Origin of the sequence: Kitasatospora sp. NBC_00039 (assembly GCF_045160625.1) — a bacterium.
In the GTDB taxonomy this organism is placed as follows: Bacteria; Actinomycetota; Actinomycetes; order Streptomycetales; family Streptomycetaceae; genus Kitasatospora.
This window is the reverse complement of sequence record NZ_CP108289.1, coordinates 4,282,946-4,340,149: the sequence shown is the minus strand read 5'-3', so window position 1 is coordinate 4,340,149 and position 57,204 is coordinate 4,282,946. Positions and strand designations below refer to the sequence as shown.

Below are 57,204 nucleotides of genomic sequence, written 5' to 3'. Positions count from 1 at the left end.
GGAACGTCACCACGTGTTCGAGATGCTCTGGTCGCCAGCCGGTCTCCTCCTCGACCTCGCGTAGCGCGGCCTGGAGGCCGTCCTCGCCATGGTCGACAATCCCGCCCGGAAGCTCCCATCCCCAGGACTGCGGTACGAAGCGGTAGCGCCACAGCATCAGGACGCGGTCCTCGGGGTCCAGCACCGCAGCTATGGCCACGCGCTTCAACCGCACGACGTGATGCTCGAAGCGGGCTACTCCCGGCGGCTCGACATCGACGAGGGCGAGCTGTACCCAGGGATTGTCGTAGACCACGCGGTCGCCTTGGATCCGCCACGGCTCCAGCCGCCTCGCCTGATGGTCCATCAGCAATCACATCCCCTGCGCGAGAGCAGTAACAGCCCCACTTGACCACAGCCGTCCGGGTAGACAAGCGCGGAGCGGCGCATTCTGACTCGGGGCAGACGCTGGAAGCTTGTTGCTCCCGCCAGCTGACCCCGAGCATCGGAGTCTGCCTTCCTGTCGGTCAACCCGCACGGCGAAGGCTGGCGACTTCCGGTGGCCCCTGTGCCTCGCAAGGGGCCACCGGGTGGGGCCTCAGGCGACGAAGTGGTCGAACTCGCCGGCCTTCACGCCGAGGAGGAAGGCCTCCCACTTGCGGGGGGTGGTGCGGACGATGATGTCGCCGGTGTCGGGGTCGCGGATCTCGACCATGCCGTCGACCGTGCGGACTTCGAGGGACTCCTCGGGTCCGCGGTCGGGTGAGGACTTCTGCCAGTCGTTCATGCTTACGAGCCCTTCGGTTCGGTGTACTTGGCCCGGTGGTCCCTCGCAGGTTGCGAGGGGCCACCGGAACGATTCCGCTAGGCGCCGAAGTGGTCGAACTCGCCGCGCTTGACGCCTTCGAGCCAGAGGGCGAACTTCAGCGGGGTGGTGACGACGATGGCATCAGGGGCGTCGGACTCGCGGATCTCGATGAGGCTGCCGGCCGTGCGGACCTCGATGCACTGGTTGCTGTTCCCACTCATTGATGACTTCTGCCAGTTGCTCATGCCTTGCTAGCCTTTCAGGTCCTTCATTATGAGATGGATGAAGTCACGGGAGTCTTCCGGGCTGAGCGCAGTGGTCTCGGACTCCGCAACGATGGCACGGTACGAGTCCAGCTCGGCTTCTGCATGGATGAATTGCGGGCTCTGCGAAAGGTCGATCTGCACGGTGTCCAGTTCGGGGACATGGCCCTGAGCGAAGAACAGATCCTCGCCGGAGCCAGGGTAGGTGTCGATGCTGAACGGGATCGCCCGGACGGTGATCCAGGGTCGGCTGGCGTCGTCGAGCAGGCTTGCGAGCTGGTCGCGGAGGACGGCAGGTCCTCCGAACTGCATCCGTAAGGCGGCCTCGTGGACGAAGGCGACGAAGGGCTTGTGGCCGTCGCTGAGGATCTGCTGGCGCTGGATGCGAAAGGCCGTCCGCACATCGGCGTCGTGACGGGGAAGGGGCGGGCGGAGCCTGGCGAAAACGGCGGAGGCGTATTGGCTGGTTTGAAGCAGACCGGGAATCGACACGGTGTTCAGCACGAGCACGGATTCCGCGTGATGTTCCAACTCGGCGATGTCGAGCATGCCGCTCGGGATTCGGCCTCGGAAGCTGTGCCACCAATGCTTGCCGCGATCGTGCGTCATGAGGGTGAGCGCCTCGACGAGCGCCGTATTGGTGCACTTGCAGCTCGCTGCCCATGACTTGAGGCGGTCGGTGCTGATGCCGGACTTCCCGTTCTCCATCTGGGAAATCTTGGGCACGTCAGTCCCCAGCGCTGCTGCGATCGCCTTGGGGGTCATGCCCGCATGCTCACGCATCTTGCGTAGCTCGATGCCGAGTCGCTGCTGGCGCACGGTCGGCGACAGGCGGGGTGGCATGCATCTCTCCTCGGTCGGTGCCTCCGGTGCAGTCTGCCGCCCCGCTGGCAATGGGTCTACCCACGGGGATGCCCGGCCGAGGAGGGTAGCTCGATGGGGTGAATCGCCACCGGCTCAGTAGCAAATCTTGCCCTATTGGGCCTAGCGTCGGCGGCGAAGAGCTGACTGGTCACCAGAAAGCCCGAAGCGCACCCCGGATGGGCGAGTGCAGGCTGCCGACGCCTGCCCTCTCCATCGTCGGCGGAGGCAGGCCACGGGTGGATGGCCCTTCATCAACATCCTCACCTCAACTGGACTGGAGACAGTCGATGTTGCTTCCCCTCATGCGCCCGCTCGAATCGGACCCCGTCCGCGAGTTCCGGCTCGACCTCTTCCCGCCGGCCGTCCCGGAGATGGTCGGGGCGCTCCGCCGCCTTCTCCGGGACACCCTCCGCACCATCGGCCTGGACGCCGACGCCCCCTGCCTCATCCTCTCCGAGCTGGTCACCAACGCTCTGCTCCACGGCGACGGCCCCCCGACCGTCGTGCTCGAACTCCATTGCGGCAGGCTCTACATCACCGTTTCGGACGCGTCCGCCGCCCCGATCGTCCGGCGCGCGTCGGACGGCGCTCGAACGAGCGGGCGGGGGCTTGACCTCGTGGACGCACTTGCCGATGAGTGGGGTGTGGAACTCATCGGGTCGTACGGCAAGGCAGTGTGGGCGGTTGCGGCGGTCGGCGGCTGATGGATGTCGTGGCGCTGGCGGGTCTCCTCGTCTCCGTGGTCTATGTCGGAGTCGTCGCACAGATCACCGCGAGCCGTCAGCCGCGCGAAAGACACGCCGTCAAAAGGGACTTGGACTCGGATGGCTCGTCCGTCGGCGCTGACCGGCAGATGCACGGCTATCCGGCGGCCAGCCGCTCGGTCAGCCGCTCGCGTGCGGCGGGCCACTCGTCGGCGAGCATCGAGAAGTAGGCGGTGTCCCGCCAGACCCCGGTGGCCCGCCGCTTCTCACGGCGGTGGATGCCCTCGTACTGGGCGCCGAGGCGCAGGATCGCGTTGCGCGAGCGGTCGTTGAGGGCGTCCGTCTTCCAGAACACCCGGCCCATGCCCAACTCCTCGAAGGCGTGGACGAGAAGCAGCAGCTTGGACTCGGTGTTGATCGCCGTCCGCCATGCCGACCGGGCGTACCAGGTGCCGCCGATCTCGACCAGCTCGTCCTCCGCGTCGAACGCGTAGTACCCGGTCACGCCGATGGCGCGCCCGCTCGCGAGGTCGATCACCGCGAACTTCACGGCGTTCCCCGCCGCGACCTCGGCGAGGCGGAGGTCAAGCATCGCGCCGAGCTCCTCCTCCGTCGTCGGCGCACTGAACGGGACCCAGCGCCAGACGTCGGGGTCGGGGCCGACGGCGTCCCAGAGGTCGGGGAGGTGGTCCCGGCTCAGCGGCTCCAGACGGACGTGGCGGCCGGTCAGGGTCACGGGTGCAGGCAGCTTCGCAGTCATGATCCCGAAAGTAGCGCCACTCTGCACTAGATGCAATGGGTTGTTGCACTAGTGCAGAACCTGGAGAGCAAGGAGAAAGGCCCTGCGGGACGCAGCGTCCCGCAGGGCCTTTCGATCACGCAGGCTCCGGCTCGGCGGAGGCTCGGCCTCAGATGAACGAGTTGATCTCGATCGTCTCGGTCCGGCCCGGGCCGACGCCGATCGCCGAGATCGGCGCGCCGGACATCTCCTCCAGGGCCTTCACGTACGCCTGCGCGTTCTTCGGCAGGTCGGCGAAGGTCTTCGCCTTGCTGATGTCCTCGGTCCAGCCCGGCAGCGTCTCGTAGATCGGCTTGGCGTGGTGGAAGTCGGACTGGTTGTACGGGAGCTCCTCGACGCGCTTGCCGTCGATCTCGTACGCGACGCAGACCGGGATCTGCTCCCAGCCGGTCAGCACGTCCAGCTTGGTGAGGAAGAAGTCGGTGAGGCCGTTGACCCGGGTCGCGTAGCGCGCGATCACCGCGTCGAACCAGCCGCAGCGGCGGTCGCGGCCGGTGGTGACACCGCGCTCGCCACCGATCCGGCGCAGGGCCTCGCCGTCGGCGTCCAGCAGCTCGGTCGGGAACGGGCCCGAGCCGACGCGGGTGGTGTACGCCTTCAGGATGCCGATGACCCGGTCGATCTTGGTCGGGCCGATGCCGGCGCCGGTGCAGGCGCCGCCCGCGGTCGGGTTCGACGAGGTCACGAAGGGGTACGTGCCGTGGTCGACGTCGAGCAGGGTGCCCTGGCCGCCCTCCAGCAGGACGACCTTGCCGGCCTTCAGCGCCTCGTCCAGGACGAGCGTGGTGTCGGCCAGGAACGGCTTGATCTTGTCCGCGTAGCCGAGGTACTCCTCCAGCACCAGCTCGGCCGGGATGGCGCGGCGGTTGTAGAGCTTGACCAGCAGCTGGTTCTTGTCGTGCAGCGCGGCTTCGATCTTCTGCTGCAGGATCGACTCGTCGAAGAGGTCCTGCACGCGGATGCCGACGCGGTTGATCTTGTCCGCGTAGGTCGGGCCGATGCCGCGGCCGGTGGTGCCGATCCGGCGCTTGCCGAGGAAGCGCTCGGTGACCTTGTCCAGGGTGCGGTGGTACGGCGTGATCAGGTGGGCGTTGCCCGAGATCAGCAGCTTGGAGGTGTCGATGCCGCGCTCGTTCAGGCCGCCCAGCTCGGAGAGCAGCACGCCCGGGTCGATGACGACGCCGTTGCCGATCACCGGCGTCACATTCGGGCTGAGGATGCCGGAAGGGAGCAGATGCAGGGCATACTTCTGGTCGCCGATGACCACCGTGTGACCGGCGTTGTTGCCGCCCTGGTAGCGGACGACGTAGTCGACGGAGCCACCGAGGAGGTCGGTCGCCTTCCCCTTGCCCTCGTCCCCCCACTGAGCGCCAACGAGCACGAGTGCCGGCACAGGCGTACACCCCTTCCGGTTGGGGCATCCTGCGTAGGCCGCAGTCTGCCCCGAGATAGACGAAGCCCCTGGCGCAATAGCGCAAGGGGCTCTTGCACCGAGAGATTACCTGAGGAAGGACCGGTCGTGTCGTCCCTGTCCACGCCTGCAACCGGCGGCCCCGAGCCGCTCCTGCTGCTCCTCGACCCGGCGGCCCGGCAGACCGACGGCGAGTCGGTGCGGATCGCGAAGGACGTCCTCTGCGGAGGTGCGGACGTCAAGGTGGCGTATCCGGAGAGCCCGTCCGAGCTCGACCGGGTGCTTTCGCACCGGGGTCGGCGACGACCGGTGGTGATCGGTTCCGATCTTGCACTGCAACGGGTGCTCCAGGCCCTGTACCGCCAGCGTGAGCTGGGAGCGGACCCGGTGGGCATGGTTCCTGTGGGCCGGGCGAACGAGCTGGTGGCGGCCCGTGCGCTGGGCGTTCCGGGGGAGCCGGTGCCGGCGGCGCGGGCGGTGCTCTCGGGCGTGCCGCGCAAGCTCGACCTGCTGGTGGACGACGGCGGCGGGGTGGCGCTCGGCGGGGTGCGGATCTCCGGGAGCGGCGCCCGCCGGGTGGTGGGCCGGACGGGTGGCTGGCGTTCGCTATGGGCGAAACTGGCTGCGGCCGAGCAGGGGACCTCGCTCACCTCCGAAGCCGGAGCGACCGGAGCGACCGGAGTGGCCGGAGGTGCCGGGGGCACCGGCAGGGCCGAGCACAGCTCCCGGCTCCGCATCGAGGCGGACGGAAAGCTCCTCGCCGACGTCCACCGCCCGGTCCGGGTGGTCCAGGTGACCCTGCCGGCCGGAGACGCGGTCGGCGCCGGCGTGATGGAGATCGTCGTCCGCGCGCCGGGCGCACTGGTGCGCGCCCGGGCGGCGAGCGTCTCGGTGGTCGGGCGCGGGTTCGGCTACGAGGCCGACGGCCACCCGGTGGGCCCGGTCCGCGCCCGCACCTGGACGGTCCACCCGGGCGCCTGGGGGCTGCTGCTGCCCGCGGTCTGAGCCTGGACGGAGGCCGGGTGAGCAGGCTCACGTTCCCCGCCGTTCACCCGAGCGCCGTCCGCGCACGGAACGCGCCTCAGACGCACCGGCAGCGCACCAACGGGCGCGAACCGCAAGGCCAAGCGCCCCTCGGCCGAATTCCGCCCTCCCGAAATCCGCCCCGGGTAAGGGGTTTTGTCTACGCGCGTTGCCAAAGGAGCGCCCAACAATCCCGGCCGCCCGGGTTCCGGAAGCCTGTGCCAACTGCCCTAGACTCGAAGGCGTGCCACGTGGTGACGGAAGACTCAACCACGATCTTCTTCCCGGTGAGAAAGGCCCCCAGGACGCTTGCGGCGTCTTCGGTGTCTGGGCTCCCGGCGAGGAGGTCGCCAAGCTCACGTTCTTCGGCCTTTACGCCCTGCAGCACCGCGGTCAGGAATCCGCGGGCATCGCAGTGAGCAACGGCTCCCAGATTCTCGTCTTCAAGGACATGGGACTTGTCTCCCAGGTCTTCGACGAGGCCTCCCTGGGGTCGTTGCACGGGCATATCGCCGTCGGACACGCCCGCTACTCGACCACCGGTTCCTCGGTCTGGGAGAACGCCCAGCCGACCTTCCGGGCGACCGTTCACGGTTCGCTGGCCCTCGGGCACAACGGAAACCTGGTGAACACCGCCGAACTGGCGGCCATGGTCGCCGAACTCCCCGGCGAGGAGCACGTCTCCCGCTCGGGCCGGACGGCCGCGACCAACGACACCGACCTGGTGACCGCCCTGCTCGCAGGCCACCCGGACCTCTCCATCGAGGAGACGGCCAAGCTGGTCCTGCCCAAGGTCAAGGGCGCGTTCTCGCTCGTCTTCATGGACGAGCACACGCTCTACGCCGCCCGTGACCCGCAGGGCATCCGCCCGCTGGTGCTCGGCCGGCTGGAGCGCGGCTGGGTCGTCGCCTCCGAGACGGCGGCGCTCGACATCTGCGGCGCCTCCTTCATCCGCGAGGTCGAGCCCGGCGAGCTCATCGCCATCGACGAGAACGGCATGCGGACCTCCCGCTTCGCCGAGGCCAAGCCCAAGGGCTGCGTCTTCGAGTACGTCTACCTGGCCCGCCCCGACACCTCCATCGCCGGCCGCAACGTGCACCTCTCCCGCGTGGAGATGGGCCGCAGGCTGGCCGCCGAGGCGCCCGTCGAGGCCGACCTGGTGATAGCCACTCCGGAGTCCGGCACGCCGGCCGCCATCGGCTACGCCGAGGCCAGCGGGATCCCGTACGGCTCCGGCCTGGTGAAGAACGCCTACGTGGGCCGCACCTTCATCCAGCCCAGCCAGACCATCCGCCAGCTCGGCATCCGGCTCAAGCTCAACCCGCTGCGCGAGGTCATCCAGGGCAAGCGCCTGGTGGTCGTGGACGACTCGATCGTCCGCGGCAACACCCAGCGCGCGCTGGTGAAGATGTTGCGCGAGGCCGGCGCGGCCGAGGTCCACATCCGGATCTCCTCGCCGCCGGTGAAGTGGCCCTGCTTCTTCGGCATCGACTTCGCCACCCGCGCGGAACTGATCGCCAACGGCATGACCATCGAGGAGATCGGCCGCACCCTCGGCGCGGACTCCCTCTCCTACATCTCGATCGACGGCATGATCGAGGCCACCAAGCAGCCGAAGGACCGGCTCTGCCGGGCCTGCTTCGACGGGGAGTACCCGATGGAGCTGCCCGACCCGGCGCTGCTCGGCAAGCTCCTCCTGGAGGCCGAGATCAAGGGCAGCCAGCAGCCCCCGGCGGTCCGCGGCAAGCCGACCAGTGGCAGCGACCTGGACGGCGTCCAGTCCCTGCTCGGCGGAGCGGGCGCGGCCGACGCCCTGCGCCGCCCGTAACGACCCGACGGTGGGGTCCCGGAACCCGGGGCCCCACCGCTGTTCCATCCCCCTGACCCACGAGGGCACCAAGACCCGCGGGGGCACAGACCCGAAAGGGCCGCACCGCAGTGACCACGAACCAGAACGGCGCCACCTACGCCGCCGCCGGCGTCGACATCGAGGCGGGCGACCGCGCCGTCGAGCTCATGAAGCAGTGGGTGAAGAAGGCGAGCCGCCCCGAGGTGGTCGGCGGCCTCGGCGGCTTCGCCGGGCTCTTCGACGCGTCCGCCTTCAAGCGCTACGAGCGGCCGCTGCTGGCCTCGGCCACCGACGGTGTGGGCACCAAGGTCGCCATCGCCGCCGCCATGGACAAGCACGACACCATCGGCCACGACCTGGTCGGCATGGTCGTGGACGACCTGGTCGTGTGCGGCGCCGAGCCGCTGTTCATGACCGACTACATCTGCGTCGGCAAGGTCGTGCCGGAGCGGGTCGCCGCGATCGTCAAGGGCATCGCCGAGGGCTGTGCGCTGGCCGGCTGCGCCCTCGTCGGCGGCGAGACCGCCGAGCACCCGGGCCTGCTCGGCCCGGACGAGTACGACGTCGCGGGCGCCGGTACCGGTGTGGTCGAGGCCGACGCGCTGCTGGGCGCGGAGCGCGTCCGGGCCGGCGACGTGGTGATCGCGATGGCCGCCTCAGGCCTGCACTCCAACGGCTACTCGCTGGTCCGCCACGTGCTGCTGAACGAGGCCGGCTGGAAGCTGGACCGCAAGGTCGAGGAGTTCGGCCGCACCCTCGGCGAGGAGCTGCTGGAGCCGACCCGGATCTACTCGCTGGACTGCCTGGCGCTCACCCGGGCCACCGAGGTCCACGCCTTCTCGCACGTCACCGGCGGCGGCCTGGCGGCCAACCTGGCCCGGGTCATCCCGGACGGTCTGCACGCCCGCCTGGACCGCGGCACCTGGACCCCGCTGCCGGTCTTCCAGACCGTCGCCGAGGTCGGCAAGGTGGCCACCCTGGAGATCGAGAAGACGCTCAACATGGGCGTCGGCATGGTCGCGGTCGTCCCGCCGCACTCGGTGGACGTCGTGCTGTCGATCCTGGAGGACCGCGGCGTCGAGGCCTGGCTGCTCGGCGACATCGTCGACCGTGCGGACGAGCACGACGGCGGTGCGGCGCTCTACAACGCGTACGAGGGCTTCACGGCGGGCTGAGCGGACCGCTGAGAGCACGGCAAGAGGGCCCCTCCGACGGAGGGGCCCTCTTGCGCTGCCGGCAGGGTCGCCTTCGGGCGGACCACCCGCCGGGAACGCCGAAAACCGGCCCCGGCGCCCATGGCGCCCGGGCCGGTCAGGCCGGACTGGGACTACGCGCGGCGGCGGGCCTGGGAGGGCCCGGTGCTTGAATCGGTGTCGTCGTCCTCGTCGTCGTCGGCGTAGCGAGCCGCGTACTCCGCGTAGGGGTCGTCGTCCTCGTCTTCCTCGATCGGCTCAGGCTCGATCGAGGCGGTGGAGGGCGATACGCCCAGCTCGCTGGACAGACGGTTGGCGTCGAACCCGCCGCTGTTGTACTTCAGCTCGCGGGCGACCTTCGTCTGCTTGGCCTTGGCCCGGCCGCGCCCCATGGGTCGACCCCCTCAACGATGGGGCTCACGGCCCCGAGTCTGACACGTGTTCATGATCAAGAGCGGTCTGCCCGAATGGGGAGAACCGTCCCTTGGAGCATTAACGGTACCTGTTTCTGCCGCTGGACGGTACGTCGTCGGTGTGACGTGGCGCGCACCGGCTGCACCCGCGACCGGGTCGTCCCAGGTCAGGGGAGGTTTTGCGGCGTTTTGCGCGCTGTCCGTAGGTGTCTCAGGTCCGTCGTTCCGGGATCGATTATCCCCCCTAGGGGGGCTTTGGATCACCCGATCGGGCGCAGAAGTGAGAATCCGGTTCCACATTGTGATGCGCGGGGGGCGACGCCCCTCCTGCCCGACGGCGGGCCGGAAGGGCTGACCGCCCCCCGCGCATCACCGGACGGCTCTGCCGGATCAGGTGCGGCGGGCGCCGGGCAGCAGCACCGAGCGGAGCGCACTGATCTCGCGCATCCGCTTCTCGGCCAGGCGGTCGGCGGCGACGGCCGGCGGGACGCCGTCGGCGGCGGCCCGGGTGAAGATCTCCAGGGTGGTGTCGAAGATCTTGGTCGCCTTGTTCTTGGCCCGCTCGAAGTTGAAGCCCTCGATCTCGTCGGCGACCTGGATCACGCCGCCCGAGTTCACCAGGTAGTCCGGGGCGTAGAGGATGCCGCGGTCGGCGAGGTCCTTCTCGACGCCCGGGTGGGCCAGCTGGTTGTTGGCCGCACCGCAGACCACGGAGGTGCCGAGCTCGCCGAGCGCGGCCACCGAGCTGTCGGTGAGGGCGCCGCCGAGGGCGCAGGGGGCGTAGACGTCCAGCTTGGCCTGGAGCAGGGCGGCGGTGTCGGCGACCACCTCCACCTCCGGGTGAGCGGCGCGCACGCGGTTGACGGCGGCCTCGGAGACGTCGGTGACGACGACGGTGGCGCCGTCCGCGACCAGGTGGCCGACCAGGTAGTGGCCGACCTTGCCGACGCCCGCGACGCCGACCCGCTTGCCGCGCAGCGTCGGCTGGCCCCAGCGGGCCTGGGCGGAGGCGCGCATGCCCTGGAACACGCCGAAGGCGGTCAGGATGGAGGAGTCGCCGGCGCCGCCGTTCTCGGGCGAGCGGCCGGTGACGAACTCGGTCTCGCGGGCGATGACGTCCATGTCCTGCACGTAGGTGCCGACATCGCAGGCCGTGATGTAGCGGCCGCGCAGGGACTCGACGAAGCGGCCGTAGGCGCGGAGCATCGCCTCGTTCTTGTCCTTGTTCGGGTCGCCGATGATGACGGCCTTGCCGCCGCCGAGGTCGAGCCCGGCGAGCGCGTTCTTGTAGGACATGCCGCGGGAGAGGTTCAGCGCGTCCTCCAGCGCCGCCTCCTCGGAGGCGTACGGGAAGAAGCGGGTGCCGCCGAGGGCCGGGCCCAGCGCGGTGGAGTGGATGGCGATGATCGCCTTGAGTCCGGAGCTGCGGTCGTGGCAGAGGACGACCTGCTCGTGGCCGTCGCCGGGGGCGCCGTCCTGCTCGGTACGGAAGATCCTGCTGAGCACACCGGGTGCGGGGTGCGTGGCGGATGCGGTCTGTACGTCGGTCACTGTGGTGACTCCAGTATCCGAGGCCCGCTGCTGTGGTGCGGGCGCCTAAGGCGAAGCGTAGTCGCGAGGGGGCCGGGGATCTGCCCCTTCTGTCCGAGCGCGGGGCGGTTGTCCGCGTGGTGAGACGGGGCCGGGCGGCGTGCGTCCGCGAACAGCTCCCGGCCGGAGGCCTCCCGGGGGAGGGCCCGTGCGTGCGACGATGCAGAACGTGACCGTCGTACGCACCTCCGTACTTCCGCCCTACGCCGCCCACCTGCGGGTCTACGAGCCGCTGGCCGCCTACCCGGAGCCGGACCGGGCACGCTGGCAGGCCTACGCGGCGGAGCGCGGCCCGGACGCGGCGGAGGCCGGGCAGCCGGTGGCCGCAGCGGTGCTGGAGGAGCAGCGGGCCGCGCTGGCGGAGCTGGTCGGCCGGACGCCGCGGCCGCTGCCGGAGCGGGAGAGCGACCGGGCCTTCGTGCGCTCGCTGGACGGGGTGCTGTACGTCTGCCCGTGGGCGACGCGGCTGCGCAGCTGGCAGGCGCTGGAGGAGCTGCGGACGGGGGCGCCGGTGGCGCTGGTGGACACCGCGCTGCCGCCGGCCACCCGGGCGGCCGCGGAGGCGGACCGGGAGCGCTGGCGGGCCGAGCACCCGGACGCCCGGCCGTGGATCCTGACCAACCGCTGGGAGGTGCCGGTGCGGTGGTTCCTGCCGTTCGGGGAGGAGGACCGCTGCTTCGTGCCGGCGGGCGCGGCGGAGGAGGGGAGCGGGGAGGAAGGGGAGAAGGCGGCGCTGTTCTACCTGACGCCGATGGCGCAGGCGCGCCGGCGGGTGGCCCGGGCGTACCGGGCGCTGCGTGAGGCGGTGCCGGACGGGGAGCTGGTGCGCGGGGCGGAGCAGGTCGGGCGGTGGCTGGAGGAGTTCCACCCGCGCTCGCTGGTGGAACTGGACTACGGGGGCCTGGTGCATCTGCTGGGGCCGGAGCGGCTGCTGGCGGACCGTTCGGCGGGGGAGCTGGAGGACGGGCTGCGGGCGCTGCGGGCGGGGGACGAGGCGGAGGCGCTGCGGGCGTACGAGGAGCTGACGGGGCGCTGGCGGCGGGTGCTGGCGCTGCGGTACGCGAACTGAACGGGCCCGGGGGCCGTGCCGGAGCCCGGGCCGGTGCCGGCGGTGCCTGCTGTGCTGCGGGTTGCGGTGCCCGTCGCGGGGCCTGCTGCGGTTCCTGCTGAGGGGGCGTCATCGCTGGCCGGGCCGGGTGTCGGTGGTACTTGTAAGACTGGAAGGGTCCTACGACCCACCCCGCATGACCAAGGTCCCGGTTCGGGTCAATACCTGTCGAACGTGACACTACTCACCGTTGACGCGAACTAACCCCTATGTGCAAAAATGGGACAACCAGCCCAAGTTCACGTGAGCGTGCCCACTTTTGGGTGGTTCTGGAACCGATGCGTGCTTTGCGGGGATACGGAGGGTCTGGTCCCCTCGTAACCTGATGTCACTATAAGGTGACTGCCCGTTATGGGGTGGTCCATCGCCATCCGTCGGCCTTGAACCCGTGAGGGGTCAATTTTGGCGGTTTGGTCGATAGGGCTGGACGGATGGTGTAGTTGTAGACACCAGGACAAGCCGTTCGTCCTATAACCGACTCGGCCCGTCTATGCCATTTCGGGCATCGCGGGCCAAGGTGCAGAATTTGAAGGATAGAACCGCCCTGGTTCGGTTCTCCCGAGGAGGCCGCTCATGACCGCTCGTACCCCTGATGCTGAACCCCTGCTGACGCCGGCAGAGGTCGCCACCATGTTCCGCGTGGACCCCAAGACGGTTACCCGTTGGGCCAAGGCGGGCAAGCTCACGTCCATTCGCACCCTCGGCGGTCACCGCCGTTACCGCGAGGCGGAGGTGCGCGCTCTGCTGGCCGGTATTCCCGCTCAGCGCACCGAGGCCTGATAGGCCGAAGGCTCTTTCAAAGGGGCCGCTTACCGGACTCCGCCGGGTCCGGTAAGCGGCCCCTTTGTCGTGCCCGGAGTCCGCGTCCCGTGTGTGTGCCGGGAGTGCGTGCCGGGGCGGCGCCGACCGTTCCCGTCCGGTCGTCCGGAATCTTGAACTCCGGATAACGATTTGATGCTTCTGGGGTGGGGGGATTTACAGTTAATAGCAGTACAATTTTACATATTAAATTAGTGCCCCCTTGGAAGGGGGTCCGATCGGCTGGTCTCAGGGAAAAAACAAGTGACGACGGTCACACGGTCTGTCACTTGTGGTCTAGACCTGGTCCGGGGTAGTGCACGGCCTCCGGCCAAAACGCGAAAGGCCCGGAACCAAACGGTTCCGGGCCTTTCGGCTACGGCGATCCCGACGGGACTTGAACCCGCGACCTCCACCTTGACAGGGTGGCGAGCTAACCAACTGCTCCACGGGACCAGAGTTTTCTGATCCGTTCGCTTTGCTTGCTGCGCTGCGAACAAGACAGATCGTAGCCCATGGTGGGCCCCCAGGTCGAACTGGCTCCTGAGGGCCCCCGCCCAGCTCAGGGACCGGCCCGGGGACCGGCACGGCCGCCGGGCCCCGAGGGTGGCTCAGAGCGTGGCCCTGGCGGCCTCCATCGCCTTGGTGATCCGCTTCTCCGAGACCGGCGTCGGCGTACCGAGCGACTGCGCGAAGAAACTGACCCGCAGCTCCTCGATCATCCAGCGGATCGCCTTCACCTCCGGGGACGGCTCCTGCCCGGCCGGCACGGCCGCCAGGAGCTCCCCGTACTCCTGCTGCACCTGCTGGACCTTCAGCAGCTGCTGGGCGTCCCGCTGCGGGTGGTTGGGCAGCGCCTCCAGCCGGCGGTCCACCGCCAGCAGGTAGCGCTTGAGGTCCGTCAGCCGCTGCCAGCCGGTCTCCGTGACGAAGCCGGAGTGCACCAGCGAGGCCAGGTGCAGCCGGATGTCGTTCACCGCCGTCAGCAGCACCGGGCTGCTCACCGACTTCAGCCGGGTCGACGCCTTGTGGAAGGCGATCAGCGCGGTCGCCGTCTTCAGCGTGGTGTCCGCCGAGAGGTCGTAGAGGTCGGCCCGCACCTTGTCGTGCAGCTTGCCGAAGGCCGCCTCGTCCCAGGCCGGGCCGCCGGCCAGGGTCATCAGCCGGTCGGTGGCGCAGGCCACCACGTCCTCGAACATCGCCGGGATCGAGCCGTGCGGGTTGTACGACAGGGCGAGCTTGGCCTGGTTGCCCAGCCGGCCCTGGATCGACTTGGCGGGCGAGGTGGTGGTCAGCATCAGCAGCCGCCGGGTGCCCTCCCACATCGCCCTGCTCTGGGCCTCGGGGGTGTCGAACAGCTTGATGCCTACCGCGTCCCGCTCGTCCACCAGCGCCGGGTAGGCGCGCAGCGAGTGACCGCGCGAGCGCTGCTCGAAGGTGCGCTGGAGGACGGGGAGCGAGGCGGGCCAGGCCGTCAGCCCGGACTGCTCGATGCCCTGGCCGGAGGCGGCCGAGGAGAGCGTCTCCTTCAGCTTGGGCTTCAGCCGGAGCCGCAGCTCCTCCAGGTCCTTGGACTCGGCGAGGTTCTTGCGGCCGTCCACGACCCGGAAGGTCACCTTGAGGTGGTCCGGCACCCGCTCGTCGTCCCAGGCCTCCGGCGGGACGGTGACCGCCGTCAGCCGCTTGAGGATGTGCTCCAGGGTCGGCAGCAGCGGCTCCTGGCGGTCCTTCACCTGGCGCAGCGCCGCCTTGGCGAAGTCCGGTGCCGGCACGAAGTTGCGCCGCACCGCCTTGGGGAGGGACTTGATCCAGGCGGTGACCAGCTCCTCGCGCAGGCCCGGGATCTGCCAGTCGAAGCCCTCCGCGGTGACCTGGTTGAGCACCGGCAGCGGGATGTGGACGGTCACGCCGTCCGCGTCACTGCCCGGCTCGAACTGGTAGGTCAGCTTGAAGCGGAGCTTGCCCTGCTGCCAGTGGTCCGGGTAGTCCGCCTCGGTGACGCCGTCGGCGGCGTCGTTGATCAGCATCGACTTCTCGAAGTTGAGCAGGTCCGGCTGGTCGTGCCGGGCCTTCTTCCACCAGGAGTCGAAGTGCCGGGTGGAGACGATGTCGTCCGGCAGCCGGCCGTCGTAGAACTCGAACAGGGTCTGGTCGTCCACCAGGATGTCCCGGCGGCGGGCCCGGTTCTCCAGCTCCTCGACCTCGCTGAGCAGCTTGCGGTTCTCGCCGAAGAACTTGTGGTGGGTCTCCCAGTCGCCCTCGACCAGCGCGTTGCGGATGAACAGCTCGCGGCAGAGCTCCGGGTCGATCCGGCCGTAGTTGACCTTGCGCTGGGCGACGACCGGCATCCCGTAGAGGGTCACCTTCTCGTACGCCAGCACCGCGCCGGCCTTCTTCTCCCAGTGCGGCTCGCTGTAGCTGCGCTTGATCAGGTGGCCGGCCAGCGGCTCCACCCACTCGGGCTCGATCTTGGCGTTGATCCGTGCCCAGAGCCGGGACGTCTCGACCAGCTCGGCCGACATCACCCAGCGCGGCGGCTTCTTGAACAGGCCGGACCCCGGGAAGACCGCGAACCGCGCGCCGCGCGCGCCGCCGTACTCGCGCTTCTCCACGTCGAACAGGCCGATGTGGGAGAGCAGGCCGGCCAGCAGCGACTGGTGGATCCGGTCGGCGTCGGGCTCGGCGTCCGGATGGGGCTCCTCGATCGTGACGCCGAGCTGCTTGGCGACCGTCCGCAGCTGGGAGTAGATGTCCTGCCACTCCCGTATCCGCAGGTAGTTGAGGAACTCGGCCTTGCACATCCGGCGGAAGGCCGACGAGGAGAGCTCCTTCTGCTGCTCCCGCACGTAGCGCCACATGGCCAGGTAGGAGAGGAAGTCGGAGGTCTCGGACTGGAAGCGGCGGTGCCGGTCGTCGGCGGCCTGACGCTTCTCGGTGGGGCGCTCGCGCGGGTCCTGGATGGAGAGCGCGGCGGCGATCACCATGACGTCGCGGACGCAGCCGTTCTTGTCGGCCTCCAGCACCATGCGGGCCATCCGCGGGTCCACCGGGAGCTGGGCCAGCTGCCGGCCGAGCGGGGTGAGGCGCTTGCGGACGTCCTTCTCGTCCGGGTCGAGGGCGCCGAGCTCGTGCAGGAGGCTGACGCCGTCCTTGATGTTGCGGGAGTCCGGCGGGTCCAGGAACGGGAAGGCGGCGATGTCGCCGAGGCCGGCGGCCGTCATCTGGAGGATGACCGAGGCCAGGTTGGTGCGCAGGATCTCGGCGTCGGTGAACTCGGGGCGGGAGAGGAAGTCCTCCTCCGAGTACAGCCGGATGCAGATGCCGTCCGAGGTGCGGCCGCAGCGGCCCTTGCGCTGGTTGGCGCTGGCCTGGCTGATCGCCTCGATCGGGAGCCGCTGCACCTTGGTGCGGTGGCTGTAGCGCGAGATGCGGGCGGTGCCCGGGTCGATCACGTACTTGATGCCCGGGACGGTGAGGCTGGTCTCGGCGACGTTGGTCGCCAGCACGATCCGGCGGGAGTGGGAGCGCTGGAAGACCTTGTGCTGCTCGGCCGAGCTCAGCCGGGCGTAGAGCGGGAGGACCTCGGTGAACTTCAGTTTCAGCTTGTTGAGCGCGTCGGCGGTGTCGCGGATCTCCCGCTCGCCGGAGAGGAAGACCAGGATGTCGCCCGGGCCCTCGGCCTGGAGCTCCTCGGCGGCCTCGCAGATCGCCTGGATCTGGTCGCGGTCGCGGTCGGCGTCGGTGGAGTCGTCCTCGATGTCGGCGTCGTCGACGACCGGGCGGTAGCGGACCTCGACCGGATAGGTACGGCCGGAGACCTCGATGATCGGGGCGTCGCCGAAGTGGCGGGCGAACCGCTCGGGGTCGATGGTCGCCGAGGTGATGACGACCTTGAGGTCCGGGCGGCGGGGCAGCAGCTGCTTGACGTACCCGAGGATGAAGTCGATGTTGAGGCTGCGCTCGTGCGCCTCGTCGATGATCAGGGTGTCGTACTGGCGCAGCTCGCGGTCGGTCTGGATCTCCGCGAGCAGGATGCCGTCCGTCATCAGCTTGACCAGGGTGTCCGGGCCGACCTGGTCGGTGAACCGGACCTTCCAGCCGACCGCCTCGCCGAGCGGGGTGTTCATCTCCTCGGCGACGCGCTCGGCCACCGTCCGGGCGGCGATCCGGCGGGGCTGGGTGTGGCCGACCAGACCGCGGACGCCGCGGCCCAGCTCCAGGCAGATCTTCGGGATCTGGGTGGTCTTGCCGGAGCCGGTCTCGCCCGCCACGATCACCACCTGGTGGTCGCGGATCGCGGCGAGGATGTCGTCCTTCTTCTGGCTGACCGGCAGCTCGGCGGGGTACGTGATCTTCGGAACGGCGGCCCGGCGCTGCCCGACCAGCAGCTCGGCGCGGTCGATGTCACCGGCGATCTCGGCGGCGATCTTCTGGCGCGCGTCGGGCTTGCGGACCCGGCGGGCGCCCTCCAGCCGGCGTCCGATCCGCACCTCGTCGCGCAGGGTCAGCTCGGGGAGGCGGGCGGCCAGCTCGCCGATGCTGGGCCCCTGGGCGGGGGCGTCGGCGGACTGGACTGCGGGAGAACTCACGGCGGGCATCCCTCTAGGTTCGCAAGGAGATGCGGCGGCGCGCACCTCGGTTTTCGAGCCCCTCCAGTGTCACAGCCGCCGCGGGGGATGTGCGAACCCCGCCCGGGGGGCGGGGGCCGGCGGGGTGGCCGTCGGGGGCACGGTGGCCGTCGGGGGCTCGCCCGTCAGCCGCCCCTCGGGTTGCCGTCCCCGTCCGGCCACCGGCGCCGGCCGGCTGCGCCGGCTTCCCGTGCCACTCCCGGTGGCCCTCCGCCTACGCGTCCAGGGCTTCCTGGTCGGGGCCGGGCAGCCAGTCGCGGGCCGGGTCGTACTCCAGCCAGCGGCTGCGCCGCGCCTCCTCGCCGAACGCCCTCAGCAGCGGCTCCAGTCGGGGGTGCTGCTGAGGGCCGCCGGTGCCGTCGCCGTCGCGCCAGACCAGTGACCAGGCGTACAGCGGGGTGGGGCCGACGAGCGGGACGGTCCGCACACCGGGGCGGCCGGGCGCGGAGGGCAGGTCCGGGAGCGGGCAGTCGGCGGGGAGGAGGGAGAAGCAGGTCGGGTCGGTGCGGACCCGCTCCACGAAGTTCTCCAGGCCGAGATTGGTGGAACCGGTCCGCCCGGCTATGCCGAACTGGTCGGCGAACCGGGTCAGGAAGTCCAGCCGGTCCACCGCGGCCGGGTAGCGCAGCACGCTGTCCCGCAGGTCGGCCGGGCACAAAACGTCACGGCCGGCCAGCGGGTGATCGGTGCTCAGCAGCGCGTCCACCGGCTCCAGCCGCACCAGACGGTGCGCCAGCCCCGCGTCCCGGCCGTCCGGCAGCGGGTGCACCCGGCCGAACCCCGCGTCCGACTCGCCCCGCAGCAGGGCCGCCGCCACCGACGGCAGGTCCCGCCCCGGCACCGGCTCCACCTCCAGCCCCGACACCTCCTCGACGGCCTGCGCGACCGTTCGCATCGGCGCGTACAGGTGCCCCCAGACGTCGATGCGCAGCGGGCGCCGCGTGCAGGCCACCGCTGCCACCGCGTGATCCCCGTGGACGAGCAGCCGTTGGGCCGGCTCCAGGAACCGCCGCCCCGCCCCGGTCAGGGCGACACCGCGGGCATCCCGGTCCAGCAGCCGGGCGCCGAGAGCCGCCTCCAGCCGGGCCACCCGCTTCGACAACGCCTGCTGGCTGATCGCCAACCGCGCGGCGGCACGCCCGAAATGCAGCTCCTCGGCCGCCACGGCAAAGGCCCGGACCTGGGCGAGATCGAGATCCATGGCTGCCCAGCGTACGGGGCCGGGTTGCGCGCCCCACCGGCCTCCCCGGCCATTGCGGACTCTGCGGCCCGGCGGCCGAGGCCGCCCGCACGTGCCGGGCCCGGGGCGACAACGGTCGGTTGTCGTCGCACCCCGGCGGTTGTTGGACCGGGTCCGGGCGCCCGCAGTCTGCTGGGGGCACCGCCTCGGCCGGACCGGCCGGCGAGGCGGCCGAGGGAGGGCGGGGCCATGAAGGCGCTGACAGCGACCGGGCGGGCGGATGACGCGGTCGGGTTCGCGGAGGTGGAGCAGCCGCGGCCCGGGCCGGGCGAAGCGCTGGTGAAGGTGGAGGCGTTCTCGGTGAACCGCGGCGAGACCTTCCAGCTGGAGGCACCCCGGCCGGGCTGGCGCCCGGGCAAGGACATCGCCGGCCTGGTCGTGCAGGCCGCCGCCGACGGCTCCGGCCCGGCCGCCTGCCGCCGGGTGGTCGGTCACCCGCCCGCCGGCGGCTGGGCCGAGTACGTCTGCGTGCCCACCGGCTCGCTCGCCGAGCTCCCGGACGCGCTGGACAGCGTCCGCGCGGCCGCCCTCCCGCTGGCCGGGCTGACCGCACTGCGCCTGTTGCGCACCGTCGGCGCGCTGGCCGGCCGCCGGGTGCTGCTGACCGGCGCCTCCGGGGGCGTCGGCCACTACGTCACCGAGCTGGCCACCGCCGCCGGGGCCGAGCTGACCGTGGTCACGGCCTCGCCCGAGCGCGGCCGTCGGCTGGCCGAGCTGGGCGCGGCGGAGGTCGTCCACGAGGTCGGCGCGGCGCGCGGCCCGTACGACGTGGTGCTGGAGTCGACGGGCGGCACGAACCTGCCGCTGGCACTCGCCCGGCTGGCCCGGCGCGGCACGCTGATCTGGTTCGGCCAGGCCTCCCGGACGCCCGCGACGCTCGACTTCTTCGGCTTCTTCGCCGGCCCGGAGTCCGCCACCCTGCGGCACTTCCACTACGCCGACTCCGACGTGCCCGACGGGGACGACCTCGCCACCCTGGTCCGCCTGGTCGGGGAGGGGCGGCTGACCCCGGAGATCGGCCGGGTCGCGCCCTGGACGGAGACCGCAGCCGTCCTGACCGACCTGCGGGAGCGCCGGATCCGCGGCAAGGCCGTCCTCACCCTGTCCTGACCCGCCGGCCGCCGGCCCGCGCTGACCCACCGCCGAAGCGAGTTTCCGCCATGACCGATGCCCCCGACCTTTCCTTCCGCGACCCTTCGGTCCTCGACCCCTCGTCCCCCGACCTTTCCTTCCTCGACCACCCGGACCTGTTGCCCGCGTTCGTCGAGGAGAACCGCCCGCGCGCCACCGGCGCCGGGCTCGACCCGCACGAGTACACCCGCGTCACCTCCGCGCTGCCGTCGCTCCCCGCGTGGCCCGAGGCCTGCCGGGTCGCCGGCCGGCGGCACCTCGACGCCGCTGGCCGCGCCGCCGCGCAGGGCCGCCACCGCACGGCCGGCGAGTCCTACCGGACGGCCGCCCGCTGGTTCCACTTCGCCGGGCTGCTCCCGCACCCCGACCGGGCGGCCGCCGCCCTCGCCGCCACCGAGGCGGACGAGGCGATGCGCCGCGCGCTGGCCCACCTCGACCCGGCGGCCGAACGGATCGAGGGCGCGTCGTTCGCCGGCTGGCTCCGCCGCCCAGCCGGGGGCGGGCGGGCACCGGTCGTGGTCGTCGTGCCGGGGATGGACTCCGCGAAGGAGGAGTTCCACGCCGTCGCCGAGGCGCTGCTCGCCCGGGGCACGGCCGTGTTCGCCATGGACGGCCCGGGGCAGGGCGTCCTCGCCGCGACCAGCTCACCCGATCCGGACTACCACCGCGTGGTCGGCCGGGTGATCGACGCCCTCGCGGCCCGGGGCGGTGTGGATGCCGACCGCGTCGGGGTGATCGGCCTCAGCCTCGGCGGCTACTACGCCGCGACCACCGCCGCCCACGAGCCGCGCGTCCGCGCCACCGCCGTGGTCAGCGGCCCGTACCGGCTGGACTGGGACGCGCTGGTCCCGTTCGTCACCGCGACCCTGACCCAGCGCTGCGGAAGCCCGGAAGCCGCCCGTGCCTTCGCCCGCCGCATCGACCTGACCGGTCAGGCCCCGGCCGTCACCGGCCCCCTCCTGGTCGTCGAAGGCGGCGAGGACGGGATCCCCGGGGTCACCAACGCCGAACCCCTGGCCCACCACGCCCCCCGGGCCGAGCTCCTCCTCGTCCCGCACGGCAACCACCTTCTCGGCAACGCCCTCACCGACTGGCTCCCGCCCACCGCGGACTGGCTCACCACCCACCTCACCGGTGGCCGGTAGGGCAGCACGCACGGCCACGTGCGTGCGCAGGCATGCAGAAGGCCCCGGCGAGCGAACTCTCCGGGGCCTTCCTCGGCCGGGAGCCGAGACTCTGCGCCGACTGCGTGGCGAGTCGGCTGCCGCTTCGTGGGCATCGTGCCTTTTCAGGCGGCTGTGGCCAGGGCCGGGGTCGAACCGGCGACCTTCCGCTCCTCAGGCCAGGCCGGGGCGCCGGGATGCCCCGGCTTGAGCGCTCCTGCCGTCCGGAGAAGGCCGTTGTCGAACGCCGTCGTCCGGGTCGGTTGGCGCCGGCATCGGCGTCGACCGGTGGTGGGAAGAACGTCGGCGCGGGTCAGTACGGCAACAGGTCGCTCGTGACCAGGTCGAAGCCGAACGGCGCGGGGATGTGCAGCGTCTCGCCGAACTCGATGTCCTCGCGGCGGTGGTACTTCGTACCGTCGGGTCGGCTGAACAGGGTGACGGTCTTCTGCCTGGCGTCGACCAACAGGTACAGCGGGATGCCCATCAACGGATAGTCGCGGACCTTCCCCACCCAGTCGTTCTCCGGGTTCGAGGGGGAGACCAGCTCGACGGCGACAGCGGCGAGCTCGGACGGGACCTGGTTGTCCGACGTTTCCAACGCCTCGCTCGGAAGGTATGTCAGGTCCGGGTTGCGGATCTTGCCGACATTGGGCGAGACCAGGTCGGTGTTCTCGCTCGGCAGCAGCTCGACCGGGGCGTGCCTGTCGAACTGGCGGCGGACCAGCAGCAGGTTTCGCTGGTGGATGCCCGAGGGGCTGACCATCATGACGATGGTGTCGCCCGAGATCTCCACCTTGAATCCGTCGGGCAGGCTCCGGCGGGCTTCTTCGAGGAGTGCGAAGTGCTCCGGGTTCATGCGCGGGGTCTCCAGGGGTGTGCCGGGCAACATCCTCAGAGTAGTCCGGCGCCGGAACCGACGGCGCTCGTACGCGGTGCTTGCCGTGAACCCCGTTCTTCGGACCGTGGCAGGGCCTCGCTCGTCCCGGCAACTGACCGTCCGCTGCGCCGCCGGCGTCACGACGCACGCGAATGCCCCCGAAGCGAGCCGCTTCGGGGGCATCGTGCCTTTTCAGGCGCCTGTGGCCAGGGCCGGGGTCGAACCGGCGACCTTCCGCTTTTCAGGCCAACCTGGGGGCGCGATATGCGCCGGTTCGGGTGATTCCGTCGCCCGTGGAAGGCCGCCGTCGGCCCTCGTCGTCCATGCCGGTCGGCGTCAGCGTTGGCGTCAACCGGCACGGACGAGCCGGTTGGGCTCACCAGTCGAGAGCGCGAAGCCGCTGGTTCGTCCGGTGCAGGTCGAAGCGGGTCGGGTCGAAGCCGGCCGCTGTTTCGAGGCCGAGCCAGCGCAGCAGATCCTCATGCTCGGGATGGGAGGGGCCGCTGAGGGCCTGCTTGAGGTCGTCGTATCCGGGCGCGCCGCCGCAGTCCTCGGGCGGGCAGGCTCCTGCCCCGTCGACGCACAGCGGGTAGTGGTGGCCCGCCCCGGCAGCCACTTGGCGCTCGACGAGGATGCGGTGCTCCCACGAGTCACCGAAGTCGTAGGTGTAGTCGAGGAACTCTCCCTCCTTGACCAGGGCGTCCAGGGCGGCGGCGGTCTCGTCGACGAAGTCGAGTTCGGAGGAGAGATGGCCGTAGTCGACGCCCTTCACGTCGAACGCGTGCAAGTGGCAGTTCTGCCAGCCCATGGCGGCCTGGATGACCAGGTGCAGTCGGTCGAGGCGGAATCCGGCGGGGACCTGAACGCGGCGCCAGACGGCGGGCTGTTCCACATCGGCGAGTTCGATGCGGAGCTGGTAGACGGGATCGCCGGGGCGTGCTTCCCCGCGCAGCCGGGCCATGGCTAGACGGCCCCGCGAGGTGAGGGCGAGGGCGTCGCCGACACGCTGGACCGAGCCGAGGCCGAGGAGCGTCGCGAGCACGCGGTCCACGTCGCGGTCGTTGCTCCGGCGCAGCAGCCGGAGGCGGTCCTCGGGAAGATCGTCGAGGACGTAGAGCCCGGAGACCTTGTCCCACACCGCGGCCTGGAGCTCCTGCTCGGGAACCAGGTCGTCGGCGGCATACAGGCTCATCAGCAGCACCCGAAGCCCGGCCGGGTACTCCTCGGCGAAGATCGAGCCGAGCCACCCGGAGGGGAGCACCGCTTCGCTGATGCGCGGCAGGGCCTCGAACAGTGCGTCGAGGATGCGCTCGGGGTCCTCCAGTACGCGCGCGTTCTTCTTGACGGGCACCAGGCGGCCGCCGGCGATCCGAAGCAGCCGGGCCGCCTTGGCCCATTCCACCAGCAGGTTCAGGTGGTACAGCTCCTGGCTGGACTTGGTCTTGAAGATCCTGTCACCGATGGCCGGGTCGATGGTGTCGCCAGTGCGCAGCACCGCGACCAGGGCCCGCGCGTCGGCGAGGGTGACCTTGCCCGTCTGGGTGAGCTTGCGTCCCGCGCCGATCCAGCTGACGAGATCTCGGATCTGCTCGACGGTGCGTGGCTGCTCGGGTTCCATCATCGGTTCCTGTCTGCCTTGGGCTTGACGGACTCCATCATCGAGGACCGGCGGACCCGCTAGGGTCACGGCGATGGGCCAGTACCAGTACTACGAGTTCCTGGCGATCGACCGCCCGCTGACCCGCGAGGAGCAGGAAGAACTGCGATCGCTGTCGACCCGGGCCCGGATCACCGCGACCACCTTCACCAACGAATATCACTGGGGCAACTTCCGTGGTGATCCGAGACGGATGGTCGAGCGGTACTACGACGCTCACCTCTACCTGACCAACTGGGGCACCCACCAGGTGACCCTGCGCGTACCCAAGGGGCAGCTCACGCTTCGGGCGTTGGAGCCGTACTGCGTCGACGAGTACGTCGAGGCATGGACGACCAAGACCCACCTCGTCCTCGACCTGCGCAGCGAGGACGAGGGTGGGGACTGGGAGGAGGGCGCCGAGGACTCACTCGGCGCCATCGCCGGGGTTCGGGCCGAGCTGGCCTCCGGCGATCGCCGCGCCCTGCACCTCGCATGGCTGTCCGGCATCGGCGCCTGGGCGCTCCAGGACGACGACGAGGAGGCTTACCAGGCAACGGTCGAGCCCCCGGTCCCGGCTGGGCTCGACCGGCTCACCGCACCGCAGCGAGCACTCGCGGACTTCCTGCGCGTCGACGCCGACCTGCTGGCGGTCGCCGCCCAGGCCAGCCCGCCCGCCCCCGCCCCTCGGAGGCGGCCCGGGAAGAAGGAGCTGGCCCCGCTGATCGCCGCGCTTCCCGAGACGGAGAAGGACGATCTCCTGCTGCGCCTCGCGCTGGGTGATGAGCCTCAGCTGGGAGCCGAACTCGTGCGCCGGCTGCGCGGCGAGCCGCCCGTCGCGACGGTGCCGGGGCAGCGCTCCGCCGCCGAATTGCTGGACGCCGCGCACGCGCTGGCCACCGAGCGCCGGCGGGGTGCCGAGCGGGTTCGGGCCGAGGCGCGGGCAAAGAAGCTGACCACCCTGGCCGCCGACGAGGAAGCGATCTGGCGTGAGGTCGGGAACCACGTCGCCCGCAAGCAGGCGGCCCGCTACGACACCGCCACAGCCCTCCTGGTCGAGCTCCGTGACGCCTGTGACCACGTCGGGCGCGGCCAAGAGTTCCGGCAGCGGCTGGCCGCGCTCCGCGACCAGCACCGGCACCTGCCCGGCCTGCTGCGCCGGCTCGACGATCGGGCTCTGCGCGGTTGACGCCAGTCACTTCGCGAGGGACCACCGTCCGCTGGGGGCACCTCCCGGCCGAAGGCTGGGGGAGAGTGCGTCTTCGGATGCCCTCGTCCACTTCGGTTTGCGTCGGCGTCAAGCGACGGTGGATGGTCCCTGGTTTTCAAACCTCTGGTCCCGTCCCCGCTGGCGATTCACTACGCTTGGTGCGGTGAAAGCCGCACGAAGCCTCGCGATTTGGCTGGCCGACCGTACTCCTTCGCAGCTGACCGAACTGCTGGAGCAGCGCGAACTTCCCTACGCGGCCAGGGTGGCGAGCCTGACCGACCTGGCCGGCCACCTGCTGACGGACGCCTCCACGGCCCTGGGGCTGAGCGAGATCAGCCTCGGGGACCTTCAACTGCTGGTCGCTGTGGCGACCTTGGCCGAACGGTTGCACGGTCCGCTACCGGCCGTTCCGCCTGCTCATCACCTGTTCATGGGCTACGGCGGCCGTTCACCACGGCTCGACGCGCCTGCGGTCGACCCCGCTGACCGGTCCGTGACCCGGGACCAGCTCTTCCGATTCCTGCAACTCGACGGCGCGGGTAGGTCCGCGGCCGAGGCCGCGCTGTCCCGGCTGACCGAGCGGGCCCTGGTACTGCCCTCGTCCGGAAGCAGGGTCGTCGTTCCGATCCTGGTCCACCGCCAGGCGGGTGAAGGCGGCGGTTACGGTCGGCCCGCCGAACAACTGCTCACCGAGGCCTTCAACGCTCCGGAGATTCACCGCATCGCGCAGGGGCTGGGGCTCGCGAAGGCACGGACTCGAGACGAGGCGCAGCGGCAGATCGTGGACGTGCTCAGGGACGCGAAGCGCGTGCGCGCCATGGCCGCCGAGGCGCCGCCCGCGGCCTTGGACCTGCTGGACAAACTGGTCCCGGGCCCGCCACTGCTGCGCACGCACTGCTTCGTCTCCCGGTACGGCGGTTTCTACCCGGGCTCCGGAGGCAAGTTCACCTTCCGGGAAGGCGGCTCGGGAGATCCCGGCACGGACTGGCTGGCCGCCCGCGGCCTGGTCCTTCCGGTAGATGAGGACCTGGCGGAACTGCCGCGCGAGGTGGCCGACGCGTTGCGCGACCACGACCGCGCGCCGAGCTACCAGTCTGCCCCGCCCCCGGTCGAGGGCACGGTGGAGATCCCAGGTGGTGCAGTCGAGAGCCAGGCGCAGGCGGCGTTGGCCGAGGCGGCCTCCCGGGTCGAGCTGATGCTCCGCCAGGTGGCCGTGCAGCCGCTCGCTGTGCGCAAGGCGGGCGGAATCGCAGTCCGGGACACCCGCCGGCTGGCGAAGGCGGTCGGCATGCCGGAGGAACAAGCCCGGCTGTGGCTCGACCTGGCAAACAACGCGGACCTGATCACCCCTTGCGTCGAGGAAGCGGAGGCCCCGACGAGAGGACGGGGCCGCGCGCGTCGGCCGGAATCCCAGCCACCTGCCCGGATGCTGCCCACCGAGCGGTACGACGAGTGGCTGGCGGCTCCACCCGCTCAGCGGCTGCTGCCGCTCGTCGCCACCTGGGCGGTGGTGCCCGAGGTGTTCAGCCATTGGCCGGACGAGAATGACACCCCGGTCGCGCTGGTCACTCCGGGGGACGGCGAGGCCGTCGATCTGCGCCATGCCGTGCTGGAGGCTCTGGCCACCCTCCCGGCCGGGCACGGAGTCCCCACCGGCAAGTCCGCTCGCGCTCGGGCGACCGCTCTCGCCGGTCTCATCGCCACGGCGGCCTGGTTCCGCCCGGCCGCCCTCGCCCAAGGTTCGTGGGAGGCTGAGCGGGTCGAGGCGACCCTGGCGGAGGCGGAGCTGTTCGGGGTCGTCGCCCACGGAGCGCTGACTCCGCTCGGGCACGCCGTGCTCGGGCTCCTGAGGGCAGGTGCACACCGTCACTTCCCCGCGGTTCCAGGCGCCGGGCCGGCACTGCGCGACCGTCCTGCTCTGGACGACGCGGTTCGGCAGTTGTCCACAGCCCTGGACGCGCTGCTGCCCGCGCCGCAGACCACCGCCCGGTTCCAGGCGGACCTTACGGCCGTGGTCGCCGGAGCTGCCGCATCGGAGCTGACCGACCTGCTGGCCGCCTGCGCGGACCGGGAGTCGGAGGGCCATGCCGTGGTGTGGCGGATCACCCCTGCGGCGGTCCGCCGGGCGTTGGACTCCGGATTGGACGCCGCCGACCTGCTGGCTCGGCTGGCCGACGTCTCCGAGGGCGGGCGGCCGCTTCCGCAGCCCCTGCAGTACCTGATCAAGGACACCGCGCGGACCCACGGCCGGATGCGAGTGGTGCGCTCCGCCTGCTGCATCCGCTCCGACGACGAGGCACTGGTGTCGGAGCTCGCCGCGGCCCGTGCGCTGTCCAGGCTCGGGTTGCGACGGATCGCGCCGACCGTGCTGATCAGCACGGTCGAGCCCGAAGCAACCCTTGCCGCGCTTCGGGCTGCCGGCTACGCCCCCGTGCTGGAGGCGGAGACCGGGACGACGGTCATCGAGAAGGCCCGCCAGGAACGCGGTCCCAAGCGCATGCCGTCACTGTCCGGAGCACGACCGCGCCACGGCAAGGGGCCGAGCACCGCCACTGCGCTGGCGAGCGCGTTGCTGGCCGGCCGGTGACCAGGGGGATCGCCCCAAGCGCTCGGACAGGGCGATGTGCGCCGCGCCGTGGCGGTGAAGTCACCTCGGAGCTCCCGGACTCGGGGTAGGAGCTCAGCACGCTGGGCGCGTTGAATCGGTAGCGAGGGCAGCGTGTCAGTGGCCTTCGGTCCAGAACTGTTGGTACTCGCTGTCGGGCGGAAGGATGGTGACCGTCCGCCGTTCCGTTGGCGTCAAACAGCACGAAAATGCCCCCGAAGCGAGCTGCTTCGAGGGCATCGTTCCTGGTCAGGCTATGTGGCCAGGGCCGGGGTCGAACCGGCGACCTTCCGCTTTTCAGGCCTGGTCATCGGCTCGCGCTACCCAGGTGGGACACCTCTGGCCGATGACACCAGGGCCTGCCAGTCCGCTTGTGTTCCTCAACGTCTGTGGCTGTTGGCGTACGGGGTGGCGTACGCCAACAGCCACAGGAAGTCGCGGGCGCTTCGTCCTAAAGCAACTCGGGCACCTACCCGAGGTAGGGGGAGGAGGGCCGCTGACCTGTAGGAGCAGTTCCCGAGACTCCAGGGTTGTCCGCCGAAGTGCCAGCCCTGCAGCGATCCGGGAGGCGGGCGTTCCTGGACGGAGGCCCGTCATCCCTTCGTCGACGGCCGGGATTCGCCGCACGTACTGGGCCATCTGGCTCAGCAATGCCACGTCGCTGACGATCTGCGACAAATGCGGCAGACCTGCTAGGAGGAGCAGGATCGGCACCTGAATGGCCCTGCTGGAAGGACAGGGTGACGGTTTTCTGTAACGGTGGCTAGGGGCCCGCGAGGAGGCTGGAACATGAGCTTACTAGGCCGCCGAAAAGACGTTTCCCCAGTCGCCGCAAATAATGCGACAGTGCCTTCCGCTAGCGGATTGATCGAGACTGCCTATGAAGCGGCCGAACAGGCATTGAAGATGCAAAGTGAAAGAATGAATGGCATGAGAAACAGAGCCTCTGGGCTGCTGGCGTCTGCTGCCATTGTTGCATCTTTTTCGGCTGGCTTGGGAATTATCAATACAGATCCCAAAAAGGGGCATATTGCACCAATCTGGGAGATTGGCCTACTTCTTGGAATTCTGGCATGCGTGGCCGGATGCATCCTGGCGGTTCTGTGGCCGTCGAGGTTCTACTACGGTCCCAGCGCCCAAGAGATTTTGCGCCTGGAGAAGTTTGACCTTAGCGATGATGACATTCGAACGTACATCACCGAGAAGATGATTTGGGCGCATGGCGAGAACCAGGACTTCATTGGCGTCCGAGCAAACTATTTCAGAATGGCGATTATTCTAACATTTCTCGAAGTTGCAGTGATTGTCATCGCGAGTCTCCCGAGGTAGTAGGAGGGCAGGGCGGCATGGTGATCGATGGACTCCGCGCCTACGGCTATGTCAAGAGCAGGCATAGCGGGCCGCGATTTAAGGGCCGCAAGGGGACTTCGGCGGATCGGGTTGCCAAAGTTCTCGGCACTCACCCCGAGTCGGTCCGCCTGGCGATCGATTCAAAATCTGGGAAAGCCCATGTGGTGGCCGTAATTGGCGACGGGTCAAAGGTTGTGAATCTGCGATCATATAGCTCGCGGAAGGATGCGCGAAAGTATGTCGAAAAGGTGGAGCGAAAGTCAAAGAAGATCACCTAGGTAATTCGGGTGCCTATATATCGCTCGCGACTGTGCGGAGATATCAAGGATGTATGGATCGCGGATGCCCCAGAACTGAGACGCCGGGGCGCCCGAAATGTCAGGTCAGCGCGTCCGCAATGAGCTGCATTGAGTCCACGATCACCACGGCGCCGGCGGCGGCCAGCTTGGCATCCTTGCCGGGCTTGTTGGCGTAGCCGATCGTGGGTACCCCGGCTGCGTCTCCGGCTTCAACGTCCCGGGAAGCGTCACCAATGAAGACACATTCCCCAGGCCTGGCGCCCACAGTTCCTATGGCCTCTAGAAGGAGGCGTGGGTTCGGCTTCATGGACGAGGTGTACGAGACGGACCCGGAGTCGGCGGCGGCGGCCGCCGAGCTGCTGCGGTCCGCGCCGGTGCCGCTGCACCGCCCGCAGGCCGCCCGCCGCAGGCCCTGGCCGGAGCTCGCCGCGTGACCCGGGCCGGGAAGTTCTGGTTGATTGTCGGACTGCTGGCCGTCTCGGCGATGGCGTTCCGGGTGTCCTGGAACGCGCTGCGGGACGTGGCGACCGCGATCGGGGCCGACCCGACCGCCGCGACGGTCTACCCGCTGGTAGTCGACGGACTGATGGCACTGGCGCTGGTCGTCGCGCTGGTGCTGACCGACCGGGACCGCAGGTTCGCGCTGCGGGTCCTGGCCGGCTACACCGCCGCCTCGCTGGTGCTCAACTACGTGCACGGCCTCGTGCCGACTCTGCACACCAGCGGTCGGATGCGGCTGGCCGACTGGGCGCCCGCCCACTGGGCGCTGGTCCTGCTCGCGTCGTCGCTTCCGGTCGGCTCGATCTACTTCGGGTCGGACCTCGTGGCGAAGGTCCTGCACCACAAGCCCAACACCGGCGAAACAGAGCAGAGTGGGGCGAATCGGTCGGGGTCTGACCTGCCCGAACCAGGACCGGCGGAGGTCGACTGGCCGCTGTACGAGTCGGCCGACCCCACACCCGACCCGACCTCGACCACCCCGCCCGCCGAGCCGACCGCAGCGCCCGCCGAAGCTGCGCCGGTCGAGCCGATCCGGAAGCCGACCGCGACGGCATCGGCACGGCCCCGTCGGACGACCGGCACCGTCCCGGCGGCGGCCCGCACGACCCGGCCGAAGCGCACGGCGGACGAGCTGCTCGCCGAGGCGCGGTCGGTCACGGCCGACTGGCCGGACGCCGACCTGACCGCCGACCGCATCCGTGCCGCAGTGCACACGTCGGCCGACCGGGCCCGGGCCCTGCGCCACCTGCTCAAGGCCGAACGCAACACCCCGACCGAGCCGGCCGCGACCGAGGTGGAGCGGCCCGCACTGCACGCCGTCCCCGGCCCCGCCCCGGCCGCCGGCGACCAGCCCGAGGCCGAGGGCGAGACGACCGTCGACACCGTCAACTCCAGCGAGGAGAAGGCATCATGACCACCCTCACCACGGTCGGTACCGGCCAGATCGACGCGGCCGGCGCCCTGCTGGCCATCCTCAGCGCCAACAGCACCCTGCCCGCCCCCACGGCGGAACTGCGGGAGCTGCCCGCGCACGGCCGCCCCTGGACGTGGGGCGTGCGGCTCGCGCTGCACGACGGCCTCGACCAGTTCGAGCAGTGGCGGGCCGCCCTGGGCCTGGACCCGGCCGCCGTCGACCACAAGAAGAGCTACGGCGGCACCCTGGCCTGGCTCATCGTCACCGGGGAGCGGTACGGCGTCCCGGTCGAGCTGGTCAGCTTCTACGACCTGCCCGACACCGACCAGGAGGAGCTGTCGTGACCACCCAGCTCACCACCCGGGACGACGCCGCGTACGTGCTGCTGATGCTGCTCGCCGAGCACGGGGACATGCCGCAGCCCGACGAGTTCGAGGTGTGCGAGTACGAGACCGACACCGGGCCCCCGGACTGGGGCGTGTGCCTGGTCGTCCGTGACTCGCTCGCCCGGTTCGAGCACTGGCGCACCACGCCCTCGACCTCGACCCGTCCTGGATCGACTACAACGCCTGCCGCCACGGCGCGTGCTTGCGCGCCGGCGGCGAGTACAACGGCGTGCCGGTGGAACTGCTCGCCGTCGCCGACATCCCCGGGGAACAGCCGTGAGTCGCCCGCGATTCTGGGACCTGACCGGCGACCGGCACGGCGGCACCCCGACCTACCCGTGGCGGATGGCCCCGGCCGGCCTGCTCACCCGCCGCCAGCTCCGCGCCCGCGGCCTGCGTCCCGGCGGACAGCCCGTCGCCGGACAGATCCTCTGGCGCTCCCGCCGCACCAAGTCCGGTGTGCGGGCCGCCTACCTCTACCAGCTCACCCTGGCCAAACCCGTCCGCCCCATGACGGAGGCCAGGGCCGCCGCCCTCGCTAAGGCCAACGCCGCCCGCCGCACCTGCCCCACCTGCGGCACGGATGCCGGCTACGTCCTGCCCGCGCACCTGGGCGTCTGCCTGCCGTGCGCCGACAGTGCGCGCCTCGCCGCCTGAGCTTCCACAACTTCCGCTCACCACAAGATCTTTGGAGTCTTCGTGAACAGCGTCCGCGCTGCCCGGTTCGCCGCCGTCTACGCCCTGCTGCGGGCGTCGGCGGACGTGGCGGACCACTGGGTTAACGCGGCAAGGACCGTGTCCACTATGTCAAGTGTCTCGGTCCCGAGGCTCTCGACCGAGGGCAGCAGCATCCCGTTGCAGGCCACGGTGTCGCGGTCGTGCGGCGTCACGCTCTCGCTTCGCGATTCGCTCTTGTGGGCGGTCGCTGATGGCCTCCGTCGATGAGTCGCCACCTTGGCGACGTTCGGCTCGGTGTGGGCCGTGGTCGCTGTTGCTCACAACCTCGCGGACCACGATATTGGGCAGACCGACCATCCGGCCGCGGGGAAGGCGGCGCCGACGGAGGCAGAGATCGCCGAGTGTGTCAGCCCTCGGCGGGGCTGGGGTTCGTGCCTGCGCCATGTTGCCCAGTACCACCTGGTGATGGGCGTGACGCTGACGTTGGTCTGGGTCGTTCTGTCGCTGCGGATGTCCTTGCCTGGTCTGGCGGTGGGCATAGCCGTGTTGGCTGTGACCCGCGCCTTCTTCGCCGTGGCTGCGAGGCTGGATGACTGCCTGCGGTTGGTTTGTTGGTGCTTCTCGTTCGCTGCGCCGGTCTCGATCCTAAGATCATCCGGGGTCCGGGACAGCAAGCTGTCCAACGAAGTGGCACAACTACTGCGGAGGTTGCAATGGCGCTCGAAACTGCATTCTATATCTGCCCCTACTGCGAGGAAGTGATCGAGATAACGGTCGACCTGTCGGTGGGCGATCAGGAATACATGGAGGACTGCCAGGTCTGCGCGAAGCTCACTCGATTCGGGGTCCAGGTCCACGGCGACGAGTTCATGCTCGACGTGCATGGCTATAACGACTGAGCTCAGCTCTGCTGATCACGCCGGTGTGACATCAGCGGCGGGGCAGGGGGACGACGCCTGTGGCGCCGTCCCCCTGCCTTTGATCGGGGACCGCGACGGGTGTACCGAGCTGGCGGCGAAGCCTCTGGACTTCGTCGTCCTTGGCGGCCAAAACCGACAGGAGGAGCTGGTGGCGCTCCTTGAGCTGCGTGAGTTCGGTGTGGGTGCGGGCAAGTTTGCCGGTGATCCGCTGGTTGAGGTCCCGCAGCCGTGCGATGCGGGCCTCGCGTGGGTCGGGCTGCTGGCCTGCCGCCGAGGCGGCTGCCCTTCGCTTCTCGAACTCGTCCTTGAGGTGGCCCCAGGTCCGGTAGAGGGACGCGCGGGAGATGCCCGCCTCACGGGCGAGCGTCTTGACGTCGCAGGCGCCGCCGGGCGGGAGCTGCCCGGCCAGCAGCCGGTCGATGGCCGCACGGACGCGCCGTTCGACCTGGTCGCGCTGTTGCGGGCTTAATGCCATGTCATCCAGCCTCTCCGGCTGCTGCCGTGTCGATCTCTTCGAGAACCCGCATCGACCGCTCGTGTTCGGCTCGCAGCCGGTCCTTCTCCTGGGCCGGGATCCGGGGACTGGCCAGCAGGACGGCGCGTGTCTGCCGAGGTCTGCCAGATGGAGCGGTGAGAGAGATGGTGGGTGGCCTGCGGGCAGCGGGAGCTGTCACACAGGCCGGTCAGCGGAGCCGCCGCGGAGCGGGTGCCGGCGAGCTTGAGACACAGGGCCTTCGCCGGGTCCTCGAACCAGCAGTAGTTCGCCGCGGACAGGTGCAACACCGACGCCTTCTTCTTCAGCAGCAGTTCGATCTGCCGATCGGTGACGACCTTCGCCAGACCCGGCTCGTGGTCGGCGAGCTCGCCTTCGACGGCGCGGAATGCGGCCATGAGGGAGTCGGCTCCCGGCCCTGCGGGCAGCTGCCCCTGTTCAAACTGCCGGTATGCCTCGACGGTCCGCTTCACCTTCTCTTTCTCCTCTTCCTTCTTCCACTCGTGGTGGAAGACGGCCTGAGCGCCACCCGGCCGGCCCGCGTATCCCTCGCTGGTCGCCACCTTCAGATGCTTGAAGTGGACCTTGGTGGCCAGCAGGCCACCGGGACGGGCGGCCATCTCCACCGAGAGTGTGCGCCGCAGACGGCGAGGGTTCACGGGATCGTCGGGGATCGTCTCCAGGCCCATGCGGGAGCCGGCGGGCGAGGCGACCCACTTCCGCAACCAGGTCATGGCCCCTTTGGACTCGAAACCGTGGAACGGCCCGAACAGCGACTGTCCAGGCCGGGCGTCGGTGAGCTGCTCGGCCAGGGGGATGACGCGTACGACTTCGTCGATGACGACCCACTCGTCCACCTCGCCGCCCCAGAGGCGCCCTTTGACGACCTTGCTGACCAGGTGGTGCCGGACCAGGCCGGTGCCGTCGGCCTCCTCGGTGCGGCGGCAGCCGACCGTCAGCTCCATCAGTTCGCTGGACCGCATCCCGGTCAGCGCGGACGTGGCAACCGTGCAGGCGTGGCTGGCGATGCGGATCAGTGCAATGGCGCTGAGTGTCGGCAAGGGCAACGACCACGGGACCTGCTCGCCGGTGTCCGCGCGTGGGACACCGAGTGCGTCACGGCACCATGCGTACTCGGTGCCCACCTCGGCGACCGCCCCTTCCAGCAGCGGGCGGGCCTGGACCAGGAGTGCCCCGCCGATATCGCGGTGCCCACTGGGCCGCAGCAGACCCTGAAAGTTGACGGGCAGCAGAGGATCGGCTGGATCCCACCCGGACCGGAGCCGCTTGGTCACCTGTCCGTCCCCGAGCCGCGGCAGCGCCTGGCCTGTTCGTAGATGAGCATCGACGAGCGAGGCGAGCAGGCCGGCATCCCGCAGAGTCCTCGACGACTCGACGCTGCCCCGGGCCTCGCGCTCGGCCTGCAACTCCGCGCGCAGACTCACGATGTGCGGTCCGAGCACATCGACCAGGTGCAGGCACGCGGTCAGCAACGGCCGCAGGACATCGTCGTCCAGCGGCTCGGTCTTGATCACCACCTGGGGCCGGGCCGGCGCTCCGGTGACGAGCCGGGGCGATCGTCTGCCCCAGGGCCGAAAGCCCGGCCGGTGCCGGTCGGCGGACAACACCTCGCTGTAGTCGGTGATGTCCTGCATCGCGGAGACCACCGTCCGCAGCGAACCGCCCGCCTTGCTCCGCAAGACAGCACCGGTCGTCTTGTCCCGAACTACGCCGTACTCGCGCAGGAAGGCATCGCAGTGGTCCTGGGTGACCGCGGCGAGCGTGGTGATTTGGTGCTCGGTCAGCCAGTTCAGCCAGAACGTCAGGTGATAGAGGCGGGCATGGAGGGTGCGGGGGTGCCGTGCGATCCGGCGGGCCCTCGGCAGGGCAAGGACACGCTCGTCCCGCGTCGCGATCCAGGCCAGGGTGAGTTCCTTGACGATCACGCGCCATGGCGGGTGGACGATCCGGTTGAACAGCAGGTTCTTCTCCGTCACCTTCATCTGCACTGGTGCATCGGCCCAGCCGACGAACGACCACACATCATCCTCGAAGCGCGGTCGCGGGCAGCCGTCCAGCCAGGTCAGGCGGGCGGTGGCGGCGACATCCGCGCCAGCGAACACCGACCGGGCCGCGGCCCCCGCCGGATCAGGAACAGGAAGCAGGCTCACGACGTGCTCTCCTCGGCCCGCAGCGGCAGCTCGGCGTCTTCATCTCCGACGTCCCCCTGTGCCGCGGCGATGGCGGCCTTCTCGAACCGAGGCAGGATGTCCGCTGACAAAGGGCGGGCGTAGGGGGCGAACACCGCAGCGAACTGCTCGCGCGGCATCTGCCGGAACTGCCGGGCGAAGAAGGCCTTCAGCCGCAGCAGATTCGGCAGGTGGCGCGGGGCGAACAGCGCGAGCGGGCAGAGAAGGCAGACCCAGGGCCGGGCCGGACACGGGGCCCCCAAAGCACCGCCCGTCGCCCGGCTCGACACCGCCGCCGTGCGAGCCCGTATCGGCCGCCTGGAGGCCTACACGCAGGCCGCCGTACGCGGGGAGACGGCGAAGGTCGAGAGCGCCGGAGAGGGCGTCAGGAACCACACGCTGTTCGCGTCCGCCGCCGCGCTCGGCCGCCTGGTGGCCGCCGGCACACTCCCCGAGGCGGACGCCACCGACGCTCTGCTGGGCGCCGGGCAGAGGGCCGGACTGGGCGAGGCGGAGTGCCGCCGCACCATCGCCAAGGGCCTGGCCCGGGGCGGCACGGGCATCGGGCGGGCCGCATGAGCAACCGTCACCCGTCGTCCGCCAAGGAAAAGCGCTTCTCCGGTGGGGATCGGCACCGGCAGGCGGCCGAGTGAACGCCCCCGACCTCCTGACCGCCGAGCCCCGCACCGCCCCGTCCGCCCGCCGCCCGGGGCCCCCGAACCCGTTCTACGACGACCTGCCCGGGGTGGAACGGCCGACCCGCCCCGGCCCCGTCCCGGACTTGTCCGTCTTTCAGGGGCAGGTGGGGCGGACCGTTCGGGAACTGGACCCGACCACGGAAGCCGACCCGGTGGGGGGCTGGTCAACCTGCTCTCCGCTGCCGGGGCGATGCTCGGCGCGGACCCGCACCTGAGGATCGGCAACGACCGCCACCCCGCCCTGATCTGGGCGCTGACGATCGGTGCCACCGCCGCCGGCCGCAAGGGCGCCGGCACCAACACCGCCCGCCTGCCCCTCGCGGCGGCCGAACCCGCGTTCTTCAAGGACAACGTCCTGTCGGGCCTGTCCTCCGGTGAGGGCCTGATCGAGGCCGTCCGTGACGGCGACCCGACCAAGAAGGACGACCCCGGTCACGTCGACAAGCGCCGGTGGATCGTGGAGTCCGAGTACGGCATCACCATGGCCCGCGCCCGCCGGGAGGGGTCCTCGCTCGGCGGGGTCCTGCGGCAGGCGTGGAACGGCGAGGACCTGGGCGTGATGAACCGCGAAGCGCTCAAGGTCACCGCCCCGCACATCGCGATCATCGGGCACATCAGCCCCCGTGAGCTGCGGGCGAAGATGCAGGACTCGGAGATGGCCGGCGGCACCTACAACCGGTATCTGCCGGTCTTCGTCCACCGGAACCTGATCCTCGCCGAATCGCGCGGTGCCGACCCACAGCTTGTGGACAGCCTCGCCGCCACCTGGCGGGCTGTCCTGGCCGATGCCCGGCAGGCCGGAGAGGTCACCCTCGCCGAACCCGCCCGCACCGCGTGGCGCGAGGACATCTACCCGGCCCTGTGCGGCGACGAGGACGGAGACGGCCCCCTCGCCGAGTTCACCGCCCGCGCCGCCCCCTACACGCTCCGCCTCGCCATGGTCTACGCCCTGCTCGACCACCACCGCCAGATCCAGGAGGACCACCTGAGGGCCGCTCACGCCCTCGTGAACTACTCCCGGGCCTCCGCCGCCCACGTGCTCGGCATGACCACCGACACCACCGGCGACCCCAAGCTCGACAAACTCGCCGCCGCCGTCCGCGCCGCCGGCGCCCGGGGGCTGACCGGCGAAGAGGTCTACAAGCTCTTCAAGCGCGACTCCAAGGACGAACGCTCCCGCTTGGTGGCCGCCCTGCTCCAGCTCGACGGCTACGGCAGCCCAGGTACCCGGCACCGGCCGGCACGCCACCGTGCTGCTCTACGCCCCGCCCACCGACTGACCCGGTGGGTGGAAAGGGTGGAAAGGGTGGAAAGCCCTCTCACCTGCGGAAACACCCGGTGCTAAGGGGGTTGGAAAGGGGGTGGAAAGCCCCCTGCCCCAACGGACCGCCCGCAGCCCGGACCCTTTCCACCCCTTTCCACCCACCTTTCCACCAGGCAAAAGCCCAGCTCAGTGGGCTTTCCACCCTTTCCACCCTTTCCACCACGCTCCTCGGGCTGAAGACACCCGCCCGTATCCCGGATCGCCACGTGCCACCACCCCCGCCCCGCCGCCAAGGAGTAGCCGCAGTGACCACGATCCCGCCCGTCGCCCTGGAAGTCCCGGAGGTCATGGAGGCCCTTCGCATGAGCCGCAGCAAGGTCTACGACCTGATCCGCACGAAGAAGCTCGGCAGCTTCAAGGAAGGCGGCTCCCGCCGCATCCCCGTCACCGCCCTGCACGACTACGTCCGAATCAAGATGGAGGAGGCGGCCTGATGGCCAAGCGAGCCAACGGCGAAGGAAGCATCACCCGCCGCAAGGACGGGCTGTACCACGGTCGCGTCTACGTGACGACGACATCCGGCGTCCCCAAGCGGGTCTCGGTCTATGGCAAGACCCGGGAGGAGGTGCACGAGAAGATCACCGCGCTGAAGGCGCAGGACAACCAGGGCATCCCGACCCCCGACACCAACGTGAAGATGGCTGAGTACCTGACGTACTGGCTCGCCACGGTGGTCAAGGTGAACCGGCGCCCGAAGACCTACCAGGGTTACGAGAGCGTCGTCCGCGTGCACCTGGTCCCCGGGCTCGGCACCAAGAAGCTGCGGACGCTTCGAGCCGCCGACGTCCGGACGTGGCTCGCCCGGGTGGCCGGCGCCTGCCAGTGCTGCAAGAACGGCTTGGACGCGGCCCGTCGGGAGCCGGAGTGCTGCGCGGCGGGGGAGTGCTGCGAGATGCGGCTCTCCCGCCGAATGGTGCAGTCGATCCACGCTGTCCTGCGGAATGCCCTGGAGAGCGCCGTCCGAGAGGAGCTGATCTTGCGGAACGTGGCCAAGCTGGTGCAGGTGCCCACACCTGACTACGGCACTGGGAAGGGGCTCACGGTCCCGCAGGCCAGGCTTGCTCCTGAAGTCGGCCGGCGCTGACCGCCTGCACGCCCTCTACGTGCTGGCCCTCGCCATGGGGCTCCGGCGCGGGGAGCTGCTGGGACTGCACTGGGCGGCGGTCGACCTGGAGCGCGGGACGCTGATTGTGTCCAGCAACCTTCAGCGGGTCGACGGGGCTCTCCAGCTCGGCCCGACCAAGACGGCGTCCTCACTCCGGACCCTGCCGCTCCCGCCGCTTGTCCTGGAGGCACTGCGGGCCCACCGGGAGCGCAGGCTCAGGAGCGGGTGGCGGCCGGTGAGCGGTGGACGGAGACGGGGCTGGTGTTCACCAGTCGGGTCGGGACGCCGATTGAGCCGGACAACCTCCGGCGGAGCTGGTACCCGCTCCGGGATCGGCTGGGGCTCACGCTCCGCTTCCATGACCTGCGTCACACCTGCGTGACCCTGCTGCTCGATCTCGGGGTCCCGCCGCACATCGTCCGGCAGATCGCCGGGCACAGCGACATCGGGGTGACCATGAAGGTCTACGCCCACGCGTCGCTGGACGAGCAGCGGAAGGCCCTCGGGTCACTCAGCGACCGCCTGGCCTGAGCCGTTGGCGTACCGGCTGGCGTACGAGACATGAAAACGGCCCCGGAGAGTGATCTCTCCGGGGCCGTTTTGCCTTTTCAGGCGCCTGTGGCCAGGGCCGGGGTCGAACCGGCGGCCTTCCGCTTTTCAGGCCGAGCCGGGGCGCAGGAATGCCCTCTTTTGAGCGGTTCTGTCGTCCGTGGAAGTGCGGCTGTGGACGTCGTTGTGTACGGCGGTTGGCGTCAGTGTTGGCGTCAACCGGAGTCTCGGACCGGACTGTGCTGGTCAGTCGAGGGTGTGCAGTTGCTGGTTGATCGCGCAGGTCGAAGCGGGCCGGGTCGAAGTCGGCTGCTGTCTTGAGACCGAGCCGGCGAAGCAGGTCCTCGTGCTCCGGGTTGGCGGAATCATGGAGGGTCTGCTTGAGGCCCTCGTACCCGCCTGGGCCGCCGCAGTCCTCAGACGGGCAGGCTCCCGCGCCGTCCACGCAGACGGGGTAGTGGTGGCCCGCGTCGGCCGTCATCCGGCGCTCGACGGTGATGCGGATGACCTGGTGCAGCCTGTCGAGGCGGATGCCTGCCGGTACCCGGACGAGACGCCAGAACGGGCTTGGCGGATTCCATCATCGGGAGTCGGGGGTCCCGCTAGGGTCGCAGCGATGAGCGAGTACCAGTACTACGAGTTCCTGGCGATCGACCGGCCGCTGACCAGCGACGAGCAGGAGCAACTGCGGGCGCTGTCCACCCGGGCCCGGATTACCGCGACCAGCTTCACCAATGAGTACCACTGGGGCAACTTCCGCGGCGAACCTCGGCGGATGGTGGAGCAGTACTACGACGCTCACCTCTACCTGGCCGACTGGGGAACCCACCAGGTGATCCTGCGCGTGCCCAAGAGGCAGCTCACGCTGCGGGCGCTGGAGCCGTACTGCTTCGACGAGTGTGTCGAGGCATGGACGACCAAGACCCACCTCGTTCTGGACCTGCGCAGCGAGGACGAGGGCGGGGACTGGGAGGAGGGCGCCGAGGACTCGCTCGGTGCCATCGCCGGGGTGCGGGCCGAGCTGGCTTCCGGGGATCACCGCGCCCTGTACCTCGCGTGGCTGTCCGCCATCGGCACCTGGGCGTTCCAGGACGACAACGAGGAGGCTTACCAGGAAGCGGTCGAGCCCCCGGTCCCGGCCGGGCTCGACCGGCTCACCGCGCCGCAGCGAGCGCTCGCGGACTTCCTGCGTGTCGACGCCGACCTGCTCGCGGTCGCCGCCCAAGCCAGCCCGCCCGCCCCAGAGCCTCGGAAGAGGCCCGGACAGAAGGAGCTGGCACCGCTGATCGCCGCGCTTCCTGAGAAGGAGAAGGACGGCCTCCTACTGCGTCTCGCGCTGGGGGGCGAGCCTCAGCTGGGAGCTGAACTCTTGCGCCGCCTGCGCGGCGAGCCGCCCGTCGCGACCGTGCCGGGGCAGCGCTCCACCGCCGAGTTGCTGGACGCTGCGCACACGCTGGCTACCGAGCGCCGGCGGGGTGCCGAGCGGGTTCGAATCGAGGCACGGGCCAAGAAGCTGACCGCCCTGGCTACCAACGAGGAAGCGATCTGGCGCGAGGTCGAGAACCATGTCGCGCGTAAGCAGACGGCCCGCTACGACACCGCCGTGGCCCTCTTGGTCGAGCTCCGAGACGCCTGTGACCACGTCGGCCGCAGCCTTGAGTTCCGGCAGCGGCTCGCAGCACTCCGCGACCGGCACCAGCGCCTGCCCGGCCTGCTGCGCCGGCTCGACGACCGGGCTCTGCGGGGCTGACGCCCGTCCTTGCCGCGTTCGCGCGCCGAGGGACATGGGTGAGCCACGGCTGCAATTCGGCAGCCGGGGTCAGTGCCCCTCGGTCCAGAACTGCTGGAGTCGCGCGATCGCCTGGGCCTTGTCCAGCTCGGCGACCTGCTCCTCGGTGAGTCCGACGCGGTTGATCAGCATGTAGACCAGGTCTACGGGAAGCGCCTCGCGTGGCGGCTCGGGCGAGCCTCGATCGGGAAGCGTGCCGTCCAGGACGCAGGGCCAGAAGACATCCTCCGTCACGTCCAGCTGATCGCGGAGGATGTGCGCCCACATGCTCGCGCCGTACGCGGTGCGGTCGACCGGATGCGATACCCGAGTACGCAGGATCCGCCCATCGGGGAGCCCGAACTCGTAGGTGATGTGGTGGGTGCCGGTGCGGCCGCGCGCGTCACGTACGCGGTCCCAGCCTTCGACCTTGCAGAACTGCTCGTGTCGTTCGCGGGTCGGCTGAGGCCAGGTCACTTCGCGACTCCGAGAAGCCAATCGCGAAGCTGCGCGTCGTCGCTGATGCCGATCAACTGGACCAGGCCCCAGTTGTCGCGATGGTTGGGCGCGTTCAGGAGCCGGTTCTGCCAGTCCTCTGCGTACTCACGCAGCGCGTCGATCATCTCGTCGATGGCCTCATCGAACGTGTCGCCGTCCGCGGCGACCGGCAGGCCGGGGAAGAATACCGACCAGCCGCCGCCCTCGGCGACCACCTCGGCCTTGGACGGACACAGCAGCGTGAGGGCATGACGGAGCCGTCCCGCGTCCACCACCGCCGCGTACCCGGTGTCCCGGCGAACGGTCGCGACCCGGCCCTGCCCGGCTGCGTCCAGTAGATCCTTCAGGTGCGCGCGGGCTTCGGTGTAGCTCTCGTAGTGGACCGCTGTCATGGGGAGCCTCCTCGTCCATGAACCAGGATGGCGCCCCGCAATGAAGTACGTCAAGTACGTCACGTACTTCGATCCGGTCGGAGGGATGGTGACCGTCCGCTGCGCCGTTGGCGTCAAACCACGCAAAAATGCCCCCGAAGCGAGCTGCTTCGAGGGCATCGTGCCTGGTCAGGCTATGTGGCCAGGGCCGGGGTCGAACCGGCGACCTTCCGCTTTTCAGGCCAAGCCAGGGTGTCGATATGCCCCTGTTTGGGTGATTCTGCCGTCCGTGGAAGGCTGCGGTCGGACGCCATTGTTCGGGCTGGTTGGCGTCAGCGTTGGCGTCAACCGGTGCGTGGACGGATCAGTGGTTCGGGAACGGCCAGGGGTAGGCGTGGGCGTTCTGTGAGCCGAGGTAGGGCGCAAGGTTCTGTTGGCTGGGTGGCGGGTCGGGCGGCAGGGCCACGCCAGCGATCACCGGGTCGATTGAGTCGGCGTGCGCCTCCGCCCAGCGGAGCCACTCGATGGTCGCGTCGACAGGGGTGCCGGTGGCGCTTTCGCGTACCGCGGCGCAGAGGGCGCGGATCTCGTTGGCCGTCCGCCGGGTTTCCAGTTGCTGTTCGAGCGCCTTGATCCTCTGGTCGCGGATCAGCCTCTGGTGAGCTTCGTCAAGGGCTTCGAGCCAGCGTTGTTTGCGTAGGTGCTCTGCCTGCTCGGCCCGGATCCGCGCTTCGTCGGCCCGTTCAGCCCGCTCCTCGATGGCTGCGAGGAGATGGCCCAAGCGGGATTCGAGGGTCCAGCGTGTCCCGTCCGAGCAGTCGTACTGGCGGTATCCGTAGGTCTGGTCATGACCAGGAGCATCGATCATGAGCCGTCCGTCGGGCACGTGGTCGTACTTCGGGATGCGCATGCGCATCCACGCCGGCTCGCGCTCGGCGTCGCGCAGCTCTCTGGCCGTCGGCTCATGCGGTTGCTTGGCGGTGCGTTCGCAGATCTCCAGCGGGAACGCATGTCCCTTCACGATGATCACGACCGCGCTCCTGGGCTCGGCCCGTCTCCGGGATGCCTCTACTGGCCGGGCCTCTACTGTGTAGCCCCGCTGCTCGGCCTCGGTGACGAGGCCCTGCATGATCCGCAAGGCCCGGTCGACGAGCGGCCTGGAGACATGGAGCGGCACGACCCCCTGCTGTCCACGAGTGTCGGCCGTCCCCGTCTGGCGTCGCCCCAGGGCCTTGCGCGTAGCTGTGATCAGGGGGTGGGCATGCGCGAGATCGGCAGGCACCTCGACGACTGGCACCGGCGGGGGCGGTGGAGGCTCCTTCGCGGGGTCGAGGAGCCGCAGCTTGAGGTCCCCCCTTTCACGACCGGTCAGCCTCAACTTGTGCCCTGGCAGCAGGAGGTCGTTGTTTACCGCGTGGTAGAACGCTCTGGTCCACCGACTCCGGGTCACGACGCCTGGATCCGGAACGGTGATGTTCCCGCCGGCGGCCTTGAGTTGGCGAATCAGCTCGGCCCCGTCGGTCGGGGCATCCTTCGCCGTTTCCGGGTCACGGGCGCTGCGCTGGGCCTCGCGTTCGACCTCCTCCGGGTGCCGTCCGTGCTTCAGGTAGTACTTGCCCTGCTCGGTGACGGCTGCGGTCTGGACTTGGTAGCCCTGCTTCGTGATGGAGAACTTCCGCGTGACGAGTTTCCGCTGTTCGAGAGCCCATAAGGTGTTGGACTTGCGTGACTCGATCTCGGCACCGGGGTTGGCGGCGACCCAGCGCAGCAGTTCGGCCTGGATCTCGGTTGGAGCCAGTGAGGACTTCACGTGCCGCACCATACGGGGGAGCTGCTGGTGGCGGACGACTTCCGACAAGCCCGCGAAGCGAGCCAGGGCCGGATGGTACCGGGGCGGTGCCGGAGGGACGCCTGTGACTTCATCGTGGTTGGGGCCGGCGCGGCTCGGGCGGCCGCCGGGTCGGGTCGAGCTCCAGGTTCGAGCGCGAGTCGTTGGCCTCGCCTTCGGCCAGCCAGGCATCGAGCGCCGCGCGCCGGTAGTAGACCCGGCCGGCCAGCCGGAAGCTCGGCGGTCCCGACCGTCGGTCGCGCAGGTTGTACATGGCCTTCGGCGTCCTGCGGAGGTAGACGGCGGCCTCCGCCAGCGTCATGACTGGTGACTCTATGTGGGGCTCGCGGTTCGAGTCAGCGCCGCTCACGTTAGCCCCCGTCGTTGGCTCTCGCGGTGAGCTTCGCTCTGATCTCGTCGATACGGCCCTGTGTCGCAGCGGCGTTCCTCTGCTGGCGCTTGAGCTTCGCTTCCGCAGAGGCCAACTCGGCGGCGAGGCGCTCGCGTTCAACTGGGCCAGGAGTGTCGGGCTCGCGCGTGACCTCCTGGTCGCAGAGCGGCCCGACGCGCTCGCTGGACACCACTCCCCGGTCGGTCTCGCACTCCGAGCAACGGGTGACCCCCATGGAGTAGGAGCTATGGCTGTTGTGCTGCGTCCTCTCGATCACGTGGTCGCAGGTCAGCGTCAGCCTCCAGACGTCCAACTCCTTCTTCCGGTCCTCGGACCGAGAAGAGAAGAGGATCTTCGCGAGCTGTTCGGCCTGCTTCGGGCCCATCGGCGGTGTCGGACAACAGGCGAAGCAGTGCACTACCGGACAGCCTGAGACCAACCAGCGCCCTTCGTGACACTCGCCGTGCCGCTCCTGGAACTGCTTCTCTTCGTTGTCGCGCTCCTCGCGCTCCCGGTCCGTCATCCGCGACTGCGGAGGCCGATCGCTAGCGTGGCCGAGGAGAGGCTGCCCGCAGCCGCGGCACGGCACGCCAGCCTTGTACTCCTCCCAGCTGAGATACGTGCCCTCGCGCCGCCATCGCTGGCGCCGCTCCTCGGCCCGTTGGTGCCGCTCCTCGCGGGCCAAGGCATCACGGCGAGCTCGCGCTGCGGCCCGTTGCTGTCGCTGCTCCTCCGTCAGTTTCGCCATGCCGCCACCCGCATCCACGCCTCCGAGTTCCAGGCCAGTTGCAGCATCGTGGGCAGGCTTTTGGCCCATTTGGGAGGGCTGCACCAACTAGGCGGCAATTGGCAGAATCTGCTTTTACGTTCGACCGAACGTGGCGGGTAAGCGTCGATGGGTGATCCCTTGGAGATCGCTCCCTTCTGCAGAGGGCCACAGCCTCGATCCCCGCCGCAGCAGCCGACTCCTCCGGTCTTGGCCGACCTCCACTCTCCCCGCAGGGCCTTGCCGAAGCATGGATAGCGGGGCTTGAACCGTGCGCGGAGGCCGGTAACCGTTACAGGTTGCCGGTCCCAGCGCATTCGTCAGTCGACGAGGTAGTGGGCTTCGATGTAGGCGACGGTCGAGTCGTACGGCTCCCCTACTGGCTTCAGTGTGTACCGCCGGAAGACCGCAGCCGTGGCACGGCGGGCGCCCCGGTTGCGGGCGTCGGCGTTGTCCCACGAACGGGCAAGCGTCTGGGTGACCACCTGGTCGATCTCCTCGGCCAGGTTTCGCTCCGTGATCGTGACACCGGACGGGGCGTGGTCGTGGATGATCCGCGACAGCACGCCCACGCGGTCGTCGTCCAGCACGATGACGGCTTCGTTGGGGTGCTTCTCGGCGTCCACGACGGCGCGGGCGACCCGGAGCGCTTCGGCCAGGAAGTCCAGGGCGTCCTGGGCGTTCTGGATGATCCGGTCCCGCAGCTGCCTTATCCGCTCGGCGAGGGCGGTGTACTTCGCAGAGTCCGGTTCTACACCCTTGTCGAGGGCGGCCTTGATGCGATCGAGGATCTCCGCCGCGGATGGCGGCTTCTCGTCCTCACCGTCGTCGCTACCGGGCTTGGGGCGGACGAGGGCGAGCAATTCCTTGAGGATGGCGATGCCCTGGGCGTCCAGGACGAGGGCCTCCTCCTGGGAACGGACCACGGAGAAGGAGTGGACGTGGGCGTTGATGATCTCCAGGACCATCGGACCCAGCTCGCCGAGTCGCTCCTTCCGCTCGTCGTCGGAAGACTTCTTGAACAGGGTCGTGTACACGGACCCGAACAGGCCGAAGCCGTCCCGGTACTTGGCGACCCGCTTGTCAGCGATGATGAGCGGATACAGGCGGGCCAGAAGCCGGTAGTCCTTGGCGAACACCTCAGCGACGTCGGGCCTGGCGTCCAGGAAGTCGTTGGCGGCCCGCACGGACGCGTATCCGTGCGCCGTGAGGTCCAGGCCGTCCACGTGCGCGAGGAGGTCTTCGATCCGGGCAAAGACCATACGGAACTCCTTGACCAGGTCGGACAGGTCGGTGACGAACCCGCCGCCCTTGACTGCGCCCTTGGCGGTGGGGTCGGCGACGGCCCGCTGGACCTCCTCGGCCAGGCTGATGTAGTCCACGACCACGCCGGAGGTCTTCACGAACCCGGTCGGGGACACCCAGGTACGGTTCGGGCGAGTGATCGTCTGGAACAGGCTGTGCGCCTTCAGCGGCTTGTCCAGGTAGAGGACACCCTCGTTGGGGGCGTCGAACCCGGTCATCAGCTTCGCGGTCACCACCAGGAAGCACAGCGGGTCGTCAGGGGCGAGGAACTTCCGCTTCTGTTCCTCCTCCTGGGCCTCCGAGAGCTGGAACGGCCGCATGGCGGGATCTTCGTCCTTGGAGTCAGAGACGGAGATGTTCACTTCCGCGGTGATCCGGTTGTGCTTCCCGACCTTGGCGAGCACCTGCGACGCCTCGTAGCCGGCGAGCAGCTCGTTGATCTTGTCCGTGTATGCCACGGCCAGCTCGCGGTTGTAGGCGACGACCTGGGCCTTGAGGCCGTTGCGGTAGGCGCTGGCCAGGTAGTGGTCCACGATGTGCTGACAGACTGTGTGGACTCGCTCGGGGTTGGCGAAGACCGAGGTGAGGCGCCCGAATTTGCGAGACAGGGCTTCGCGGTCGGGGTCGTCGAGGTCGAAGGTGTCCGCAAATTCGTCGAATTCGGCCTGCAGTGCCTGGTCGTTCATCTCGAAGGAGACCGGGTACGGGTCCAGCATGACCGGGACGGTCGCCTCGTCCAGCAGGGAGCGGGACACCGAGTACCGGTGCAGCACCCTGTCCGGGTCGGTCTCTTCGCCGAAGAGGGCGAAGGTGTCAGTGGCGAGGTTCCTGACGGGGGTGCCTGTCATGCCGAAGAACTTGGCGTTCGGCAGAGCTGCACGCATCTGCCAGGCCAGGGACTTCTCCTTGGTGGACTGGGTGCGGTGTGCCTCGTCGACCAGCACGATGATGTTGTCCCGGGTCGACAGGTCCTTGCCGGCGTCGGCGAATTTGTGGACGGTCGTGGAGATGACACCGCGCACGTCGTCGGCCAGCAGGGCGCGCAACGCTTGGCCTGTGGCGGGCCGGTGGAAGTAGGAGTCGCCCATAGCGGAGGTATAGGCCTTGGAGGTCTGTCGAACGAGCTGGGTCCGGTCCGAGAGCAGGATGATCGTGGGCGACTCAGCGCGGGAGTCGGCCAGTAGCAGCGAGGCGGCGAACACCATCAGTAGCGTCTTGCCTGAACCTTGGTGATGCCAGATCAGACCCTTCGAGCCGCCAGCCAGGACTCGCTCGTGGATCAGGTGCGCGGCCTCCATCTGCGGGTAGCGGGGCAGGAACTTCTTGTCCGCCCCACCCCCGGAGGTGGCGAAGAGGACGAAGTTGGCGAGCATGTCCAGGATGGTGGCCGGCTTCATCAACAGTTCGACGGACCGCTGCACGTCGGCTCGCCCAGACAGGTTCTCGTCGTCGGAGGTGGACCGGAACGGCTGCCACAGGTTTGTGGGCGCGCCGGCGGCCCCGAACCGCAGCTTCAGCCCATCGGAAGCCACGGAGAAGACGTTGGGGGTGAAAAACCACGGGTACTCGGTGGCGTACACGTCGTTGATCTCGTGAGCGGCGTCGATCCACCCGGACTTCGCAGTGGGGGATTTCACCTCGACCACGACCAGGGGCAGGCCGTTGACCCAGTACACGAGGTCGAACCGACGGGAGGTCTTGCCGGGCACGGTGATGGTCACTTCGTCCGACACGATCAACGTGTTGGCGGCTGGGCGCTCAAAGTCGATGACCTTCAGGGCATGCCACGCGCCCTCGGTGTCCCGGAACTCCTTGCGCCCACGCAGCAGGTGCAGCACCTGCTCGTTGGCCCGTACCAATCCGCCGTCGACGGCGTTGACCGTGGCGGTGATCTCCTCGACCACCGCGCCCACGTCGAACCCGTCGATTACCCCTGGATTGAGCCGGATAATGGCGTCCCGCAACTGGCCGACGATCACCGTTTGCGTCGTCTCACGCGGCAGCGCCCTGCCTGCCGTGAAGTCCCAGCCCATCGGGAGGGACCACTGGATCATCAGGTTCTGGAACTCGCGCTCTCGCACGCCTTTCGCCACAGCTAAGACCCCCTACTCAGCGGACTCAATATCGATAGTGCGATCCAACAGCCCCGACAAGAGACTCATTTTCATCTGGCGAAGCCAGTTCGCCTCTGCTCGCGCCGCTCCTCCAAGCGAACGCATCGAAAGGACCGTCGAAGCAACCTTGCGCTGCTCGGCTAGGTCAGGCATTGGGATTTCGAGTCCAGCGATCTTCGATTGACTGATGTTCTTCATGGAAGCCGAGCCAGAAGCGGCTACGATGATCTGCCTCCGCACCTCCGGAAGAGCCATAGCGACAACCAGAAAATCCGGGTCAAGGGCACTCGCGGGGACCATGCGAAGTGTCTTATCGCTCAGGTAGAGACCGCCTCTAACATCAGAGGGAACACGGCAGACTGCGCCGACACGGTGGATCGCGCCATTCGCCCGCGTGATAAGTACATCTCCCGCCCGAACTTCTGCCGACTTCGGCATCTCTGTATCTCGGGCAAGAGCCTTGGCTTCGCCAGCGATGAAATTGAATGCCGCAACCGCACTGACCTTTAGAACACCTTGCTCATCCTCTTTGGGCGGCGCATCCACTGCCTGTGGGCTACGACCACCCTCGATGCGATCAATGCAGCTTCCCACCTGAACGTAAGCGTGATCAGCCAGCATCGACTCGGCAACCGCGCCAGCAGCCCTGTCGGCAGCATTTGCTTCACGATCGAGCGCGGTGATTTGATCGTCGACCGCGTCAAGCATCTCGACGATCCGCACTTGCACCTCACGAGGAGGGATCGGGAGTTCGATCTGCAACAGTTGCTCTGGGTTGAGTCGCTTGCGCCGTTGAACTGTCCCGCTCACTCGATTCTTCATTTCAGCCCACAGTCGGGGCGAACGACAGACGTGTCTCATCCAGTCGGGTAGCAGTTCCGAGCCAAGTGTGAACGTCGGGAACTCGTTGCTAACGACGAATCCATCGAACTCGGCTGGCACAACGCTGATCGGGCCTTCCCAGGCGGTCAGCTTTCGCATCACGACCTGGTCGGCTCGCAGCACATTCATTGCCGCGTACTCTGTGTCTCCGCCATCAAATTGGCCTTTAGCGATAAGCCCCTGCCCTGCATTCAAGACCCCAGCCAGACGGTAGATGGTTGCAGGAACCATTGGCGTGCGCTGGATATCCAGGTGCATGAGCGATCCGAGCGGGCGAAGCGGAAAGCCCTCACTCATCGAAGCCCTCGATCCCAGCCTTCGCAAGCACTGCGAGCATGTGCTCCTCGGCTCGCTGACGCTCCGCCCTGGCGAGATTGTACGCCTGGATAAGGGTAGCGAGGTCTTCCCCCTCAACGGCGGACTGCTTAACGTAACGGCCAATATTGAGGTCGTACCCGTTCGCCATGATCTCCGTTGTGGAGACGAATCGCACTGCGAGTCCGTTGCCCCCGCCGAGGTCTGCGGGAGGGTTGTCCGAATCGGATTTCGGCTTGTAGGCGGCCACGATGTCGGCTACGTCGGAGTCGGTAAGGATGTTCCGGTTCTTGGCCTTGGCGAATCGCTTGGAGGCATCGATGAACAGAACACCGTTCTGACGATTCTCATCCTTGGTCCCACGAGCGCGGAACACGAGGATGGCGGTTGGAATGCCAGTCGAATAGAAGAGGTTCGCTGGCAGGCCGATGACAGCTTCCAGGAGGTCATCGTCAAGAACACGCTTGCGAATAGCCGCTTCCTGGCCTCCCCGGAACAACACACCGTGCGGTAGTACGACCCCGGCACGTCCCTTCTTCGGGTCCATGCTGGCGATCATGTGCTGTACGAAAGCCCAGTCTGCCGATGACTGCGGCGCGACGCCGCCGATGGCGCGCGGGTCGTTGCTCCAGGGCTTCCACTTCTGGCTGTACGGCGGGTTGGCGACTACTACGTCGAATTGCCTGACGGACCCGTCCGGATTCTTGAAGCGCGGATCCTTCAGGGTGTCGCCGACCTCGATCTTGAACTGGGTGAGGTTATGCATGAAGAGGTTCATGCGCGCCACGCCCGCGGTGTCCCCCACAGCCTCCTGCCCATACAGGCTCAGGGTGTAACCGCGCTTGCCGCGGGCCTTCAGAAGGCTCGCGGAGGCGATGAGCAAGCCGCCTGATCCACACGTCGGGTCGTACACCGACTCATAGTTCTGGGGGTTAAGGATCTCGATAATCAGCTCTACCACCTCGCGCGGGGTGAAGAACTGGCCGGCGCGGGTACCGGAGCCGTCGGAGAATCGCTTCAGCAGATACTCGTACGCACCGCCGAGCACGTCGTAGGACATGTTGCCCTCGTGCATCTTCGGGACGCGGTTCATTGCCTGCATGACCCCTGCCAGCACGTCGCCCGGCAGAACCTCTTCAGAGGTCCAAGGCATGTTCCCGAAAATACGTGAGAACTTGTCGGGGTTGGCTGTCTCGATGGCCCGCAGGGAGGTGCGGACTCGCTGTCCGAGGCCAGGCTGGGCGATAGTGGCGAGGTGGGTCGACCAGGAGGCACGGCGCTCCTGGTCCGTGCCGCGGAGGACCAACGGGATCTCGAACGACTGGTAGTCGCGGTACTCGATCTGTTGAGCTTCTTCAGCAGTGAGGCTGTCCCAGCCCTCGTTTTCAGCCAGGAACTTCTGGTGCTCGTGGTCCCAGGTGTCCGACAGGTACTTCCAGAACATCAGCGGGAAGATCACCGAGGAGTACTGCGCTTCCGGCATCGCCACGCGCAGCTCGTCGGCGGCAGCCCACAATCGGTTCTCGATCTCCTGCTGGGTCACTGCCATCAGTCGGGGGTGTCCTTGCTCGTCAAAGGCCGGCGGCCCGAAGGTCGTGGTGTTCCTGCTGGTCACCCAGTCTCAGGCACGGACCCGTGCGCACCGAGCGTTCCTGATGGCTTAACCAACACGGAGCGTGGTGTTCCCTGTGCGGGGCGACCAACCAACGATATCCCCCTCCCAGGACAACGCAGCCAGCTCAGGTCGAGCTACTTCGGCGGCTTCCGGCTGGCCTTGAGGTAGAAGGTCGCCTCGCCGGCGAGTTCGGCTTAACTGACGAGGGCGGACAGCGGCTCCTGGGTGGTGCCCTCGTTGAGCTGGGTGGTGTGCTGCTCGCCGTCGACACGCTCGGCGATCAGGCGAAGGCTGTTCTGGGCGGCGACTCGGCGGGCGGCCGAGTTGCTGGCGGCGAAGCCCAGGACCTGGGTCAGCAGAGTGATCAGCGGGGTCTCGGCGTGCTCTTGGAACGAGACGGCCGGGAGGTAGTGCGCCTCGCCGACACCGTGTCCGCACGCTTCACCCGTGGGGCACCTCTGGGGCAGTGTGCTCGACGTGCGCCGCCCACTCGGCAGGTGTGGTCAACTATGCCCACTGCCGCCTTCCCAGGATGTGATTGCTGATGATCACTCAGGCCGATGGGCTCGAACCGTGGAAGATCCACGGCGACCGCATGGTTTACGACAGCCCATGGGTACAGCTGGCGCTCGTGGACGTTGAGCCGCCTGGTGTGGCGCGCTTCGAGCATCACGTTGTGAGGTTGAAGCGCGTGGCCATCGCCGCGGTGCTGGATGCCGATGACCGCGTGTTGATGCTCTGGCGGTACCGCTTCGTGCCGCAGTCCTGGGGCTGGGAGCTTCCCGGTGGCATCGTCGATCCCGGAGAGGATGGTCTGGGGGCTGCTCTGCGCGAGGTCGAGGAGGAGACCGGCTGGCGACCGGATCACCTCGACCACGTGGTTACCTTCCAGCCGATGGTCGGCATGGTCGACTCGCCGCACGAGGTGTTCGTCGGCCAGGGGGCGACCCTCGTGGGCGCGCCCGAGGACGGTGAGGAGGCCGGCCACGTGGCGTGGGTGCCGATGTCCGAGATCCCGATGCTCATGGCGGAGGGGAAGCTCATGGGTTCGGGAACCCTGGTGGCGCTCCTGCATGTCCTGGCGTCCCGTAGGCAGTGACAGCTGGGCGGATCGCCGCGCTCATCGTGGTGCTTCGAACTTTCCAACCAGCTGGTCGATTCCGGCGCGTTGGCGGGCTACCCCCGTGCGGTTGGCCAGGAGCCGCGCCTGACGGAGGTGGTTCACCACGCTGGCGGTTCAGCCGAGGTAGGGGTAGGTGCCGGCTAGGTAGTCGCCGATCTGCTGGCGCATGCTGCGGTGGATGGCGTACTGGGCGAGATCGACGGGCTGGACGAAGCGGACAGCGTCGGCTTCGTCGTTGACCGTCGGCTCGCCGTTGACAGGGCGGCCGATGTAGGTGGTCTCGTACTGCTGGCGGATCTCGCCGTCGGCGTAAGCGACGATGTGGTTCGGATCGGTGTAGACGCCGAGGAAGCCGGTGATCCTGGCGACAATGCCGGTCTCCTCCAAACACTCGCGGACCGCACACTGGGCCGCGGTCTCGCCGATGTCCTGCGCTCCGCCGGGCAGCGCCCACTGGCCGGTGTCACGGCGGCGCTGGAGCAGGATGGCGCCGTGGTCGTCGACGACGAGGAGGTTGCTGGCAGGGATCAGCGTGTTGGCCTTTGGGGCGTCGGGGTCGTTGTAGTACTCGATCCGTCGTCCGGTGACGGTCCCGCTTGACCCGCTGAGAAGGTCTTGGGGCTCCGGAGCGGGCCGCCTACGCGACGGCAGCCTGGTTGGGCTCTGTACCGGTGCGGGCACATCGGAGGAGGCCGCTGGTGAAACCAATGGGACCGAGGAGCGCTTTGGGACGGGGCGTGGCTCCGGGGCGGACGGATCGCCGAGCACACGGATCACCGGCTTCCGATAAGAGACAGCCGTGCCGGATGCGGTCATGCATTTCACCAGCTCAAGCGTGATTTCACAGGTCGCGGGGCCATCGACGTCCTCCAGCGCATGTTGGAGATCGGGGACTGTCTTAAGCAGCTCCCACGAGCCGCTCGCGAAGCGGAACTCCCCGAGTGCGGGCTCGGCGGCCAGCCTGAACGCGACGGACGTGCTTGGCGCGGGACCTCGGCCTGACTTCGCCTCCAGCCGCCGCTCTTCGAAGGTCGAAGGGCACCCGCACGGCTTGCCGGCCTCCACCTCTGGCGCGAGAAGCTGGGCACCGTCGCACTCGTGCAGCTTCTTGCCCTTGTAACCGAAGAGCACCATGCGGACCTGGACGGCGGATGGTCCGTCAAGGACGATCCGTACCGTGTCGTAGTCGGTCAACACCTCCCAAGAGTCCTCGGTGGTCGTCTCCCACTGCGCAGGCTCGCCACCGAGCAGTCTGGCGACGTCCGTGGCGACGTTCGGGGCAGCCATAGTCACGCGCCAGGTGGCGAGTGACTCGGGCCGGTTGTCGACCCTCCGACCGGTCCGGAAGTGGCCGACGTAGTCAGCCTGATTGACCAGCCGCTGCATCGGGCCAGCTGCGTGCGCGCTTCCTGCCATGGGCAATACCTCTCGGTCGGCGGGATGATCAAAGGAGAGCCGACGCAGTGCGGTCATGAAGATGCTCTCCGCGCTGTCGCCCGTTTGTTGAAGTCCGCGCTCGCTCGGCCACGACCTAATGGGGGGAGTCGCTCATAGCGGCGACTGTAGCCGTCCTGCCCAGGTGAGCGACGTCTGGAGCCGCTACGCGACATCAAGTAGCTGAATTTGCACGATTGTTGGCGCTCATCTGATTGGAGACGACACTTCAGAGACAGCTACTCGGGCGGGCAGCAAAGAGGATGTGGGTACCGCCGTCTCGGGCGCCGAGGCTGGCGCAGGCGGCAGTCTCGTAGGCGAGGAACCGCTCCCAGAGCTGCGGGGCGCGTTCAACGCTGGCGAGGACGGCCGGGTCTTCGAGGCTCGCCCAGTTGCTGGCCGAGCCCGCGAGGATTTCGCCGCCGCACCCGGCGACGAGGTCGGTGAGCTGTTCCCAGGTGAACATGCGGCAGACGTGGGCCGCGTCAGGGACGTGGCGTAGGTCGCCGGTGCGGATCACGGCGTCGGCGACGTCGATGCCATGGCGGATCGCGAGCTGGATGGCACCGGTGAGGCGGGCCCGCCAGCTTCCCCACAAGGACATCACCGAGGCGACCACGATGCCGCCAGGTTTCAGGATCCGGAGGAGGCCGGTGAGTGCCTCGTGCTCCTGGTCGAAGGCGTACGAGAGCGGGCCGCCGTAGGCGAGGATGAGGTCGAACGCGGCGTCGGGGAAGCGGCTGGTGTCGCGGATGTCCAGTGTGTGGCGGCATTCGACTGCGTGTTCGGCCACCGCGGCGGACACGTTGGCCTCATTGAGGCGGAGCTGGACGGGCGAGATATCGGTGACCACCACGCGTGCACCGTGTTCGGCGAGCACGATGGTGAATCGCCCGGGGCCGGCCCCGATCTCAAGTACGCGCTGCCCTTCACGCAGATGGGGCTCCAGGAAGCGTCGGTGGATCTCGAAGGAGACCCTGCCAGCGACGTCCTTGGCGAGCCGGTCCTCTTCACCCTCGGCGAGGGCGTCGTAGTAGCGGCGGATGCCCTCGACGGACCGATCGCTGCTGGGCAGGTCGGCTGTGTTGCCAGACATCTGCCTCCGTTCGGGCTGTCGCGTGTCGAGCTGTGACCCTGAGGGCCTCTCACCTGGGCTTCTCAAAATGGGGTGATTCGGGCAGAGCTCAGCCACTAGGATCCGTTCCCCGTCGTGATGTCGGCGCGAGCGCCGCCGCGACACTCCGCAGCTTCACCGAGAGGACGGTCTCCGGTCCTATGCGTTGGTCCCAGCTGTACGTGCCCACTCTCCGGGAGGATCCGGCGGACGCGGATGCGGCGAGTCACCGCCTGCTGGTGAGGGGAGGGTTCGTCCGGCAGCTGATGGCCGGTCACTACTCCCTGCTGCCGCTGGCGGTGCGCGTCCGCGCGAAGATCGTGGACATCATCCGCGAGGAGATGACCGCGATCGGCGCCCAGGAGTTCGTCCTGCCGGCCATGCACCCGGCGGAGATCTGGCAGCGGACCGGTCGCTGGGAGGTCATGGGCGAGGAGATGTTCCGGCTCAAGGACCGCAAGGGCGCGGACATGGCCCTCGGCATGACACACGAGGAGATCTTTACCGTCCTGTCCCAGGAGCTGCGCTCGTACCGGGACCTGCCGCAGATCTGGTACCAGTTCCAGACCAAGTTCCGCGACGAGGCGCGGCCCAAGAGCGGCCTGCTCCGGGTGCGCGAGTTCATCATGAAGGACTCGTACAGCTTCGACGTGGCGGACGAGGGCCTGGACCGCTCGTTCGACCTGCACCGGGGCGCGTACGAGCGGATCTTCGAGCGGCTCGGCCTGCCCGCCATCGCCGTGCAGGCATCCAGCGGGAGCATGGGCGGCAGCGCATCGGTGGAGTTCATGAGCCCCTCCGCCGCCGGCGAGGACCTGGTGGTCCGCTGCCTCGGCTGCGGTTACGCCGCGAACACCGAGAAGGCCACCTCCGCCCTGGCCGCCGTGGCGGACGGCCCCGGCCTGGACGTGCCGGAGCGATTCGACACCCCCGAGGCCCGGACCATCGAGGAGCTGGCGCGCCTGCACGGCGTCCCGGCCGAACGCCAGATCAAGACGCTGGTGTACGTGGTCGACGACCAGCTGACCCTGGTCCTGCTGCGCGGCGACCACAGCCTGGTGGAACAGAAGCTCATCGACACCCTGGCCGCCACCGCCGTGCGGCCGGCTACCGCCGAGGAGATCCAGGCCGCGCTGGGCGCCGCGCCCGGCAGCCTCGGGGCGGTCGGCGTCACCGGACTGCCGATCCTCGCGGACGAGGCCCTGCGCGGGCGCACCGACATGACCACCGGCGCCAACACCGATGGCGTCCACCTGCGGGGCCTGTCGGTGGAGCGGGACATCGCGGTGCAGCGGTGGGCGGACCTGCGCGAGGTCGTCTCCGGCGAGCCCTGCCTCAACTGTGGCGAGCCCCTGGACGTGGTGGTCACCATCGAGGTCGGCCACATCTTCAAGCTCGGCCGCAAGTACACCGAGAAGCTCGGCGTCACGGTGCTCGGCCCCGACGGCGACCGGGTCGTCCCGACCATGGGCAGCTACGGCATCGGCGTGGAGCGCGCGATGGCCTCGATCGTGGAGTCGCACCACGACGAGAAGGGCATCGTCTGGCCGCTCTCGGTCGCACCGTTCGAGGTCGCGCTCGTCGTCCTGGGCGTCACCGACGCGACCGTGGCCGAGGCAGCCGAGGACCTGTACCGGCAGCTGCAGGCCGAGCGGGTGGACGTGCTGCTGGACGACCGCAACGAGCGGCCCGGGGTGAAGTTCAGCGACGTCGAGCTGATCGGCATCCCGTACCGGCTCACGGTCGGGGCCCGCGGCCTCGCCGAGGGGACGGTCGAGGTCACCACCCGGTCCACCGGCGAGACGCAGCTGGTGCCGGTGGCCGAGGTGGCGGAGCACGTGCGCAAGCTCCTGACTTCCGCCGGCTGAAGCTCGGCTCAGCAGCGTGGGGTGGGGTGGCCAGTCCGGCCGCCCCACCCCACGCTGCTGCTCAGGCGTCGATACGGGCGATCTTCCGGCCTGCCTTGAGGTAGAAGGTCGCCTCGCCGGCGAGCTCGGCCTCTCCCACGAGGGCGGACAGCGGCTGCTGGGTGCTGCCCTCGTCGAGCTGGGTGGTGTGCTGCTCGCCGTCGATGCCCTCGGCGATCAGGCGAAGGCCGTTCTGAGCAGCGACTCGGCGGGCGGCCGAGTTGCTGGCGGCGAAGCCCAGGACCTGAGTCAACAGGGCTACCAGCGGGGTCTCGGCGTGCTCCTGGAACGAGACGGCCGGGAGGTTCTGCGCCTCGCCGAAGGTCCGCTTGGAGAAGCGGGCGGTGAACTCGGCTCGGGCTGCCTCAGCAGCCTTCAGGCCGTGCAGGGCCGCGGTGACCTCGCCAGCCAGGATGCGCTTGACGGCCATGGGGTGCGCGGTGCCGTCCGCTACCCGGCCAGTGACGGTCGTGATCTCCTCGTCGGTCCACTCGGTGAGCTGCTTGAGGTAGGGCTCGATGAGGTGGTCCGGGATGGACATCACACGGCCGAAGATCTCGTCCGGGGAGGAGGAGAGTCCGACGTAGTTGCCCTTGGACTTGCTCATCTTGGCGCCGGTGCCGTCGGTGCCCTCGATGAGCGGGGTGGTGATGATGACCTCGGGGGGCTGGTCCCGGATCTCCATGACCTTGCGGCACATCTGGAGGTTCAGCAGCTGGTCCACGCCGCCGAGCTCGACGTCAGCTGTGATGGCCACGGAGTCCAGCGCCATCACGACTGAGTACACGAACTCAGCGACTGACAGGCCGTCACCCGCGGCGAGACGACTGCGGAAGTCGTCACGCTGGAGCGTCATCGAGACCGGGACGTGGGCCAGGATCCCCACCAGTTCGGGCAGGCTGACCTTGTTCAGCCACTCGCCGTTGAAGCGCAGGTCCGCACGCGTGAAGTCGATGAACGGCGTGACCTGCTGCTGGTAGCCGCTGAGGTTGTGGGCGATGTCGGCGTCGGTCAGTGGCGGTCGCTCGGAGGAGCGGCCGGACGGGTCGCCGATCTTGGCCGTGACGTCGCCG

Annotated in this window: 51 protein-coding genes, 1 tRNA gene and 2 pseudogenes (2 of these 54 only partly in view); 24 read left to right on the top strand and 30 right to left on the bottom strand. The window is 69.1% G+C overall.

Annotated elements, in window-relative coordinates; genetic code table 11:
- The 4 genes and pseudogenes from OG286_RS19060 to OG286_RS19045 all read right to left on the bottom strand — a co-directional run.
- Positions 1-325 (bottom strand): annotated as a pseudogene (locus tag OG286_RS19060) (NUDIX hydrolase); its annotated part reaches 209 nt to the left of the window's first position; the annotation flags it as partial.
- Between the two features lie 252 nt (positions 326-577).
- Positions 578-766: a DUF397 domain-containing protein gene (locus tag OG286_RS19055; RefSeq protein ID WP_405360847.1), complete on the bottom strand. Its 189-nt coding sequence runs from the start codon at positions 764-766 to the stop codon at positions 578-580.
- Between the two features lie 77 nt (positions 767-843).
- Entirely contained in the window at positions 844-1,032 is a 189-nt protein-coding gene (locus OG286_RS19050) for a DUF397 domain-containing protein (protein WP_396324690.1), read from the bottom strand.
- Positions 1,033-1,038: 6 nt separating this feature from the next.
- Positions 1,039-1,893 (bottom strand): helix-turn-helix domain-containing protein, encoded by an 855-nt coding sequence (locus tag OG286_RS19045; RefSeq protein ID WP_396324689.1) that lies wholly within the window; start codon positions 1,891-1,893, stop codon positions 1,039-1,041.
- A 308-nt stretch (positions 1,894-2,201) separates the two neighbouring features.
- Between OG286_RS19045 and OG286_RS19040 the strand changes: the two genes are divergently transcribed.
- Complete coding sequence (locus tag OG286_RS19040; RefSeq protein WP_405365594.1) at positions 2,202-2,618, top strand: ATP-binding protein; 417 nt, start codon at positions 2,202-2,204, stop codon at positions 2,616-2,618.
- 157 nt (positions 2,619-2,775) lie between these two features.
- Here OG286_RS19040 and OG286_RS19035 read toward each other — a convergent pair whose 3' ends face one another.
- Positions 2,776-3,378 (bottom strand): GNAT family N-acetyltransferase, encoded by a 603-nt coding sequence (locus OG286_RS19035; protein ID WP_405360850.1) that lies wholly within the window; start codon positions 3,376-3,378, stop codon positions 2,776-2,778.
- Positions 3,379-3,526: 148 nt separating this feature from the next.
- On the bottom strand, positions 3,527-4,810 hold the full coding sequence (locus OG286_RS19030; RefSeq protein WP_396324685.1) for an adenylosuccinate synthase: 1,284 nt from the start codon (positions 4,808-4,810) through the stop codon (positions 3,527-3,529).
- Positions 4,811-4,936: 126 nt separating this feature from the next.
- Between OG286_RS19030 and OG286_RS19025 the strand changes: the two genes are divergently transcribed.
- The 3 genes from OG286_RS19025 to purM all read left to right on the top strand — a co-directional run bounded on the left by OG286_RS19025 (position 4,937) and on the right by purM (position 8,875).
- Positions 4,937-5,833, top strand: a complete 897-nt coding sequence (locus OG286_RS19025; protein WP_396324683.1) for a diacylglycerol kinase family protein — start codon at positions 4,937-4,939, stop codon at positions 5,831-5,833.
- Positions 5,834-6,095: 262 nt separating this feature from the next.
- A complete protein-coding gene (gene purF, locus OG286_RS19020; RefSeq protein WP_396324682.1) occupies positions 6,096-7,679 on the top strand; it encodes an amidophosphoribosyltransferase in 1,584 nt (527 codons plus the stop codon).
- A 110-nt stretch (positions 7,680-7,789) separates the two neighbouring features.
- The gene (gene purM, locus OG286_RS19015) at positions 7,790-8,875 is read left to right on the top strand and encodes a phosphoribosylformylglycinamidine cyclo-ligase (RefSeq protein WP_396324681.1); all 1,086 of its coding nucleotides are present in this window, start codon (positions 7,790-7,792) and stop codon (positions 8,873-8,875) included.
- Between the two features lie 152 nt (positions 8,876-9,027).
- On the opposite strand, the gene OG286_RS19010 is transcribed toward purM, so the two are convergent.
- Positions 9,028-9,285 carry a DUF3073 domain-containing protein gene (locus tag OG286_RS19010; protein ID WP_405365593.1) on the bottom strand — a complete coding sequence of 86 codons (258 nt, stop codon included), beginning with the start codon at positions 9,283-9,285 and terminating at the stop codon, positions 9,028-9,030.
- 411 nt (positions 9,286-9,696) lie between these two features.
- Entirely contained in the window at positions 9,697-10,857 is a 1,161-nt protein-coding gene (locus tag OG286_RS19005) for a Glu/Leu/Phe/Val dehydrogenase dimerization domain-containing protein (RefSeq protein ID WP_405365592.1), read from the bottom strand.
- 187 nt (positions 10,858-11,044) lie between these two features.
- Between OG286_RS19005 and OG286_RS19000 the strand changes: the two genes are divergently transcribed.
- Both OG286_RS19000 and bldC read left to right on the top strand, forming a co-directional pair.
- On the top strand, positions 11,045-11,965 hold the full coding sequence (locus tag OG286_RS19000; RefSeq protein WP_396324676.1) for a hypothetical protein: 921 nt from the start codon (positions 11,045-11,047) through the stop codon (positions 11,963-11,965).
- Between the two features lie 612 nt (positions 11,966-12,577).
- Entirely contained in the window at positions 12,578-12,784 is a 207-nt protein-coding gene (gene bldC, locus OG286_RS18995) for a developmental transcriptional regulator BldC (protein ID WP_014137253.1), read from the top strand.
- Between the two features lie 400 nt (positions 12,785-13,184).
- Here the strand turns inward: bldC and OG286_RS18990 are convergent.
- The 3 genes from OG286_RS18990 to OG286_RS18980 form a co-directional block, all read right to left on the bottom strand.
- A tRNA-Asp gene (locus OG286_RS18990) sits at positions 13,185-13,258 on the bottom strand.
- A gap of 155 nt (positions 13,259-13,413) precedes the next feature.
- Positions 13,414-17,400, bottom strand: a complete 3,987-nt coding sequence (gene hrpA, locus OG286_RS18985) for an ATP-dependent RNA helicase HrpA (RefSeq protein WP_405360857.1) — start codon at positions 17,398-17,400, stop codon at positions 13,414-13,416.
- 244 nt (positions 17,401-17,644) lie between these two features.
- Positions 17,645-18,631 carry a LysR family transcriptional regulator gene (locus OG286_RS18980; RefSeq protein ID WP_396324673.1) on the bottom strand — a complete coding sequence of 329 codons (987 nt, stop codon included), beginning with the start codon at positions 18,629-18,631 and terminating at the stop codon, positions 17,645-17,647.
- A 228-nt stretch (positions 18,632-18,859) separates the two neighbouring features.
- Here OG286_RS18980 and OG286_RS18975 point away from each other — a divergent pair, with 228 nt between their 5' ends.
- Together OG286_RS18975 and OG286_RS18970 are read left to right on the top strand one after the other, a co-directional pair.
- Positions 18,860-19,780 carry a zinc-binding dehydrogenase gene (locus OG286_RS18975; RefSeq protein WP_396324671.1) on the top strand — a complete coding sequence of 307 codons (921 nt, stop codon included), beginning with the start codon at positions 18,860-18,862 and terminating at the stop codon, positions 19,778-19,780.
- Between the two features lie 50 nt (positions 19,781-19,830).
- Positions 19,831-20,946 carry an alpha/beta hydrolase family protein gene (locus tag OG286_RS18970; protein WP_405360859.1) on the top strand — a complete coding sequence of 372 codons (1,116 nt, stop codon included), beginning with the start codon at positions 19,831-19,833 and terminating at the stop codon, positions 20,944-20,946.
- Between the two features lie 331 nt (positions 20,947-21,277).
- Here the strand turns inward: OG286_RS18970 and OG286_RS18965 are convergent, their stop codons facing one another.
- Complete coding sequence (locus OG286_RS18965) at positions 21,278-21,823, bottom strand: Uma2 family endonuclease (RefSeq protein WP_396324668.1); 546 nt, start codon at positions 21,821-21,823, stop codon at positions 21,278-21,280.
- A 397-nt stretch (positions 21,824-22,220) separates the two neighbouring features.
- Positions 22,221-23,465 (bottom strand): plasmid pRiA4b ORF-3 family protein, encoded by a 1,245-nt coding sequence (locus OG286_RS18960; protein ID WP_405365591.1) that lies wholly within the window; start codon positions 23,463-23,465, stop codon positions 22,221-22,223.
- Positions 23,466-23,535: 70 nt separating this feature from the next.
- Between OG286_RS18960 and OG286_RS18955 the strand changes: the two genes are divergently transcribed.
- The 3 genes from OG286_RS18955 (at position 23,536) to OG286_RS18945 (ending at position 28,624) form a co-directional block, all read left to right on the top strand.
- Positions 23,536-24,669: a hypothetical protein gene (locus OG286_RS18955; RefSeq protein WP_405365590.1), complete on the top strand. Its 1,134-nt coding sequence runs from the start codon at positions 23,536-23,538 to the stop codon at positions 24,667-24,669.
- A gap of 184 nt (positions 24,670-24,853) precedes the next feature.
- Entirely contained in the window at positions 24,854-27,277 is a 2,424-nt protein-coding gene (locus tag OG286_RS18950; protein WP_405365589.1) for a helicase-associated domain-containing protein, read from the top strand.
- 882 nt (positions 27,278-28,159) lie between these two features.
- Positions 28,160-28,624: a hypothetical protein gene (locus tag OG286_RS18945; RefSeq protein ID WP_405365588.1), complete on the top strand. Its 465-nt coding sequence runs from the start codon at positions 28,160-28,162 to the stop codon at positions 28,622-28,624.
- 399 nt (positions 28,625-29,023) lie between these two features.
- Here the strand turns inward: OG286_RS18945 and OG286_RS18940 are convergent, their stop codons facing one another.
- Positions 29,024-29,353, bottom strand: a complete 330-nt coding sequence (locus OG286_RS18940; protein ID WP_396324760.1) for an HAD family hydrolase — start codon at positions 29,351-29,353, stop codon at positions 29,024-29,026.
- Between the two features lie 21 nt (positions 29,354-29,374).
- On the opposite strand from OG286_RS18940, the gene OG286_RS18935 reads away from it, so the two are divergent.
- The 5 genes from OG286_RS18935 to OG286_RS18915 all read left to right on the top strand — a co-directional run bounded on the left by OG286_RS18935 (position 29,375) and on the right by OG286_RS18915 (position 32,321).
- Positions 29,375-30,358 (top strand): DUF2637 domain-containing protein, encoded by a 984-nt coding sequence (locus OG286_RS18935; protein ID WP_396324659.1) that lies wholly within the window; start codon positions 29,375-29,377, stop codon positions 30,356-30,358.
- Positions 30,355-30,702, top strand: coding sequence for a hypothetical protein (locus OG286_RS18930; protein ID WP_396324658.1), 348 nt, complete (start codon positions 30,355-30,357; stop codon positions 30,700-30,702). The genes OG286_RS18935 and OG286_RS18930 overlap by 4 nt, the downstream gene beginning before the upstream one ends.
- A 318-nt stretch (positions 30,703-31,020) precedes the next feature.
- A complete protein-coding gene (locus tag OG286_RS18925) occupies positions 31,021-31,401 on the top strand; it encodes an RRQRL motif-containing zinc-binding protein (protein ID WP_405365587.1) in 381 nt (126 codons plus the stop codon).
- Between the two features lie 297 nt (positions 31,402-31,698).
- Positions 31,699-32,184: a hypothetical protein gene (locus OG286_RS18920; protein ID WP_405365586.1), complete on the top strand. Its 486-nt coding sequence runs from the start codon at positions 31,699-31,701 to the stop codon at positions 32,182-32,184.
- Positions 32,181-32,321, top strand: a complete 141-nt coding sequence (locus OG286_RS18915; protein WP_405365585.1) for a CPXCG motif-containing cysteine-rich protein — start codon at positions 32,181-32,183, stop codon at positions 32,319-32,321. Before OG286_RS18920 ends, OG286_RS18915 begins: the two co-directional genes overlap by 4 nt.
- Positions 32,322-32,352: 31 nt before the next feature.
- Here OG286_RS18915 and OG286_RS18910 read toward each other — a convergent pair whose 3' ends face one another.
- From OG286_RS18910 to OG286_RS18900, 3 genes are read right to left on the bottom strand one after another with little or no spacing between them, the layout of a single operon-like run.
- Positions 32,353-32,817, bottom strand: coding sequence for a hypothetical protein (locus tag OG286_RS18910; protein ID WP_405365584.1), 465 nt, complete (start codon positions 32,815-32,817; stop codon positions 32,353-32,355).
- Complete coding sequence (locus OG286_RS18905; RefSeq protein WP_405365583.1) at positions 32,808-35,006, bottom strand: hypothetical protein; 2,199 nt, start codon at positions 35,004-35,006, stop codon at positions 32,808-32,810. The genes OG286_RS18910 and OG286_RS18905 overlap by 10 nt, the downstream gene beginning before the upstream one ends.
- Positions 35,003-35,287: a hypothetical protein gene (locus OG286_RS18900; protein WP_405365582.1), complete on the bottom strand. Its 285-nt coding sequence runs from the start codon at positions 35,285-35,287 to the stop codon at positions 35,003-35,005. Before OG286_RS18900 ends, OG286_RS18905 begins: the two co-directional genes overlap by 4 nt.
- Positions 35,288-35,321: 34 nt before the next feature.
- On the opposite strand from OG286_RS18900, the gene OG286_RS18895 reads away from it, so the two are divergent.
- The 5 genes from OG286_RS18895 to OG286_RS18875 all read left to right on the top strand — a co-directional run bounded on the left by OG286_RS18895 (position 35,322) and on the right by OG286_RS18875 (position 38,682).
- Positions 35,322-35,603 (top strand): hypothetical protein, encoded by a 282-nt coding sequence (locus OG286_RS18895; RefSeq protein ID WP_396324651.1) that lies wholly within the window; start codon positions 35,322-35,324, stop codon positions 35,601-35,603.
- 309 nt (positions 35,604-35,912) lie between these two features.
- The gene (locus tag OG286_RS18890) at positions 35,913-37,067 is read left to right on the top strand and encodes a DUF3987 domain-containing protein (protein ID WP_405365581.1); all 1,155 of its coding nucleotides are present in this window, start codon (positions 35,913-35,915) and stop codon (positions 37,065-37,067) included.
- Between the two features lie 224 nt (positions 37,068-37,291).
- Positions 37,292-37,480 carry a helix-turn-helix domain-containing protein gene (locus OG286_RS18885; protein ID WP_405365580.1) on the top strand — a complete coding sequence of 63 codons (189 nt, stop codon included), beginning with the start codon at positions 37,292-37,294 and terminating at the stop codon, positions 37,478-37,480.
- Positions 37,480-38,130: a hypothetical protein gene (locus OG286_RS18880; RefSeq protein WP_396324757.1), complete on the top strand. Its 651-nt coding sequence runs from the start codon at positions 37,480-37,482 to the stop codon at positions 38,128-38,130. The genes OG286_RS18885 and OG286_RS18880 overlap by 1 nt, the downstream gene beginning before the upstream one ends.
- Before the next feature lie 246 nt (positions 38,131-38,376).
- On the top strand, positions 38,377-38,682 hold the full coding sequence (locus tag OG286_RS18875; RefSeq protein ID WP_405365579.1) for a tyrosine-type recombinase/integrase: 306 nt from the start codon (positions 38,377-38,379) through the stop codon (positions 38,680-38,682).
- On the opposite strand, the gene OG286_RS18870 is transcribed toward OG286_RS18875, so the two are convergent.
- Entirely contained in the window at positions 38,663-39,199 is a 537-nt protein-coding gene (locus OG286_RS18870; protein ID WP_405366067.1) for an IS1096 element passenger TnpR family protein, read from the bottom strand. The genes OG286_RS18875 and OG286_RS18870 overlap by 20 nt on opposite strands.
- A gap of 117 nt (positions 39,200-39,316) precedes the next feature.
- Between OG286_RS18870 and OG286_RS18865 the strand changes: the two genes are divergently transcribed.
- Positions 39,317-40,450, top strand: a complete 1,134-nt coding sequence (locus OG286_RS18865) for a hypothetical protein (RefSeq protein ID WP_320438880.1) — start codon at positions 39,317-39,319, stop codon at positions 40,448-40,450.
- A 69-nt stretch (positions 40,451-40,519) separates the two neighbouring features.
- Here the strand turns inward: OG286_RS18865 and OG286_RS18860 are convergent, their stop codons facing one another.
- The 8 genes from OG286_RS18860 to OG286_RS18825 all read right to left on the bottom strand — a co-directional run bounded on the left by OG286_RS18860 (position 40,520) and on the right by OG286_RS18825 (position 50,487).
- Complete coding sequence (locus tag OG286_RS18860) at positions 40,520-40,945, bottom strand: cytotoxic translational repressor of toxin-antitoxin stability system (protein WP_396324649.1); 426 nt, start codon at positions 40,943-40,945, stop codon at positions 40,520-40,522.
- Entirely contained in the window at positions 40,942-41,358 is a 417-nt protein-coding gene (locus tag OG286_RS18855) for a prevent-host-death protein (RefSeq protein WP_396324647.1), read from the bottom strand. The genes OG286_RS18860 and OG286_RS18855 overlap by 4 nt, the downstream gene beginning before the upstream one ends.
- 343 nt (positions 41,359-41,701) lie before the next feature.
- Positions 41,702-43,147 carry a hypothetical protein gene (locus tag OG286_RS18850; RefSeq protein WP_405365578.1) on the bottom strand — a complete coding sequence of 482 codons (1,446 nt, stop codon included), beginning with the start codon at positions 43,145-43,147 and terminating at the stop codon, positions 41,702-41,704.
- A gap of 109 nt (positions 43,148-43,256) precedes the next feature.
- Positions 43,257-43,487 carry a helix-turn-helix domain-containing protein gene (locus tag OG286_RS18845; RefSeq protein WP_405365577.1) on the bottom strand — a complete coding sequence of 77 codons (231 nt, stop codon included), beginning with the start codon at positions 43,485-43,487 and terminating at the stop codon, positions 43,257-43,259.
- A gap of 49 nt (positions 43,488-43,536) precedes the next feature.
- Positions 43,537-44,304, bottom strand: a complete 768-nt coding sequence (locus OG286_RS18840) for a hypothetical protein (protein WP_405365576.1) — start codon at positions 44,302-44,304, stop codon at positions 43,537-43,539.
- A gap of 338 nt (positions 44,305-44,642) precedes the next feature.
- Positions 44,643-47,708, bottom strand: a complete 3,066-nt coding sequence (locus tag OG286_RS18835) for a type I restriction endonuclease subunit R (protein WP_405365575.1) — start codon at positions 47,706-47,708, stop codon at positions 44,643-44,645.
- 24 nt (positions 47,709-47,732) lie between these two features.
- Entirely contained in the window at positions 47,733-48,920 is a 1,188-nt protein-coding gene (locus OG286_RS18830) for a restriction endonuclease subunit S (protein WP_405365573.1), read from the bottom strand.
- On the bottom strand, positions 48,913-50,487 hold the full coding sequence (locus OG286_RS18825; protein ID WP_405365571.1) for an N-6 DNA methylase: 1,575 nt from the start codon (positions 50,485-50,487) through the stop codon (positions 48,913-48,915). The genes OG286_RS18830 and OG286_RS18825 overlap by 8 nt, the downstream gene beginning before the upstream one ends.
- A 610-nt stretch (positions 50,488-51,097) precedes the next feature.
- Here OG286_RS18825 and OG286_RS18820 point away from each other — a divergent pair.
- A complete protein-coding gene (locus OG286_RS18820; RefSeq protein ID WP_405365569.1) occupies positions 51,098-51,652 on the top strand; it encodes an NUDIX hydrolase in 555 nt (184 codons plus the stop codon).
- Positions 51,653-51,790: 138 nt separating this feature from the next.
- Here the strand turns inward: OG286_RS18820 and OG286_RS18815 are convergent, their stop codons facing one another.
- The 3 genes and pseudogenes from OG286_RS18815 to OG286_RS18805 form a co-directional block, all read right to left on the bottom strand.
- Positions 51,791-52,249 carry an NUDIX hydrolase gene (locus OG286_RS18815; protein ID WP_405366066.1) on the bottom strand — a complete coding sequence of 153 codons (459 nt, stop codon included), beginning with the start codon at positions 52,247-52,249 and terminating at the stop codon, positions 51,791-51,793.
- A gap of 264 nt (positions 52,250-52,513) precedes the next feature.
- A pseudogene (locus OG286_RS18810) lies at positions 52,514-53,062 on the bottom strand (hypothetical protein); the annotation flags it as partial.
- A 277-nt stretch (positions 53,063-53,339) separates the two neighbouring features.
- Positions 53,340-54,206: a class I SAM-dependent methyltransferase gene (locus OG286_RS18805; RefSeq protein WP_405365567.1), complete on the bottom strand. Its 867-nt coding sequence runs from the start codon at positions 54,204-54,206 to the stop codon at positions 53,340-53,342.
- A 179-nt stretch (positions 54,207-54,385) separates the two neighbouring features.
- Here OG286_RS18805 and OG286_RS18800 point away from each other — a divergent pair, with 179 nt between their 5' ends.
- The gene (locus OG286_RS18800; protein ID WP_405365565.1) at positions 54,386-56,092 is read left to right on the top strand and encodes a proline--tRNA ligase; all 1,707 of its coding nucleotides are present in this window, start codon (positions 54,386-54,388) and stop codon (positions 56,090-56,092) included.
- A gap of 61 nt (positions 56,093-56,153) precedes the next feature.
- Here OG286_RS18800 and tyrS read toward each other — a convergent pair whose 3' ends face one another.
- Positions 56,154-57,204, bottom strand: partial view of a tyrosine--tRNA ligase gene (gene tyrS, locus OG286_RS18795; RefSeq protein WP_405365563.1) — the 3' portion only. The gene runs 356 nt beyond the window's last position; the window shows 1,051 of its 1,407 coding nt (coding positions 357-1,407); the start codon falls outside the window, past its right edge — the gene reads right to left on this strand; it ends in the stop codon at positions 56,154-56,156.

Coding starts and splice junctions, on each gene's coding strand:
- hrpA (WP_405360857.1), bottom strand. CDS start 17,400: ATGCCCGCCGTGAGTTCTCCCGCAGTCCAGTCCGCCGACGCCCCCGCC.
- OG286_RS19010 (WP_405365593.1), bottom strand. CDS start 9,285: ATGGGGCGCGGCCGGGCCAAGGCCAAGCAGACGAAGGTCGCCCGCGAG.
- OG286_RS19035 (WP_405360850.1), bottom strand. CDS start 3,378: ATGACTGCGAAGCTGCCTGCACCCGTGACCCTGACCGGCCGCCACGTC.
- OG286_RS18845 (WP_405365577.1), bottom strand. CDS start 43,487: ATGACGCTGGCGGAGGCCGCCGTCTACCTCCGCAGGACGCCGAAGGCC.
- OG286_RS19055 (WP_405360847.1), bottom strand. CDS start 766: ATGAACGACTGGCAGAAGTCCTCACCCGACCGCGGACCCGAGGAGTCC.
- OG286_RS18955 (WP_405365590.1), top strand. CDS start 23,536: ATGGGCCAGTACCAGTACTACGAGTTCCTGGCGATCGACCGCCCGCTG.
- OG286_RS18880 (WP_396324757.1), top strand. CDS start 37,480: ATGGCCAAGCGAGCCAACGGCGAAGGAAGCATCACCCGCCGCAAGGAC.
- OG286_RS18825 (WP_405365571.1), bottom strand. CDS start 50,487: ATGGCAGTGACCCAGCAGGAGATCGAGAACCGATTGTGGGCTGCCGCC.
- OG286_RS18910 (WP_405365584.1), bottom strand. CDS start 32,817: ATGGCATTAAGCCCGCAACAGCGCGACCAGGTCGAACGGCGCGTCCGT.
- OG286_RS18960 (WP_405365591.1), bottom strand. CDS start 23,465: ATGATGGAACCCGAGCAGCCACGCACCGTCGAGCAGATCCGAGATCTC.
- OG286_RS18890 (WP_405365581.1), top strand. CDS start 35,913: ATGCTCGGCGCGGACCCGCACCTGAGGATCGGCAACGACCGCCACCCC.
- OG286_RS18975 (WP_396324671.1), top strand. CDS start 18,860: ATGAAGGCGCTGACAGCGACCGGGCGGGCGGATGACGCGGTCGGGTTC.
- bldC (WP_014137253.1), top strand. CDS start 12,578: ATGACCGCTCGTACCCCTGATGCTGAACCCCTGCTGACGCCGGCAGAG.
- OG286_RS18980 (WP_396324673.1), bottom strand. CDS start 18,631: ATGGATCTCGATCTCGCCCAGGTCCGGGCCTTTGCCGTGGCGGCCGAG.
- OG286_RS18830 (WP_405365573.1), bottom strand. CDS start 48,920: ATGAGTGAGGGCTTTCCGCTTCGCCCGCTCGGATCGCTCATGCACCTG.
- OG286_RS19045 (WP_396324689.1), bottom strand. CDS start 1,893: ATGCCACCCCGCCTGTCGCCGACCGTGCGCCAGCAGCGACTCGGCATC.
- OG286_RS18930 (WP_396324658.1), top strand. CDS start 30,355: ATGACCACCCTCACCACGGTCGGTACCGGCCAGATCGACGCGGCCGGC.
- OG286_RS18840 (WP_405365576.1), bottom strand. CDS start 44,304: ATGGCGAAACTGACGGAGGAGCAGCGACAGCAACGGGCCGCAGCGCGA.
- OG286_RS19050 (WP_396324690.1), bottom strand. CDS start 1,032: ATGAGCAACTGGCAGAAGTCATCAATGAGTGGGAACAGCAACCAGTGC.
- OG286_RS18855 (WP_396324647.1), bottom strand. CDS start 41,358: ATGACAGCGGTCCACTACGAGAGCTACACCGAAGCCCGCGCGCACCTG.
- OG286_RS18970 (WP_405360859.1), top strand. CDS start 19,831: ATGACCGATGCCCCCGACCTTTCCTTCCGCGACCCTTCGGTCCTCGAC.
- OG286_RS19040 (WP_405365594.1), top strand. CDS start 2,202: ATGTTGCTTCCCCTCATGCGCCCGCTCGAATCGGACCCCGTCCGCGAG.
- OG286_RS18865 (WP_320438880.1), top strand. CDS start 39,317: ATGAGCGAGTACCAGTACTACGAGTTCCTGGCGATCGACCGGCCGCTG.
- OG286_RS18805 (WP_405365567.1), bottom strand. CDS start 54,206: ATGTCTGGCAACACAGCCGACCTGCCCAGCAGCGATCGGTCCGTCGAG.
- OG286_RS18820 (WP_405365569.1), top strand. CDS start 51,098: ATGATCACTCAGGCCGATGGGCTCGAACCGTGGAAGATCCACGGCGAC.
- OG286_RS18800 (WP_405365565.1), top strand. CDS start 54,386: ATGCGTTGGTCCCAGCTGTACGTGCCCACTCTCCGGGAGGATCCGGCG.
- OG286_RS18965 (WP_396324668.1), bottom strand. CDS start 21,823: ATGAACCCGGAGCACTTCGCACTCCTCGAAGAAGCCCGCCGGAGCCTG.